55 protein-coding genes (2 of these 55 only partly in view) are annotated in these 56552 nt (G+C 60.1%); 11 read left to right on the top strand and 44 right to left on the bottom strand.

Annotation, left to right across the window (positions count from 1 at the left end; translation table 11 throughout):
• The 15 genes from hflK to AC1DY9_RS04615 all read right to left on the bottom strand — a co-directional run.
• On the bottom strand, positions 1-736 hold the 5' portion of the coding sequence (hflK, locus tag AC1DY9_RS04685; protein WP_477649226.1) for an FtsH protease activity modulator HflK. The gene continues 689 nt to the left of window position 1, outside the view; the window shows 736 of its 1425 coding nt (coding positions 1-736); it begins with the start codon at positions 734-736; the stop codon falls past the left edge of the window.
• A gap of 57 nt (positions 737-793) precedes the next feature.
• On the bottom strand, positions 794-1954 hold the full coding sequence (hflX, locus tag AC1DY9_RS04680) for a GTPase HflX (RefSeq protein ID WP_457306705.1): 1161 nt from the start codon (positions 1952-1954) through the stop codon (positions 794-796).
• Positions 1955-1971: 17 nt separating this feature from the next.
• Positions 1972-2241, bottom strand: a complete 270-nt coding sequence (hfq, locus tag AC1DY9_RS04675; RefSeq protein WP_411883131.1) for an RNA chaperone Hfq — start codon at positions 2239-2241, stop codon at positions 1972-1974.
• A 51-nt stretch (positions 2242-2292) separates the two neighbouring features.
• On the bottom strand, positions 2293-3636 hold the full coding sequence (der, locus tag AC1DY9_RS04670) for a ribosome biogenesis GTPase Der (RefSeq protein ID WP_457280675.1): 1344 nt from the start codon (positions 3634-3636) through the stop codon (positions 2293-2295).
• A gap of 29 nt (positions 3637-3665) precedes the next feature.
• Complete coding sequence (bamB, locus tag AC1DY9_RS04665) at positions 3666-4820, bottom strand: outer membrane protein assembly factor BamB (protein ID WP_457280674.1); 1155 nt, start codon at positions 4818-4820, stop codon at positions 3666-3668.
• Positions 4817-5509: a YfgM family protein gene (locus tag AC1DY9_RS04660; RefSeq protein WP_457280984.1), complete on the bottom strand. Its 693-nt coding sequence runs from the start codon at positions 5507-5509 to the stop codon at positions 4817-4819. The genes bamB and AC1DY9_RS04660 overlap by 4 nt, the downstream gene beginning before the upstream one ends.
• 92 nt (positions 5510-5601) lie before the next feature.
• Positions 5602-6951 carry a histidine--tRNA ligase gene (hisS, locus tag AC1DY9_RS04655; RefSeq protein ID WP_457280673.1) on the bottom strand — a complete coding sequence of 450 codons (1350 nt, stop codon included), beginning with the start codon at positions 6949-6951 and terminating at the stop codon, positions 5602-5604.
• 5 nt (positions 6952-6956) lie between these two features.
• A complete protein-coding gene (gene ispG / locus AC1DY9_RS04650) occupies positions 6957-8234 on the bottom strand; it encodes a flavodoxin-dependent (E)-4-hydroxy-3-methylbut-2-enyl-diphosphate synthase (protein ID WP_457280672.1) in 1278 nt (425 codons plus the stop codon).
• Positions 8234-9244, bottom strand: coding sequence for a RodZ domain-containing protein (locus AC1DY9_RS04645; protein WP_477665911.1), 1011 nt, complete (start codon positions 9242-9244; stop codon positions 8234-8236). The genes ispG and AC1DY9_RS04645 overlap by 1 nt, the downstream gene beginning before the upstream one ends.
• Positions 9237-10046, bottom strand: a complete 810-nt coding sequence (gene pilW / locus AC1DY9_RS04640) for a type IV pilus biogenesis/stability protein PilW (RefSeq protein WP_457280670.1) — start codon at positions 10044-10046, stop codon at positions 9237-9239. Before pilW ends, AC1DY9_RS04645 begins: the two co-directional genes overlap by 8 nt.
• Complete coding sequence (rlmN, locus tag AC1DY9_RS04635; RefSeq protein ID WP_457280669.1) at positions 10043-11191, bottom strand: dual-specificity RNA methyltransferase RlmN; 1149 nt, start codon at positions 11189-11191, stop codon at positions 10043-10045. The genes pilW and rlmN overlap by 4 nt, the downstream gene beginning before the upstream one ends.
• Before the next feature lie 79 nt (positions 11192-11270).
• On the bottom strand, positions 11271-11696 hold the full coding sequence (gene ndk, locus AC1DY9_RS04630) for a nucleoside-diphosphate kinase (protein ID WP_457280668.1): 426 nt from the start codon (positions 11694-11696) through the stop codon (positions 11271-11273).
• Between the two features lie 125 nt (positions 11697-11821).
• Complete coding sequence (locus tag AC1DY9_RS04625) at positions 11822-13432, bottom strand: pseudouridine synthase (RefSeq protein WP_457280667.1); 1611 nt, start codon at positions 13430-13432, stop codon at positions 11822-11824.
• Positions 13433-13435: 3 nt separating this feature from the next.
• Positions 13436-14209 carry an SMC-Scp complex subunit ScpB gene (gene scpB / locus AC1DY9_RS04620; RefSeq protein WP_477665910.1) on the bottom strand — a complete coding sequence of 258 codons (774 nt, stop codon included), beginning with the start codon at positions 14207-14209 and terminating at the stop codon, positions 13436-13438.
• Between the two features lie 124 nt (positions 14210-14333).
• On the bottom strand, positions 14334-15368 hold the full coding sequence (locus AC1DY9_RS04615; protein WP_457280665.1) for an RluA family pseudouridine synthase: 1035 nt from the start codon (positions 15366-15368) through the stop codon (positions 14334-14336).
• A 17-nt stretch (positions 15369-15385) separates the two neighbouring features.
• Between AC1DY9_RS04615 and AC1DY9_RS04610 the strand changes: the two genes are divergently transcribed.
• A complete protein-coding gene (locus tag AC1DY9_RS04610; protein WP_457280664.1) occupies positions 15386-16210 on the top strand; it encodes an outer membrane protein assembly factor BamD in 825 nt (274 codons plus the stop codon).
• Here AC1DY9_RS04610 and AC1DY9_RS04605 read toward each other — a convergent pair.
• On the bottom strand, positions 16173-18179 hold the full coding sequence (locus tag AC1DY9_RS04605; RefSeq protein ID WP_477665909.1) for an ATP-dependent DNA helicase: 2007 nt from the start codon (positions 18177-18179) through the stop codon (positions 16173-16175). The two genes, AC1DY9_RS04610 and AC1DY9_RS04605, sit on opposite strands and share 38 nt — an antisense overlap.
• Positions 18179-18382, bottom strand: a complete 204-nt coding sequence (locus AC1DY9_RS04600; RefSeq protein WP_457280662.1) for a DUF465 domain-containing protein — start codon at positions 18380-18382, stop codon at positions 18179-18181. The genes AC1DY9_RS04605 and AC1DY9_RS04600 overlap by 1 nt, the downstream gene beginning before the upstream one ends.
• 82 nt (positions 18383-18464) lie before the next feature.
• On the opposite strand from AC1DY9_RS04600, the gene AC1DY9_RS04595 reads away from it, so the two are divergent.
• Entirely contained in the window at positions 18465-19250 is a 786-nt protein-coding gene (locus AC1DY9_RS04595) for a PP2C family protein-serine/threonine phosphatase (protein ID WP_457280983.1), read from the top strand.
• Here the strand turns inward: AC1DY9_RS04595 and AC1DY9_RS04590 are convergent.
• The 14 genes from AC1DY9_RS04590 to AC1DY9_RS04525 form a co-directional block, all read right to left on the bottom strand.
• The gene (locus AC1DY9_RS04590; RefSeq protein ID WP_457280661.1) at positions 19239-19898 is read right to left on the bottom strand and encodes a hypothetical protein; all 660 of its coding nucleotides are present in this window, start codon (positions 19896-19898) and stop codon (positions 19239-19241) included. The two genes, AC1DY9_RS04595 and AC1DY9_RS04590, sit on opposite strands and share 12 nt — an antisense overlap.
• Positions 19895-20998, bottom strand: coding sequence for a cell division protein ZapE (gene zapE, locus AC1DY9_RS04585; RefSeq protein WP_477665908.1), 1104 nt, complete (start codon positions 20996-20998; stop codon positions 19895-19897). The genes AC1DY9_RS04590 and zapE overlap by 4 nt, the downstream gene beginning before the upstream one ends.
• A gap of 19 nt (positions 20999-21017) precedes the next feature.
• Complete coding sequence (gene lpdA / locus AC1DY9_RS04580) at positions 21018-22445, bottom strand: dihydrolipoyl dehydrogenase (RefSeq protein ID WP_477665907.1); 1428 nt, start codon at positions 22443-22445, stop codon at positions 21018-21020.
• A 6-nt stretch (positions 22446-22451) separates the two neighbouring features.
• A complete protein-coding gene (locus AC1DY9_RS04575; protein WP_477665906.1) occupies positions 22452-22925 on the bottom strand; it encodes a hypothetical protein in 474 nt (157 codons plus the stop codon).
• Positions 22926-22933: 8 nt separating this feature from the next.
• Positions 22934-24190, bottom strand: coding sequence for a 2-oxoglutarate dehydrogenase complex dihydrolipoyllysine-residue succinyltransferase (odhB, locus tag AC1DY9_RS04570; protein WP_477665905.1), 1257 nt, complete (start codon positions 24188-24190; stop codon positions 22934-22936).
• Positions 24191-24247: 57 nt separating this feature from the next.
• Positions 24248-27136 carry a 2-oxoglutarate dehydrogenase E1 component gene (locus AC1DY9_RS04565; RefSeq protein WP_457280656.1) on the bottom strand — a complete coding sequence of 963 codons (2889 nt, stop codon included), beginning with the start codon at positions 27134-27136 and terminating at the stop codon, positions 24248-24250.
• Between the two features lie 276 nt (positions 27137-27412).
• Entirely contained in the window at positions 27413-29128 is a 1716-nt protein-coding gene (soxB, locus tag AC1DY9_RS04560) for a thiosulfohydrolase SoxB (protein WP_477665904.1), read from the bottom strand.
• A gap of 106 nt (positions 29129-29234) precedes the next feature.
• On the bottom strand, positions 29235-29894 hold the full coding sequence (gene soxX / locus AC1DY9_RS04555; RefSeq protein WP_477665903.1) for a sulfur oxidation c-type cytochrome SoxX: 660 nt from the start codon (positions 29892-29894) through the stop codon (positions 29235-29237).
• A gap of 18 nt (positions 29895-29912) precedes the next feature.
• Positions 29913-30719: a sulfur oxidation c-type cytochrome SoxA gene (gene soxA / locus AC1DY9_RS04550; protein ID WP_477665902.1), complete on the bottom strand. Its 807-nt coding sequence runs from the start codon at positions 30717-30719 to the stop codon at positions 29913-29915.
• A 63-nt stretch (positions 30720-30782) separates the two neighbouring features.
• On the bottom strand, positions 30783-31094 hold the full coding sequence (gene soxZ / locus AC1DY9_RS04545; RefSeq protein ID WP_457280652.1) for a thiosulfate oxidation carrier complex protein SoxZ: 312 nt from the start codon (positions 31092-31094) through the stop codon (positions 30783-30785).
• 159 nt (positions 31095-31253) lie between these two features.
• Positions 31254-31721 (bottom strand): thiosulfate oxidation carrier protein SoxY, encoded by a 468-nt coding sequence (gene soxY / locus AC1DY9_RS04540; RefSeq protein WP_457280651.1) that lies wholly within the window; start codon positions 31719-31721, stop codon positions 31254-31256.
• A gap of 149 nt (positions 31722-31870) precedes the next feature.
• Positions 31871-33058 (bottom strand): c-type cytochrome, encoded by a 1188-nt coding sequence (locus AC1DY9_RS04535; protein WP_477665901.1) that lies wholly within the window; start codon positions 33056-33058, stop codon positions 31871-31873.
• Positions 33045-34379, bottom strand: coding sequence for a sulfite dehydrogenase (soxC, locus tag AC1DY9_RS04530; RefSeq protein ID WP_477665900.1), 1335 nt, complete (start codon positions 34377-34379; stop codon positions 33045-33047). The genes AC1DY9_RS04535 and soxC overlap by 14 nt, the downstream gene beginning before the upstream one ends.
• 18 nt (positions 34380-34397) lie before the next feature.
• Entirely contained in the window at positions 34398-34781 is a 384-nt protein-coding gene (locus AC1DY9_RS04525) for an ArsR/SmtB family transcription factor (protein WP_457280648.1), read from the bottom strand.
• 254 nt (positions 34782-35035) lie between these two features.
• Here AC1DY9_RS04525 and AC1DY9_RS04520 point away from each other — a divergent pair, with 254 nt between their 5' ends.
• The 3 genes from AC1DY9_RS04520 (at position 35036) to AC1DY9_RS04510 (ending at position 39209) form a co-directional block, all read left to right on the top strand.
• A complete protein-coding gene (locus tag AC1DY9_RS04520) occupies positions 35036-36367 on the top strand; it encodes a surface lipoprotein assembly modifier (protein WP_457280647.1) in 1332 nt (443 codons plus the stop codon).
• Positions 36368-36406: 39 nt separating this feature from the next.
• Positions 36407-37822 (top strand): FecR family protein, encoded by a 1416-nt coding sequence (locus tag AC1DY9_RS04515; protein WP_477665899.1) that lies wholly within the window; start codon positions 36407-36409, stop codon positions 37820-37822.
• 67 nt (positions 37823-37889) lie between these two features.
• Positions 37890-39209: a FecR family protein gene (locus AC1DY9_RS04510; RefSeq protein ID WP_457280645.1), complete on the top strand. Its 1320-nt coding sequence runs from the start codon at positions 37890-37892 to the stop codon at positions 39207-39209.
• A gap of 19 nt (positions 39210-39228) precedes the next feature.
• Here AC1DY9_RS04510 and AC1DY9_RS04505 read toward each other — a convergent pair whose 3' ends face one another.
• Positions 39229-40245 (bottom strand): glycosyltransferase, encoded by a 1017-nt coding sequence (locus AC1DY9_RS04505; protein ID WP_477665898.1) that lies wholly within the window; start codon positions 40243-40245, stop codon positions 39229-39231.
• A 44-nt stretch (positions 40246-40289) separates the two neighbouring features.
• Here AC1DY9_RS04505 and AC1DY9_RS04500 point away from each other — a divergent pair, with 44 nt between their 5' ends.
• Positions 40290-42494 carry an O-linked N-acetylglucosamine transferase family protein gene (locus AC1DY9_RS04500; RefSeq protein WP_477665897.1) on the top strand — a complete coding sequence of 735 codons (2205 nt, stop codon included), beginning with the start codon at positions 40290-40292 and terminating at the stop codon, positions 42492-42494.
• 117 nt (positions 42495-42611) lie between these two features.
• Here the strand turns inward: AC1DY9_RS04500 and AC1DY9_RS04495 are convergent, their stop codons facing one another.
• The 3 genes from AC1DY9_RS04495 to AC1DY9_RS04485 form a co-directional block, all read right to left on the bottom strand.
• Positions 42612-43640 carry an XdhC family protein gene (locus AC1DY9_RS04495; protein ID WP_457280642.1) on the bottom strand — a complete coding sequence of 343 codons (1029 nt, stop codon included), beginning with the start codon at positions 43638-43640 and terminating at the stop codon, positions 42612-42614.
• A 62-nt stretch (positions 43641-43702) separates the two neighbouring features.
• Positions 43703-45853 (bottom strand): xanthine dehydrogenase family protein molybdopterin-binding subunit, encoded by a 2151-nt coding sequence (locus AC1DY9_RS04490; protein WP_477665896.1) that lies wholly within the window; start codon positions 45851-45853, stop codon positions 43703-43705.
• 11 nt (positions 45854-45864) lie between these two features.
• Complete coding sequence (locus AC1DY9_RS04485) at positions 45865-46329, bottom strand: (2Fe-2S)-binding protein (RefSeq protein WP_457280640.1); 465 nt, start codon at positions 46327-46329, stop codon at positions 45865-45867.
• A gap of 220 nt (positions 46330-46549) precedes the next feature.
• On the opposite strand from AC1DY9_RS04485, the gene AC1DY9_RS04480 reads away from it, so the two are divergent.
• From AC1DY9_RS04480 to AC1DY9_RS04465, 4 genes are all read left to right on the top strand, one after another.
• Positions 46550-47425, top strand: coding sequence for a lysostaphin resistance A-like protein (locus AC1DY9_RS04480; protein WP_477665895.1), 876 nt, complete (start codon positions 46550-46552; stop codon positions 47423-47425).
• 34 nt (positions 47426-47459) lie between these two features.
• On the top strand, positions 47460-48146 hold the full coding sequence (locus AC1DY9_RS04475) for a hypothetical protein (protein WP_457280638.1): 687 nt from the start codon (positions 47460-47462) through the stop codon (positions 48144-48146).
• A gap of 289 nt (positions 48147-48435) precedes the next feature.
• Positions 48436-48849, top strand: coding sequence for a hypothetical protein (locus AC1DY9_RS04470; RefSeq protein WP_457306619.1), 414 nt, complete (start codon positions 48436-48438; stop codon positions 48847-48849).
• Positions 48833-49309 (top strand): hypothetical protein, encoded by a 477-nt coding sequence (locus AC1DY9_RS04465; RefSeq protein ID WP_477665894.1) that lies wholly within the window; start codon positions 48833-48835, stop codon positions 49307-49309. Before AC1DY9_RS04470 ends, AC1DY9_RS04465 begins: the two co-directional genes overlap by 17 nt.
• Before the next feature lie 58 nt (positions 49310-49367).
• On the opposite strand, the gene AC1DY9_RS04460 is transcribed toward AC1DY9_RS04465, so the two are convergent.
• From AC1DY9_RS04460 to AC1DY9_RS04430, 7 genes are all read right to left on the bottom strand, one after another.
• Entirely contained in the window at positions 49368-51278 is a 1911-nt protein-coding gene (locus AC1DY9_RS04460; protein ID WP_457280636.1) for a propionate--CoA ligase, read from the bottom strand.
• 34 nt (positions 51279-51312) lie between these two features.
• Positions 51313-52290, bottom strand: coding sequence for an acrylyl-CoA reductase (NADPH) (gene acuI, locus AC1DY9_RS04455; RefSeq protein ID WP_457280635.1), 978 nt, complete (start codon positions 52288-52290; stop codon positions 51313-51315).
• 444 nt (positions 52291-52734) lie between these two features.
• Entirely contained in the window at positions 52735-53082 is a 348-nt protein-coding gene (locus AC1DY9_RS04450) for a hypothetical protein (protein WP_477665893.1), read from the bottom strand.
• 202 nt (positions 53083-53284) lie between these two features.
• On the bottom strand, positions 53285-53803 hold the full coding sequence (locus tag AC1DY9_RS04445; protein ID WP_477665892.1) for a DUF2199 domain-containing protein: 519 nt from the start codon (positions 53801-53803) through the stop codon (positions 53285-53287).
• 368 nt (positions 53804-54171) lie between these two features.
• Positions 54172-54405, bottom strand: a complete 234-nt coding sequence (locus AC1DY9_RS04440) for a Cif family virulence factor (protein WP_457280632.1) — start codon at positions 54403-54405, stop codon at positions 54172-54174.
• A gap of 148 nt (positions 54406-54553) precedes the next feature.
• On the bottom strand, positions 54554-54949 hold the full coding sequence (arr, locus tag AC1DY9_RS04435; protein ID WP_477665891.1) for an NAD(+)--rifampin ADP-ribosyltransferase: 396 nt from the start codon (positions 54947-54949) through the stop codon (positions 54554-54556).
• A 92-nt stretch (positions 54950-55041) separates the two neighbouring features.
• Positions 55042-55554 (bottom strand): DinB family protein, encoded by a 513-nt coding sequence (locus AC1DY9_RS04430; protein ID WP_477665890.1) that lies wholly within the window; start codon positions 55552-55554, stop codon positions 55042-55044.
• Positions 55555-55646: 92 nt separating this feature from the next.
• On the opposite strand from AC1DY9_RS04430, the gene AC1DY9_RS04425 reads away from it, so the two are divergent.
• On the top strand, positions 55647-56009 hold the full coding sequence (locus AC1DY9_RS04425) for a hypothetical protein (RefSeq protein WP_457280629.1): 363 nt from the start codon (positions 55647-55649) through the stop codon (positions 56007-56009).
• Positions 56010-56079: 70 nt separating this feature from the next.
• On the opposite strand, the gene AC1DY9_RS04420 is transcribed toward AC1DY9_RS04425, so the two are convergent.
• Both AC1DY9_RS04420 and AC1DY9_RS04415 read right to left on the bottom strand, forming a co-directional pair.
• Positions 56080-56454 (bottom strand): lysozyme inhibitor LprI family protein, encoded by a 375-nt coding sequence (locus tag AC1DY9_RS04420; protein WP_477665889.1) that lies wholly within the window; start codon positions 56452-56454, stop codon positions 56080-56082.
• A 48-nt stretch (positions 56455-56502) separates the two neighbouring features.
• Positions 56503-56552, bottom strand: partial view of an energy transducer TonB gene (locus AC1DY9_RS04415; protein WP_477665888.1) — the end only. The gene runs 313 nt beyond the window's last position; 50 of the gene's 363 nt are visible here — the last part of the coding sequence; its start codon lies off the right edge, out of view; it ends in the stop codon at positions 56503-56505.

The following is a 56552-nucleotide window of genomic DNA, read 5'->3' as shown; positions in this document are numbered from 1 at the left end:
GAACCACCGCCGCTGCAGGGTCCTTGCTTTCAAAAAGATAGGCGCGCGCATCATTCAGGCGGTACTGCACGGCAAACTTGATTTCAACGATGTTTTCATCTTCAGTCAGCATGGCCGAGTCGCGCAGGCCCGTTGCCTTGATGATGACATCACGGCCGACGTCCACTGAACGGATCTGCGTGACCACAACGATTTCGTGGCGCTGCACAGGATACGGGAGCCGCCAGTTGAAGCCCGCGCCCACGGTGGAGTGGTATTTTCCGAACTGGGTAATGACGGCCTGCTGGCCTTCCTGAACGATGAAAAACCCGGTACCCAGCCAGATCAGCACTGCGACACTGGCAATCAGTCCGACACCAATGCCGGCACTTTTCATATCGGGCTGAAAGCCGCCGCCACTACCGCCGTTGTTTCCACCGCCATTGCCGCGGCCAAATCCACCACGGTTGGGGTTGTTCTTGCCGCCGCCGAAAAGGCCGCCCAGCTTGCGATTGAAGTCGCGCCAGAGTTCGTCCAGGTCGGGCGGGCCCTGGTTGGGCCCCTGCCCCTGTGGGCGGTTAGCGGGCCGGGTCGGTTGTTTGTCCTCCCGCGGAGCTTCGGGCTTGGCGTCGTCGGAAGACGGTTTGTCGTCATCCCGGCCCCAGCGCGGATCATTGAGGTTGAACATGCCTTGGGCGCGTTGCTTGAGCCGGCCTGGCAAGCTCGTCAAGGTCTGCAGCACGGGGTTCAGATTCATGGGATCAAACTCACTTTTTTTCGTTACACCGACATTGTGCCTAATGAAATCGCCCTATCAGGCAAGGTCCTCGGCAGTTTGGGGGATTTCGTCGGCCGGCGGGTTGACCGCGTAGCCAGCCAGCAGCGCCCGCAAAAGCGGCAGGCCTTCACCTGTCTGCGCACTCACGAACACCCGTTCAACGCTGCGGCTTGAGCCCTCAAACGCGTCCCTGAGTTCGAACATGTCTTGCAGATGCAGGGGCAAGCTGTCCTTTTCAATAGCGTCCAGCTTGTTGAACACCAGTATTTGCGGCACATCGGCCGCGCCAATCTCCGAAAGCACGCGCTGGACCTGCTCGATCTGCTCGAGGTAGTCAGGATTGGCGCCGTCCACCACGTGCAGCAGCAAGTCGGCATCCGCTGCTTCCTGCAGCGTTGCGGCAAAGGCATCAATCAAGCCGTGCGGCAGGTCGCGGATGAACCCCACCGTGTCCGACAGCGACACGGAACGCGCGGCGTCACCCAAATAAAGCTGCCTTGTGGTGGTGTCGAGCGTGGCGAACAGCTGGTCGGCCGCGTAGGCACGCGCCTTGACCAGCGCATTGAAGAGCGTGGATTTTCCCGCGTTGGTGTAACCCACCAGGGAAATCGTGAAGGAATTGCGGCGCTCGCGCTGCTTTCGCTGCGTTTGCCGCTGCTTCTTGACCTTGAGCAAGCGTTCTTTGGTGCGCTTGATCGCGTCACCGATCATGCGTTTGTCGAGCTCGATCTGCTTCTCACCCGGGCCGCCGCGCACGCCGGCGCCGCCGGTTTGCCGCTCCAGGTGGGACCAGCGCCGCACCAGTCGCGTAGACATGTATTGCAGCCGGGCCAGCTCAACCTGCAGCTTGCCTTCGTGGCTACGCGCGCGCTGGGCAAAGATTTCAAGAATCAGCAGGGTCCGGTCGTTGACCGGCATGTCCAGGTGCCGCTCCAGGTTGCGCTGCTGCGCCGGGCTGAGAGACTGGTCGAACAGAATTTCCGTGGCGCCGGTATCCAGCGCCATCAGCTTGATTTCGTCGGCTTTTCCGCTGCCGATGAAGAGCGCGGCGTCGGGCGCCTTGCGCCTGCAGGTGACGCGCGCAACCGGCTGCAGGCCTGCTGTTTGCGCGAGCAAACCCAGTTCCTGCAGATCAGCATCAAAGTTTGGCAACCCCAGATCGACCCCTACAAGAAGGACCAGGGGTTTCGGGCTCACCGGAGCATCGTACGAACTCAGCTGGCGGGGCTTTCTTCAGACTCGTTGGTCGCGAAATTTACGGCGCGACCTGGAACGATGGTGGAAATCGCATGTTTGTAGACCATTTGGGTCACAGTGTTGCGAAGCAGAACCACATATTGATCGAAGGATTCGATCTGGCCCTGCAATTTGATCCCGTTGACGAGATAAATGGAAACAGGAACATGCTCGCGACGCAAGGTGTTGAGAAATGGGTCCTGCAAGAGCTGGCCTTTGTTATTGCTCACGATATTTTCCGTGTTCAAAAGTTAATAGAACTTGACCTTACCACAGGGCGTGGCCCGGGTCATGTAGTCCTAGGCCGATTCCTTGTCTTTAAAGGGGTTGTGGGAGCTCTTCATCTGGATACGCAGCGGCGTGCCGACCAGGTCAAATTCCTTGCGGAAACGTCCTTCCAGATAGCGTTTGTACGACTCGGTGACATGCTCGAGCGAATTGCCGTGGATGATGATGATGGGTGGGTTCATGCCGCCCTGATGGGCATAACGCAGCTTGGGGCGGAAAACACCCGAGCGCTGGGGTTGCTGGAACTGCACGGCTTCCAGCAGTAGCCGGGTGAGCACCGGTGTGGACATCTTGCGGTTGGCCGATGCATGGGCCTGAACAATCGACTTCCAGACCGGACCCAGGCCCTGCCGTTTGATGGCTGAGATTGGATGGATGGCGGCAAATTTGAGGAAACCCAACCGGGTCTCGATGGAGCGCTCGAGCAGCTCACGCTGGTAGGAGTCCACAGCGTCCGACTTGTTGATGGCCAGCACTACCGAACGGCCGCTTTCGAGGATGTAGCCGGCAATATGGGCGTCCTGATCGGTCACACCTTGGGTGGCGTCGAGCAGCAGCAGCACTACATTGGCGTTTTCGATGGCCTGCAGGGTCTTGACCACGGAAAACTTCTCGATGGCCTCAAAAACCTTGCCTTTGCGGCGCAGTCCTGCCGTGTCAATCAGCTCAAACTTCTGCCCGGCACGCTCAAAAGGCACAGAAATGGCGTCGCGGGTTGTCCCGGGCAAATCAAAGGCCACCAGGCGTTCTTCGCCCAGCCAGGTGTTGATCAATGTGGACTTCCCCACGTTGGGGCGTCCTGCCACGGCCAGACGAATCACAGAAGGATCTTGAGGCTCAGCCTCTTCGTCCGGATCCGGCAAATTGAGCGGCGCCAAGGCCATGTCAACCAGCGTGCGCATGCCTTGGCCGTGTGAGGCGGAAACCGCCAGCATCTCGCCCAGGCCCAATTCAAAGAACTCGGACAGCTGCACGCCTTCAGTCATGCCCTCGGCCTTGTTGGCAGTCAGGATGGTGGGTTTGCCCAGCTTTCGCAGGTATTTGGCAATATCGTGGTCCTGCGCACTGATGCCGGCGCGGGCGTCGACCACAAAGATGACCACATCGGCCTCCGCGACCGCCTGCCGGGTCTGCTTGGCCATTTCCTTGTAAATACCGGACGCCGCATCGGGTTCAAATCCGCCGGTGTCGATCACGATGTATTCGTGGGGTCCCAGCTTCCCGTTACCGTAATGACGATCCCGCGTCAGGCCGGCAAAGTCGGCCACGATCGCATCCCGCGTCTTGGTCAGCCGGTTGAAAAGCGTCGACTTGCCCACATTCGGACGGCCGACTAGCGCTATGACAGGTTTCATCAATCAGTTTCTGGCAGGACCGTAGGCCCTTATTGAGGCTGGAAGCCGTAAACACCACCGTTTTGCGTCACGGCGATCAGCGTATTGCCAGCAAGCACGGGCGTTGCCGCAATGGCTGAGCCATCGGTAGGCAGGCGATTGAGCAGTGAGCCGTCTTCGCGGGAAAGCAGGTGGATGTAGCCGGAAAAATCGCCCATGGCGATAGAGCGCCCGACGACCACCGGCGCCGTGAGGCTGCGGTAGCGCAGGCGGTCGGTGGACCACGCACGCTCACCATCGGTGCGGCGCCAGGCGTTCACAGTGCCATCAGCTTCCGTGCCGAACAGCAGGCGATCGTCTCCATCAATGCCCTGTACACCATTGGCCGGCTTGGCCCACAACAGGTTGCCGCGCACAGCGTTGACGCATCCAACGCTCGCCTGGAACGCCCGCGCGCAAACGATATCGCCCTGCCGGCTGACACGTCCCACCAGGTCGACGAGCCGCTCCACGTCATTGACGCCGCGAGGCGTGGCAATCGGCGCCTCCCAACGGATGCTACCGTTGGACGGGTTAAGACCCACGAGGCGTCCGGCCAAACCGACGACCAGCGTATCGCCCACCGCCAGCATGACGCCGGACTGACGAAGCACCAGGGGCTCGTTGGGCCGCTGCTGCGCCCAAAGCTTGCGACCCGTCAGCCCGTCAAAGGCCGTGACCGAACGGTCTGCGGCCAGGACAAATACCCTCAAGCCAGCCACGAAGGGAGCGGAAAATGCCTGGGCGCCCAGCTTTTGGCGCCAGAGTTCCTTGCCATCCTGCAACGCGATGACTTCATTGGCCTTGGTTACCACGGCAACGACCTTGCTGTCGTTTCCAGCACCGGCGGCCAAGGGTGTATTCAGCGCAAGGCGCCAGAAATCGCGGCCAGTTTGGGCATCCAGCAAAGCCACTGTGCCGTCACCACTGGCCACTGCCACGGTGTTGCCCGAAACCCCCATCTCAAGCGGGAAGTTCACCTGCCCCACGCGGGTGGTCCATATCTGGCGCGCAGACACCAATCCAGTGACCGGCTGAAGTTCCGCGGGTTGCGGTTTTGCAGGACCGCCACCGAAAAAGGAACAGCCACTCAGAATCGCTATCAAAACAATAGCTGCCGGCGCACGCACCGCTTGGACCAGAGGCCTAAAAGATTGATAAATCATTTCTTCACCTCTTTATTTGATGGCGCATCGGCCTTGGTTGTCCCTGCGCTGGGATCAACCCCCAGCGCGTTGAGCTTGACCTCAACCAGACGCCGGTACTCGGAGCGCTCGTCAAGCCCCTTGTAAGCCTTTTCGTATTCACTTTTCGCCTCTGACTTCTTTCCCTGCGCTGCCAGAATATCGCCACGCCGGTCGGCGACCAATGCCGTGAAGTCCTTCGGAAATGGGCCCGAAACCTGCTGCAGGGCCTCGTCGTAAGACTTCTTCTCAATCAGCAGCCCCGCCAGGCGCAACCGGGCAATGGCCTGATAGCCCTCATCAGAGGCTTTTTCAGCGACCCAATTCAGGGCAGCACGCGATGCGTCGACATTGCCTTTGTCGTAATAAGCCTTGGCGGCAAGCAGTCCCGCCTGTTGCGCGTACGTTGTCCGGCCAAAACGATCCTTCATGTCGGCCAATGAGCGGTCAATTTTTGCCACGTCACCGGACTGCACAGCGCGCTCGACTTCGTCATACATGACCGAAGCCTGGGCTGCCTGGTTACGCTGCCAGTACTGGTATCCGTTCCATGCGGCAAAGGCGCCAAGCACCACAATCAGGGCCCAGGTGATCATGTCACCGTACTGCTTCCAGAAGTGCTTGAGCTCGTCAAGCTGTTCCTGTTCTTCCAAATCGAGATGTTTTGCCATAAAAGTCTTTGTTCTGCCCCGGAAATGGTGCGGATTGAGTTGGGGTGATTGTAGAGGCCCGGCCAGCACTCCAAATGGCCGGCCGTGGCGGCTCAGCCGCGCAGGCTGTGAGCCCAGGCCATGACATCCCCCAAGGGCTGGAGTGCCTGGGCCTGCAAGGCTTGGTCTTTTTCGCCCCGCAGGTGTTTGACGGCAACACAGCCTTGAGCGAACTCGGTTTCGCCAAAAATCAGGGCGTAGCGCGCACCGCTACCGTCAGCTTTCTTGAACTGGGACTTCATGCTGCCCATGCCATCGCCTGTGCCGGCGTGCATCTGCACGTTGATGCCAGCAGCGCGCAAGGCTTCGCAGGTTGCCATCACGGTTGGCATCATCTCGGCAGACGGAACGATCACGTAGACGTCGGGGCCGCTCACCGGCGGCAACACGCCCACCGCCTCAAGCAGAAGCAGCATTCGTTCCACACCCAGGCCCCACCCTACCGCAGGCGTTGGCTTGCCGCCAAGCTGCTCGAACAGGCCGTCGTAACGGCCACCGCCGCAAACCGTACCCTGTGAGCCAAGCTTGTCGGTGACCCATTCGAACACCGTGAGGTTGTAGTAATCCATGCCACGCACCAGGCGCGGATTAATGCGATAGGCCAGCCCTGCCGCGTCGAGCACCGCGCGCACCGCGTTCAGGTGCGCCAGCGAGGCCTCGCCAAGGAAGTCCATGAGCTGCGGAGCGGCTTCCACGACGGATTGCATGGCAGGATTTTTGGTATCGAGGATGCGCAACGGGTTGCTGTGCAGCCGGCGTTTTGCATCTTCGTCAAGCACGCCGGCATGCGCCTCAAAGTGCGTGATCAGCGCGGCACGGTGCGCCATTCGCTCGCTGGGCTGGCCCAGGCTGTTCAGTTCGAGCCGCACGTGCTCCATCGGAATGCCCAGGTCGTGCAGCAGCGCTCGGCACATGAGAATTTGCTCGGCATCCACATCGGGTCCGGCAAAGCCCAGCGCTTCAACGTCGATTTGGTGAAATTGGCGATAACGCCCCTTCTGTGGCCGCTCATGACGAAACAGCGGCACCGCCGACCAGACCCGTATCGGCCCGTTGTACAGCGCGTTGTGTTCGATCATCGCGCGCACAATACCGGCAGTAGCCTCAGGGCGCAACGTGAGCCGGTCGCCATTCATCGAATCGACAAAGGAATACATCTCCTTTTCGACGATGTCGGTCACCTCGCCAAGACCACGCACAAACAGCGCGGTCGGCTCGACGATCGGCGTGCGTACATTGGCGTAGGCATAGCGGGCCATCAACGCGCGCACCTTGGCTTCGAACCACTCCCAACGAGCCGACTCCTGCGGCAGGATGTCGTTCATCCCCTTGACGCCTGTCAGTTTTTTCACTTTGGCCACGGCGGATTTTTCTACCGGGCCGGTAGCTGCTTTTTCAACCATGGGTGTTACGCAGCTTCAGCGACGGTGTGCGTGCCAAAGCGTTTTTCAATGTAGTTTTCAACAATGACCTGGAATTCCTGCGCAATGTTGTCGCCACGCAAGGTCAGTCTTTTTTCACCATCAATAAACACCGGTGCGGCCGGCGCCTCGCCGGAGCCGGGCAGGCTGATGCCGATATCGGCATGTTTGCTTTCACCCGGTCCATTGACGATACAGCCCATGACGGCGACCTTGAGCCCTTCGACGCCGGGATATTGTTCGCGCCAGACAGGCATCTGAGCACGCAGAAAATCGTCAATTTGCTTGGCCAGCTCCTGGAAGGTCGTACTGGTGGTACGTCCGCAACCTGGGCATGCCGTCACACTGGGCACAAAGGTCCGCAAACCAAGCGCCTGGAGAATCTCTGACGCAATAACCACCTCCTGGGTGCGGGCCTCACCCGGCTGGGGTGTTAGGGAAACGCGAATGGTATCGCCAATGCCTTCTTGCAGCAGGATCGATAACGCCGTGGCAGAAGCCACCGTGCCCTTGGTGGCCATACCGGCTTCCGTCAGCCCCAGGTGAAGCACGTGATCTGTGCGCCGGGCCAATTCTCGATAGACCGAAATCAGGTCCTGAACACCGCTTACCTTGCAGGAAAGGATGATCTGGTGACGAGGCATTCCCATTTCTTCAGCGCGCCGGGCGGAATCGATCGCGGACGTAATCAATGCTTCATACATGACTTGCCTGGCATCCCAAGGGACTGCACGCGCACTGTTCTCATCCATCAAGCTGGCCAGCAGTTCCTGATCAAGGCTGCCCCAGTTCACACCGATACGCACTGGTTTTTTCCAGCGCATGGCAACCTCTATCATTTGGCCAAACTGCCGGTCACGTTTGTCGCCCTTGCCAACATTTCCAGGATTGATGCGGTATTTGGACAACGCCTCCGCGCAAGCGGGGTAATCCGTCAACAACCTATGGCCGTTGTAATGAAAGTCCCCTATCAGTGGAACGTCGATCCCCATCCGATCGAGTTGCTCACGCACATGCGGAACAGCCTGCGCCGCTTCCGGCGTGTTGACGGTGATGCGAACCATCTCGGAACCCGCCAACGCCAGTTCCTTGACTTGAATCGCGGTACCAATGGCATCCACCGTGTCGGTATTGGTCATGGACTGGACGCGCACCGGCGCATCACCGCCGACAGTCAAAATACGGCCGCCCCATGACACCTGTGACTGGAGAGAGCGCCGCGCTTTGGGAAAAGCGGACTCGATCGGGAGGCAACCCTTCGTCATTATTTCACCTCAAATCGGGCAACATTGTCCCTGGCCACGCTGCTCAGATCAAAAGCCTGACCGCGCACCTGCACTTGCGTCACATCTGCCTTACCCACCACGGCGGCCAGTGGCAACGCCCCGGACGCCCCAGCGACCTCTCCGGCGGTCAGAGTACGGCGCAGCACAACCGTTCCCTTGGCATCCGTCACCTCCACCCAGGACTCGCCTCTGGCGCGAAAAGTCACGATACCCGCCGGTGCCGCTGGCGATACAGGTGCAGCAACACCACTTGCCACTGGCACCGGAGCAGGCTGAACGGCCGGACCAGGTAGAGAGGTAGTTGTCGTCACAACAGGGCCGGCAGAAGAGCCGGCAACCGTGGCAGCACCGGTGCCTGAAAAAGTCTCATGACTCTGCTCTGTGGGAAAAACAGGCTTGGCGTCGTTTACCAATCCTCCGCCCGTCATCGCCACAGCTGCGGGCAGCGGTTTGGCGGCCTCGGCACCGCCAGCTTGCATCTCGCTATCACTCTGACCCTTCGTGGCATCCGGCTTGATGACTGGCAGGAAAATCAATACCAGAGCACCAAGCAACAACGCCAGGCCAGCCAGCACTGCAGGCTTCGAAACCTGGGTCCACACAGCAGGCCGGGGGCCTTCCCCTGGCGAGCGAAACGGTGCATTGATGCCAGCACCTTGGTATATCAGCTTGGGGGCGCTGGTTTGAGGCAAGCGTTCAAGCACAGGGGCCGCATCCAGTTTCAGGCTACGGCACACGCTGGAAGCCAGGGCCCGAACAAAAACAGCATCCGGCAGCAAGTCAAAGCGATCCAGCTCCAGCGCTTCGAGTTTTTTTACCGGAACCTTCAAAGATACTGCGAGGGCCGCGATATGGATGCCTGCAGCCTCTCTTGCCTCACGAAGCAGTGTGCCTGCCGTGGGCTCGAAGTCAGTACCCCGGTCAACGCCAGACGCAGCCATTCCAGATATGGCCTCCCCAGCCGATGCAACAACGTCAGCGTCACTCATTGAACGCCCCTTTGTCATAAGCAGCAGCCTCCCGGGACTGCGCAAAACGCTTTTTTAGCTGATCACCGAGCTGCCGTACCGTATCCCGGTTGTTTAATTTACGCTCGATTTTGATGCCTAGCCACAGGGTTTCAGCATTTGCAAGATCACTGTTGTTCAGTCGTCGTATGTAAAACTGCGCCCGAGTTAGATCGCCACGATCGTTCAAAAGACTAGCCAGGTTGTAACCAGTAACAGGATTTCCTGCATCCAATTCATAAGACTGCAGGAGGCTTTGCTCGGCTTCTGCATGCTGTCCAGCACGAACCTGACAAACCCCCTGCGCCATCAGCGTTTTGGCCTTGCCTGCGTATGTTGGGTTCGCCACGGCCTGGGCAAAGAACCGAGAAGACTCGTTATAGCGTCCTTGCTGGCACATCAACCATCCATAGTTATGCGCAACATCCGCATCGCGGGGATTCAATGCAAGAGCCCTGCGAAAACTATCCTCAGCCAGAGGAATATCGTTAAGACGCATGTACACCAGTCCGCGCAGGTTGTAGGCCTCCGCAAAAGTTGGATCCGTGGTCAGCGACTGCTTGATTTCGTCGAGAGCCACATTGGTTTGCCCCTGTTCGAAGTAGCCCGAAGCCAATTCAAGCCGAAGACGCGCACGCCTGCGCTGATCAGGCTCGTCTGATTCCGTAATAATGTCAGTGCGGTTGCCCGGAGACCCTGGAGCGCCTGCGTGATTGGCGCATCCTGCGAGCAATACTGCCAGCCAGCAGGCTGGAACCCAGATCATATTGGCGCGAAATCTCATGTACCCATCCCTTTGGCCACTACGACCTTGATTCCCCCGAGCATACCTTGCCGCTGCGCCGCCATGCGCTGATCCACACCTGTGCGGTCCTGTACATCGCCAGCCAGTTGCCCGCAAGCTGCATCGATATCGTCCCCCCGGGTTTTTCTGACGGTTGTCACAATACCCGCATCCATCAGGATTTTCGCAAATGCCATCACCTGCGGCATGTCAGAACGCTTCAACCCCGAAGCCGGAAATGGATTAAAGGGAATCAGGTTGAATTTGCAGGAGAGCCCTTGCGCTGCCTGGGCCCGAACCAGCGATACGAGCTGACGCGCATGCTCTGGCTGGTCGTTCACACCATCGAGCATGCAATACTCAAACGTGATGAAGTCCCGGGGTGCCGATGACTGATAGCGGGTACAAGCCGCAAGCAGTTCGGCTATGGGGTATTTTTTATTCAAAGGCACAAGGTTGTCGCGCAGCCCATCTTCCGGTGCATGCAGCGATACAGCCAAGGCTACCGGGCAGTCCCCGGCCAACCGATCAATCATGGGCACAACGCCCGATGTCGATACCGTCACCCGTCGGCGTGATAGGCCATAACCATGGTCGTCAAGCATGACCTTCAGGGCTGGCAGGAGCTGCGAGTAGTTCTGCAGGGGCTCACCCATGCCCATCATGACGACGTTGGAAATCACCCGTTCATCCCTGCCTAGATGTTGCCGCAGGAAATGCTCGGCAAACCATAGCTGGGAAACGATCTCTCCCGTGGTCAGGTTACGGCTGAAACCCTGATGACCCGTGGAGCAGAACCGGCAACCAACAGCACAACCGGCCTGCGAGGAAATGCACAATGTTCCTCGGTCGGTTTCGGGAATAAAAACAGTTTCAATGATATCGCCTGCACCGACATCAAATAACCATTTGATAGTGCCATCGGCGGAATCGTGCCGGGAAACCACCGTGGGGCTTACGACCTGAGCTGATCCTGCCAGCTTGTCGCGCAGGGATTTTGCCAAATCCGTCATTTGCCCGAAATCCGCAACCCCTTTTTGGTGGATCCAGCGGAAAAGCTGTGTGGCGCGAAAACGCTTTTCACCAAGCTGCCCACAAAAGGCCGCCAAACCATCCAGATCGTAGTCAAGAAGGTTGGCAGTCATCGCAGTAGAGAACCGACTGAACTGCCCCAAGCAAGCGACGGCCCTGGCTGGGTGTAGCAAAGCATGGGGCGAGACATAGTTAACGCGAGTAAACGTTCATGCCGGGAAAGAAGAAAGCAATTTCCACCTTGGCCGTTTCAGCGGCATCCGAACCATGGACGGCATTGGCATCAATGCTGTCTGCGAAATCCGCACGAATGGTGCCGGCGGCAGCCTTCTTCGGATCGGTAGCTCCCATCAGATCACGGTTTTTCAGGATGGCGCCCTCACCTTCCAGCGCCTGGATCATGACAGGACCGGAAATCATGAAGGAAACCAGGTCCTTGAAGAATGGGCGCTCTTTGTGCACCGCATAAAAAGCCTCAGCCTCGCCTTGCGACAAGTGAGCCATCCTGGCGGCCACAATCTTCAAGCCAGCAGCTTCAAAACGCGCATAGATTTGCCCAATGACGTTTTTCGCCACGGCGTCGGGTTTGATGATGGAGAGAGTGCGCTCGATTGCCATGAGATTTCCTTAACTTAAATTTTTTGGAGTCGTAAATTATTCAAAAATTTGAATAAAGCCCATGATTTTAACCTGTAGGCGTATTGGCTCAAATCAACCTTGCGGTTTGAGGTGCCTCTGCGGGGTCATCGATTTCCGCCACGGCTCCCACCGCCGCGATTGCCGCCCCCCCGGTTTCCACCACCGGCACCGCCGCGGCGCGGTCCACCGGTACCGTTTCCGCCCGTACCACCGCCCCCGCGACGCTGCTGACCCTGGCCTTGCCCCTGTCGCTGCCGGGTAAAAGTGTCCGCACCGATATAACCAAATGAGGTTTTCATAGGATCGGGCTGCGCTCCTCCGGCAGCTTTGTCACCACGGTCATCCCGCCGTTTTTGTCCCTGTACTCCATTGCCGTTGCCTTGCGGCTGGCCGGTCCTAAAACCACCACCCGGATTGCCGCCCTGGTTGCGCCCCTTGCCACCGCGGCGCCGGTTTCCACGGGATGCAGAATCGTTAAGATTCAGCGGCGGTTGCAACTCATGTGGATCATGAATCTCCTGATCGTCCCCCGATCCGCCTTGTACCGGCGCTTGAGATGCTTCGCTGTTTGGCGCTGACGGCCGTCCGCGGTCCCCGCGCTGTCGTTCGTTTCGGCGCGGTCCCCGTCTCGGTGGCTCACCCCCCTCCCCATGAATGCCGGCTCCCTGCGCCCCCTCAAGCACTGCGCGAGATTCAGAACGGGTCAAAGCGTTTGTCAGGGCCCAAATATCGCGCTCATCAAGCTCGACAAACGCGCCACGCTTAAGGCCGCGCGGGAGAACCATGGCCCCATAGCGGATGCGAATAAGGCGGCTGACAGCGTGCCCCACTGCCTCAAACATCCGTCTGACCTCGCGGTTACGCCCCTCGGAAATGGTGACCTTGTACCAGCAGTTAGCGCCTTCCCCCCCTCCGGCTTCAATGGAGCTGAACTGGGCCATGCCGTCATCCAGGTTCACACCTTCGAGCAGACGTTTTTTCTCTTCGTTACTGAGCGCACCGAGCACACGGACAGCGTACTCACGCTCCAGGCCGAAACGCGGATGCATCAGCTTGTTGGCCAATTCACCCGAACTGGTCAGCAGCAGAAGGCCCTCCGTATTCAAGTCGAGGCGACCGACCGATTGCCACTTTCCCTGGAACAGCTTGGGTAAACGGCGAAAAACGGTCGGACGGTTTTGCGGGTCATCATGCGTGACCACCTCTCCGGTGGGCTTGTGATAGGCAATCACCCTCGGCGGCGGTGGGTCGATACGCACCCGGATTGGCTTGCCATTGACTTTGACCGTATCGCCAAACTGGATGCGTTGTCCTATATGGGCAGGCTCAGCGTTGACCGAGATTCGCCCCTCCAGAATCAGTTGCTCCATCTCCAGCCGTGAACCCAGCCCCGCCTGGGCAAGCACTTTGTGCAACTTGGGGGTTTCGGGCTGGGGCGCGAGCACTCGCTTGGGCAATGCCAAGGCAACGTCTTCCTCATCAGCATCGAATTGCCCCGTCACGACATCCTCAAACCGGATGGCACCCGGGGCTGGGGCGTTGCGGCCGGCTGAAGGCCGCGGCGCTGGAGCACGGATGGCTTGCGCGGGGCCGGACTCGGAGCGTGCTATTGCTTCCGGCAAATCTTGCAAGGCTTGCTCCTCTATGAGCACCTTGTCCTGCGGCTCACGAGGTGTGTCCGCAGATTCGGAAGCAGGAGGGTCTTGTTGGGTCATGATTTACATTCGGGTGGGCTCATCGCCACCGGTCTCATTGCTCTCAAGAGGCTCGGTATCACTGTCGCCAGCGACCTCTGATTGCGTGTACAGAGTTGGCGCCTCGGCGATCTCACCAATCTCAAACTCTTCAACCGTGCCTGACACGGGCTCCAGCACAGCAGGCTCAAGCCGCTCAACATCTGTACCATCCGCGTCCGCCTCCGGCTTGCCCGCAAGTTCAGAGATGCCAAACTCAATCTGCTCGAGCATCGGAAGCTGATTCGGGCTGTCGTCCATCACGGGAAGCTGGTCCAGCGACTCGACCCCAAGGTCGTCAAGAAACTGCCGGGTGGTGGCATAAAGTGCCGGCCGGCCGACAGTTTCCCGATGGCCGATCACCTCCACCCACCCGCGGTCTTCGAGCTGCTTGAGGATCATGCTGTTGATCGTGACTCCCCGGATGTCCTCCATGTCACCGCGCGTCACCGGCTGACGATACGCAATGATGGCCAAGGTTTCCAGTGTGGCACGGCTATAACGCGGGGGTTTTTCGGGGTGCAGCCGGTCCAGATATTCACGCATCTGCGGCCTGCTTTGAAAGCGCCATCCCGTCGCCACGTGAACAAGTTCCACGCCACGACCAGACCAATCGCTTTGCAACTCCTCAAGCACCAGCTTGAGGCTGTCCGCAGTCAATACCCCGTTAAACAGAACTCCCATTTCGCGCAGGGGCAATGGTTGCTGCGCGCAAATAAGTGCTGTTTCGAGGACGCGTTTTGCATCCGTCGTATTCATGATTGTGGTCGTTCCGAAAAAAAGCGGAAAAAAAGGCCGGGAAAACGTGGGTTCGGCGCTTGGCGCGCAGGGCACCCAATACGCAATCTCCTGATCAGGATGCCATGGTGCAGGTAGCTGAAAACTACTGGATTTGATTGTATATCAGGCCCAAACCGGAAATAGCGGCCTGAAGGTCGGCCGGAGGGTCCGACCGGAATTCCATCACTTTGCCAGTCACCGGATGCTCGAATGCCAGCCGGCACGCATGCAGCGCCTGACGGCCAAGCCCAGGAGCAGGAGCCCCCCCGTACAACTCGTCGGATACCAGGGGATGGCCAATGAAGGCCATATGGACCCGGATTTGGTGCGTGCGACCGGTGTGCAGCTTGCATTTGACCAGGCAGTGCTCACCGGCACTTTGAAGCAGCGACACCATAGTGGATGCCGACTTCCCGGCATTCTTTTCCAAGTCCACCACGGCCATCCGCAAACGGTTGCGTGGATCCCGCCCAATGGCAGCTTCTACCTGCCGGGTTTTCCCGCCCAGCCAGGCACCGTGGGCCAGTGCGACATATTCCCGGCTCACGTCGCGGGCGGCGATCAGGCCGACCAACTGGTCCATCACCGTCCGCTGCCGGGCGACCACCATCAAACCGCTGGTGTCTTTATCAAGGCGGTGAACAATGCCGGCGCGTGGCAGGAAGACGGCCTGCGGATCATGCGCGAGCAAGCCGTTCAACAAGGTCCCGCTCCAGTTGCCGGGCGCCGGATGCACAACCAGCCCGGCAGGTTTGTTGATCACCATCAGGTAAGCGTCCTCGAACACGATGTCCAGTGCCATCGCTTCAGGCCTGAATGCCTGGCTTTGCGGCGTTGGACGCAACTCAATGGCGAGTTCATCACCAGCCTTGACCTTCGTGGATGTCTTGGTGACTGTAGAGCCCCCGAGTTTCACCATGCCTGAGTCGATCAACTGCTGAAGATACGTGCGCGAGAACTCGGGCACAATGGCGGCCAACGCGCGGTCGAGACGGCTGCCATGGCTTTCGACCGGGACAGCTACCTGCCGCAACTCCACCTCGACAGCCGTATCGCCCTCCTCCAGCGCCTCATCGGGAACCTCCTCAGGCGCAGTAGCGCCCGATATAATCAATTTGCTTTGTTCTGAATCAGTCATCAAGAAGGTCGATTGCAATGTTTTCCACCAAATTATCGGTTGTTCCCAATGCAATGCCGCTTTTTGCAGCCGTTTGCGCTTTATCTTTTGTGATTGCCGGATGCTCGAGCACCCCTGCGCCCGACAAGACGGCCACATGGAGCCCCAACAAGATTTACGCCGAAGCAAAGGATGAGGCCAGCGGCGGGGCCTATGACAAGGCGATCCCGTTGTACGAAAAACTGGAAGGCCGTGCTGCAGGTACCCCCCTCGCCCAGCAAGCGCAGCTTGAGAAAGCTTATGCCCAGTACAAGGGAGGAGAACAAGCCCAGGCCATCGCGACATTGGACCGGTTTATGAGACTGCATCCGGCCAGCCCGGCCCTGGACTATGCGCTGTACCTCAAAGGCCTGGTGAACTTCAATGACAATCTCGGCATTTTCGGGTTTATCTCCCGTCAGGACTTGTCCGAAAGGGACCAAAAAGCAGCCAAGGAATCCTTTGAGTCATTCAGGGACCTTGTGACTCGCTTTCCAGAGTCAAAATACTCGCCGGATGCCCGTCTGCGGATGAGCTATATCGTGAACTCGCTGGCCCAATCCGAAGTGCATGTCGCGCGGTACTATTACTCAAGGGGTGCCTACGTGGCGGCAATCAACCGTGCGCAGAGTGCAATCGCCGACTACCGCGATGTACCCGCATTGGAAGAGGCTACCTTCATTCTTTATAAGTCCTACGAAGCGCTGGGTATGGTTGAATTGCGTGACGATACCCGCCGTATCCTCGAAAAGAGCTACCCGCAAAGCGAATACTTAAGCAAGGGATTCAAGTCGGGAGACAATCCTTGGTACAAGTTCTGGTAAGAGCTTCCAGCCGGTCGAACAGCTCCTCCTCGGATGCCAACCGCCGCATCGGCGGAAGAGCTCTCAGCAAACGCCGCCCATAACCCATGGTTGCCAGGCGGCTGTCGCACACCACCAACACCCCCTGGTCACTTTCTCGGCGTATCAGACGCCCGGCACCCTGCTTGAGAGCCACCGCCGCCTCGGGCAGAAAATAGTCGTTAAAAGCACTGCGTCCTTGTGATTCGAGGAGCTTTGAGCGCGCCTCTGCCAGCGGGTCGTTCGGAGGAGGAAAAGGCAGCTTGTCAATGACAACCAGTTGAAGCGCGTCGCCAGGCACGTCAATGCCCTCCCAAAATGACGCCGAAGCCACCAGCACGCAGCCTTTGCCGCCTTTGGCATTGCCTTCTCGGAAGCGTTCAATCAGCACACGCTTGGGCATGGCCCCCTGAACCAGCACCTCCATGTCCGGCGAATTCAGAAAAACCTCTCTGAGTGCATCACCAATGGTGCGCAAAGCCCGCAGTGTGGTCGTCAAAACCATAGTGCGCCCCCCGAGACGTCTCGACCATCTGGCTGCAGCTTCGGCGACTTTCATGGTGTGCGCGGGGTCTCCCGGTTTGGGGAACACCCCAGGCACATATAACGCGGCCTGCCTCTCGTAATCAAAAGGACTTCCTACCCGCAAGACCTCGGCATCCTCCAGCCCGCAAGGCTTGGTAAACCAGCTGAGCTTGTCGTCATCTCCCAGTGTGGCAGAAGTGAATATCCATGACTTTGCCGAGCCGGCGGAAGCGCCCAGCACTTTGCTTTTCACCGCCTTCGAAATATCCAGCGGCGATTCGACCAGCCGGAGCTGGGTTCCCACGTCAGCCCAGCGCACGCAGCCCGCCTCGCATGCCTGAACGAAGCGCTGGGCGCGTTCCGCAAGCTCCTCGGCACGCTCATGGAGGCGAACGAAATCAGGCGCGATTTCACTGACCGTATCCAGGGCGGCAGAAGCCTGCTCGCAAGACGTGTAAATGACTTGCAACGCACTGGTCCACTCAGCCGCATTCAACCCCTCCGGAGACTCACCCACCCATCGCAGTTTGGTGCCTGGGTACTGTTTCCCGGCACACAGACGCAGCTCGCGCGCAGCGTGCTCGACGGTCGACACCACCTCCTGCCAGTCCACCAGCCCGCGGGCCAGCTGCAGGCCAGTTGCCAGCATGTCCCTTGCAAAATCAAGAAGCTGGCCCGTGGTCAGGTTTGTTCCCAGAAATTGCACACCGGTCTCGTTGAGCTGGTGCGCTTCATCGAAGATGGCGATGCGCACGGAAGGCAGCAACTCAGCGACGCCGGATTCGCGCACCGCCAGATCGGCAAAGAACAGGTGGTGGTTGATCACCACCACGTCGGCAGCCATGGCCTCCCTGCGGGCCAGGTTCACATGACAGGCCCGAAAACGCGGACAGGTGGCGCCCAGGCAGTTTTCACGCGTGGAGGTCACCAGAGGAATCATCGGCGAACGTTCGTCCAGCCCCGGGAGTTCGGCCAGGTCGCCGGTGCGCGTGAGCTTGGACCATTCTTCAATTTTGGCCAGGGCGCGCACGGAAACGCCGTCGGGCAAATAAGCCTCCTGACGCGCCATTTCCATGCGGTGCAGACACAGGTAGCTGGCCCGCCCCTTGAGAAGCGCCGTGCTGACCGGAAGACCCAGCGCCTCCACCAGGCGCGGCAAATCACGACCGAAAAGCTGGTCTTGCAAGGCCTTGGTCGCCGTCGACAACAACACACGCTCGCCGCTCAGCAAAGCGGGGACCAGGTAGGAAAAAGTTTTACCGACGCCGGTGCTGGCCTCGACCACCAAGGGGTATGCACCCTCGATGGCACGCGCCACGGCCAGGGCCATTTCGGTCTGGCCGCTGCGAGGCACAAAATGCTCAGCGGCACGCGACAGGACGCCTCCCGGCGCGAAGGCCTCTTCGACTTCAATCGCAAGGGTCATCAAGCAGGCTCTGGGGGATCCAGCGACAGCTCAAGCTGTGCAATCTGGTCACGAAGCTGCAAACGCCGCTTTTTGAGGCGCCTGAGCAACAACTCGTCAATGGGAAAGGCGTGCGCGGTCAGGTCCACCAGCGCATTGAGATCGGCGTGCTCCATTTTGAGTTCGATCAGCTGGCGTTCCGGGGAATGTAGATTTAAGTCCAAGGTTTTTATCCGTACACGCTGCTTCGCTTGATAATACGTCGATTGCGACCATAAATCGAGCTCGCGCTTGAACGACCACACAATGTCCAAAGGTTATCGAATCACAGCGTCCACCGGTATCCATAAAGGCGATCGGGACTACCAGCAGGATCAGGTCAACCTGTTCAGTCACTCACGCATTCCCGGCTGCATGCTGGGTATCGTGGCGGACGGTATGGGAGGCCGTAGCGGGGGGCGCAAAGCCTCCGATCAGGTCATGTTGACGGCCAAGCAGCTTTTTGAACGTTATGCCCCGGAAACGGACGATGCGCCTGCGATGCTCAAGCAGGTCATTGAAGAGGCCCATATCGTCATCAAATTGACTGCGATCTCGGCTGAGCAGGAACCGCACAGCACGCTGGCGGCATTTCTGATCAACCCGGGTGGGGACTGTCACTGGGTACATACCGGAGACTCCAGGATCTACCATTACCAGGGCAGCAAGCTGGTACACAGGACGGTGGACCATTCGTATGTGCAGACTCTGGTGGACAAAGGCGAGATTACTGAGGAAGAAGCCAATGTTCATCCGCAGTCAAACATCCTGATGGGTTGCCTGGGTACGGAAGATGCGCCACCTATTACCCACCATTTCATCCCGCAACTCCGGCCTGAAGACGTCCTGCTGGCTTGCAGCGATGGGGTCTGGCACTATTTCAGCACCAGTGAAATGGGCTCAGCCCTGTCCATGCTGTCACCCCGTGAAGCCACTGAATTCCTGATTCAGAAAGCACGTTCCCGCGCGCGAGGCGGCGGTGACAATCTCTCGCTGGTGATTGTCAAACTCGAGCCTTTGGCCGCTGAGCCACCGGCCCGCTTAGTCGGGTAAGGGTAAGGACTTCGCTGGCGGCTTGGTCTGCTTCAGACGATCTCTTTCATGCTGGGCTTTGCGCTCCAGCGCCTCCTTTTGGCGGTCGTTGAATTTTTTAGCCTCTTCCGCTGCAACAGCCTGCTTTTCGCTTCTGGACTGGGATTTTTCCTGACCGCTTTTTAATCTGGCAGCGTTCGCGTCACTACTACCTTGCTCACCTGCCTTGGCCGCCGCACGGTCTTCGGTTTTCTTTTTTTCCCGCTCAAGACGAGACTGGGAGTCTTCCAGAGCCTTCGCCCGACGATCCGCGGCTTCCTGCTGTTTCTCCGGTGACGATTTTTCTTCCGTTTTACGGATCTGCTCCGCACCCTTGATGCGGCGTTCCTCGTCATTGAGCGACAGCTCTTGCCGGCGAAGGTCTGCCATGGCTTCGCGCCGCCGGTCATTGACTTTTCCCAGGCAGCTGTTGACGGCAAACCGGTCGTAGCAGGCTGCATCCTCAGCCAAAAATCCCGCTTCCAGCCTGTTGCGTTCGGCGCTGATTCTCGTCCGCTCGGCATCAATGCTTCGCATCTGGTCAGCGGGTGCAGCCGTCTCGACCGTGGACTGCGCATTCGCGAGCACGCTTAAAGCGATGAGAAAACAGGCGGTAACCAGATGCTTCATGTGAGTGTTGTATCCACGTTTCTGCGTTCAAGCGCCAGGAATTCCTTTGACTGCATTTCGTTGAGCCGGGAAACCGTACGGGGGAATTCGTGTACCAGCGGCCCCTCGGTGTACAACGCCTCAGGAGCGACTTCTGCCGACATGATCAACTTGACCCGGCGGTCATACAGCACATCCACCAGCCAGGTAAACCGCCGTGCCTCCGACGCCATACGCACCGGCATATGCGGTACATCGCTTAGCAGCACGGTATGAAACTGCGTGGCTATTTCCAGGTAATCGTTTTGCGAACGCGGACCACCGCACAGCGTCTTGAAGTCAAACCAGACGACTCCCCCCGCCTTGCGCCTGGCCTGGATTTGCCTGGACTCAATCTGCAATACCGGGTTCTCATCCTGAGACTCTGCCAGCGCATTAAAAGTTTCAGTCATTTCAGCATCGGCCTGAAGGCCTAGCGGGGTGTGATAGAGCTTCGCCTGGGCTAACGTGCGCCCGCGGTAGTCCGTCCCGTTGTCAACACTGATGACCTCCAGCTTGGCCTTCAGGAGTTCAATGGCCGGGAGAACACGGTCGCGATGCATGCCATTCGGATACAGCTCGTCCGGCTGAAAGTTGGAAGTTGTGACAAAGCCGACTCCATTGTCAAACAGCGCCGACAACAGACGATGAAGAATCATTGCGTCGGTGATGTCCGCCACATGAAACTCGTCAAAGCAGATGAGCCGGTATCGCTTCGCAATGCGCCGGCCCAGCTCATCCAGCGGATTCGCCGTACCCTGAAGGTCCTGCAACTCCCGGTGCACCTCGCGCATGAACTCGTGAAAGTGCAGCCGTACCTTGCGCCTGAGCGGGACAGCCCCGAAAAAGCAGTCCATCAAGAAACTTTTTCCCCTGCCAACGCCTCCGTGCATGTACACGCCACGAGGGATATCAGGCCGGTTTATCAGCTTCTTGATGGCATTGGAGCGCTGCTCCTTGAACGCCGCCCACTCAGAGGCGCAACGCTCAAGCGCTTCGACTGCCCGCAACTGGGCAGGATCGCTTTGATAGCCCCGCGCCGCAAGTTCGGCGTCGTACGCCGAGCGCACCGGTTGATTCACCGACTTCTTGCCTGCATGCTCAGAAGTTCAAGGTGCGCTTGTCGACTGCCAGCGCGGCTTCCTTGGTCGCTTCGCTCAGGGACGGATGGGCATGGCAGATGCGGGCAATGTCTTCACTGCTGGCCCGGAATTCCATGGCCACCACACATTCGGCGATCAGTTCGCTGGCCATCGGACCGACGATGTGCACGCCGAGAATTTCATCCGTCGCGGCATCGGCCAGCATCTTCACCATGCCAGTCGTGTCACCCAGCGCGCGTGCGCGGCCATTGGCCATGAACGGGAAAGTCCCTGCCTTGTATGCCCGGCCGGCAGCCTTGAGCTGCTCTTCGGTCTGGCCCACCCAGGCGATTTCAGGGTTGGTGTAGATCACCCAGGGAATCGTGTTGAAGTTGACGTGACCATGCTGCCCAGCAATGCGCTCGGCAACCGCAACGCCCTCTTCCTCGGCCTTGTGCGCCAGCATGGGGCCGCGTACCACGTCGCCGATAGCCCAGACATTGGGCAGGCTGGTTTTGCATTCCTCATCCACCACCACGGCGCCGCGCTCGTCGAGCTTCAGGCCAACGGCTTCAGGGTTCAGGCCCTGGGTGTTGGCTACCCGGCCAATGGAGATGATGAGCTTGTCCACTTCCAGGGTCTGGGCTTCGCCCTTGGCATCGGTATAGGCAACACTCACACCTTTCTTGCCGCTCTTGATCTCGCCGACCTTCACGCCGAGCGCGATTTTCAGACCCTGCTTGTCGAATGCTTTCTTTGCTTCCTTGGCGATCTGCTGATCGACTGCGCCCAGGAACGTCGGCAGGCCTTCCAGTACCGTCACGTCTGCACCCAGGCGGCGCCAGACCGAGCCCATTTCCAGGCCGATCACGCCGGAGCCGATCAGGCCCAGCTTTTTGGGCACGGCGCCGATGCGCAGTGCGCCGTCATTCGACAGGATGTTTTCCTCGTCAAATGGTGCCCCCGGGAGAGCGCGGGCGTTGGAACCCGTGGCCACGATGATGTGCTTGCCGGAGATGGTTTCCTCAGCGGCACCGGCGACCTTGACGTCATAGAGGCCGTCTTTTGCAGCGACAAAGGAGCCGCGGCCGTGAAAAAAGGTGACCTTGTTCTTCTTGAACAGGTAGACGATGCCGTCGTTGTTCTGCTTGACGACCGTGTCCTTGCGGGCAAGCATCTTCGTGATATCCAGGCCGAGGCCTTTGACCTCGATGCCATGATCGGCAAAGTGGTGGCTGGCGTGGTCGAAATGTTCGGACGATTGCAGCAGCGCCTTGGACGGAATGCAGCCCACGTTGGTGCAGGTGCCACCCAGGGCCGGGCCACCTTTGGCGTTCTTCCATTCGTCGATACAGGCGACGTTGAAACCCAGTTGGGCGGCGCGAATCGCGGCAATGTAACCGCCGGGGCCGCCACCGATGACGATGACGTCGAATTGTTTAGACATATTTCTTTATTCCTTCTTGAGTTCAAACGCCCCCGCATGGAGGACGATTCCAAATACACCGGTGCGCGCCTGCAGGCTTTCCTGCTGGGGACCATCGCGGCCAATTTTCACGGTCGTTCCGGGCGTGGTCTTGCAGACAAACAAATGTCTGGCATCGAGGCATTCAATCCCGCCGGCGGCATGCAGCGCGGCCCAGCCAAAGCCCTCGTACTCCTCCGCGAGAAAGCGGCGCAGGAATACGGTTTCCGCAGGGGTCCGCACATCGGCAATGGTCCATCGCGCCAGGTCCGACTGGTATGTTTCAACCAGCTTCCCCGGGTCAGCATCCGGCGCCTTCGCCAATACCAGCCGGGACTCCGCCTGCGAAACACTGACCCATTGCAGCCCGTAATAACCGCTCCAGTTGTCGCCAGCCGGCGCAGCAGCCGCAGCCAGGCCCACGCTCAACGTGCAGGCCAGGCAGGCGACGAGGCGGCGCATCGACAGCCTTAGATGTCGAACAACAGGCGTGCAGGATCTTCCAGCGCTTCTTTCATCGCCACCAGGCCCAGCACAGCTTCACGACCGTCGACGATGCGGTGGTCATAGCTCATTGCCAGGTAGTTCATCGGACGGACCACGATCTGGCCGTTTTCGACCACGGCACGGTCCTTGGTCGCATGCACGCCCAGGATCGCCGACTGCGGCGGGTTGATGATGGGCGTGGACAACATGGAGCCGAAAACACCGCCATTGGAGATCGAGAAAGTACCGCCGGACATTTCTTCAATGCCCAGCTTGCCGTCGCGTGCCTTGGCACCGTATTCGGCAATCTTCTTCTCGATGTCGGCAAAGCTCATCTGGTCTGCATTGCGCAGAATGGGCACCACCAGGCCGCGCGGGGAACCGACGGCGATGCCGATGTCGAAGTAGCCGTGGTAAACGATGTCATTGCCGTCAACCGATGCGTTGAGCACGGGGTACTTCTTCAACGCATGCACAGCGGCCTTGACGAAGAAGCTCATGAAGCCGATCTTCACACCGTGTTCTTTTTCAAACTTCTCCTGGAAGCGCTTGCGCATTTCCATCACCGGCGCCATGTTCACTTCATTGAACGTGGTCAGGATGGCGTTGGTGGCCTGCGATTGCAGCAGGCGCTCGGCGATACGCGCGCGCAGGCGGCTCATGGGCACGCGCTGCTCGGGACGGTCACCCAGATCGGAAGGTTTGGCGGAAGCAGCAACCTGCGGCAAGGCCGCAGTAGGCACGCCTGTGGGAATGGCAACAGCAGCGGCCGGCTTGGCACCGCCAGCAGCCGCACCGAGGACGTCGCCCTTGGTAACGCGGCCATCCTTGCCGGTTCCAGGCACCGAACCAGCGGCAAGGTTGTTGTCGGCCATCAGCTTGGCTGCAGCCGGCATGGGAACGCCAGCCATGGAGCCACCGGCTGCGGGTGCAGGCGCGGAGACAACAGCAGCGGCAGGTGCTGCAGCGGCCGCCGCCGGAGCAGCGGCACCCGCTTTGCCTTCGGTGTCGATCCGGGCAATCACCTGATCTGACACCACCGTGCCGCCGTCCGCGACGACCAGCTCGGTCAGCACGCCGGCGGAAGGCGCTGGCACTTCCAGCACCACCTTGTCGGTTTCGATCTCAATCAGGATTTCATCCACCGCGATTGCATCACCGACTTTTTTCTTCCACTGCAGCATGGTGGCCTCGGCCACGGACTCGGACAACTGGGGGACTTTGACTTCTACGATAGCCATGTTGATTCTTTCGGGTTCGTTCTTGTATTCGTGTTCTTGGTTCGGGAAGGGGCGACCTTACTTGGTCAGCACAAAGCCCTTGAGCTTGGCAAACGCGCCGTCCACCAGCGCCTTTTGCTGCTCCTGGTGCAGGTGCGAATAACCCACAGCCGGTGATGCCGAAGCAGCACGGCCGGAATAGCCCAGTTTTTGACCTTCGAACATGTTCTCGTGGATGTAGTGCTGCACAAAGAACCAGGCACCCTGATTTTGTGGCTCGTCCTGGCACCACACGATGTCGGTGGCGTTCGGGTACTTTTTCAGCTCGGCCGCAAAAGCCTTGTGCGGGAACGGATAAAGCTGCTCAACACGAATAATGGCCGTATCGTCAATGCCCTTTTCTTCACGCTTCTTGGCCAGGTCGTAATACACCTTGCCCGAGCACGCGATGATGCGCTTGACCTTGTCTGCCTTCTTGTTGATGTCATCCTTGGTCTCGGGGATGATGGTCTGGAACCCACCCTTGGTGAATTCGGACAGCGGCGAGGTGGCGTCCTTGTTACGCAGCAGCGACTTGGGCGTCATGATGACCAGCGGCTTGCGCAGGTTGCGCACCATCTGGCGGCGCAGCACGTGGAAGATCTGGCTGGCGGTCGTCGGTTGCACCACCTGCATGTTGGTATCCGCCGACAGCTGCATGAAACGCTCCAGGCGTGCCGAGCTGTGCTCCGGGCCCTGGCCTTCATAGCCGTGCGGCAGCATCAGGGTGATGCCATTGACGCGGCCCCACTTGACTTCGCCCGAGGCGATGAACTGGTCGATCACGACCTGCGCGCCGTTGGCGAAGTCGCCGAACTGGGCTTCCCAGATCACCAGCGTGTTCGGGTCGTTCGATGCATAGCCGTATTCAAACGCCAGCACCGCCTCTTCAGACAGGATGGAGTCGATGACAACGAACGGAGCCTGGTTGTCGGCCACGTTCTGCAGCGGCACATAGGTACCGGTGTCGAACTTTTCGCGATTCTGGTCGTGAATGACGGCATGGCGGTGCGTGAACGTGCCGCGTCCGCAATCTTCGCCCGACAGGCGCACCGGGTAGCCACTTGCCACCAGTGAGGCAAACGCCATGTGCTCGCCCATGCCCCAGTCCACAGGGACGTCGCCGCGGCCCATGGCTGCGCGGTCGTCATACACCTTCTTGACCAGCTGATGCGGCGTCACGGTCGCGGGGATGGCCGTGATCTTGTCGGCAAGGCGCTTCCACTCGGCCATCGGGATGGCGGTGTCGCCGGCATCGGTCCACTTCTTGCCCAGGTAAGGCACCCAGTCAACCGCATACTTGCTCTTGAAGTTGGTGAGAACCGGATCAAACGTGCTCTTGCCGGCATCCAGCGCGGCGCGCGTGGCCTTGACCATGTCGTCGCCCAGGGTGTCGCCCATGCCCTGCGCCGTCAGTTTGTCGGCGTACAGGCGGCGGGTGCCGGGGTGCTGTGCAATTTTCTTGTACATCAGCGGCTGGGTCAGCGCTGGCGTGTCCTGCTCGTTGTGGCCCAGCTTGCGGAAGCAGATGATGTCGACCACGACATCCTTCTGGAACTCCATGCGGAACTCGAGGGCCAGCTGGGTAGCCAGCACCACGGCTTCCGGGTCGTCGCCATTGACGTGCAGCACCGGCGCTTCAATCATCTTGACGACGTCGGAGCAGTACAGCGTCGAGCGACTGTCGCGCGGGTCGCTGGTGGTGAAACCGATCTGGTTGTTGATCACGATGTGCACCGTGCCGCCGGTGAAATAGCCACGGGTTTCGGCCAGCGCCAGCGTTTCCATCACAACGCCCTGCCCTGCAAAAGCGGCATCACCGTGCACCAGCACCGGCAGCACCTGCAGGCCTTTGGGGTCGGCACGGCGATCCATGCGGGCGCGCACCGAGCCTTCAACCACGGGGTTGACGATTTCCAGGTGAGAGGGATTGAAAGCCAAAGTCAGGTGGACCGGGCCGCCAGGGGTGGTCACGTCGGAGCTGAAGCCCTGGTGGTACTTGACGTCGCCGCTGGGCAGGTCTTCAGGTGCGGTGTGGTCGAATTCGGCGAACAGGTCGGCGGGGACTTTGCCCAGGGAATTGACCAGCACATTCAGGCGGCCGCGGTGGGCCATGCCGATCACTATTTCCTGCACGCCCTTGATACCGCCCTGCTGGATCAGCTCGTCCATGCAGGCGATGAAGCTCTCGCCGCCTTCGAGCGAGAAGCGCTTCTGGCCGACGTACTTGGTGTGCAGGAAACGCTCCAGGCCTTCGGCTGCAGTCAGCCGGTCCAGGATGTGGAGCTTCTTTTCCTTGGTGAAATTGGGTTTGCTGCGAATCGATTCGAGCTTTTGCTGCCACCAGCGCTTGTGGTTCTGGTCGGTCGCGTACATGTACTCGGCGCCAATCGTGCCGCAGTAGGTTTCGCGCAGCGCGTTCATGAGCTCGCGCAGGCTCATGGTGTCTTTGCCGAAGAACGTGTTGCTGGTGTTGAACACGGTTTCCTGGTCGGCGTCGCTGAAACCGTAGAAAGACGGCTCGAGTTCGGGAATTTTGTCGCGTTCGGCACGCTTGAGCGGGTCCAGGTCGGCCCAGCGTGCGCCGACGTTGCGGTAGGCGGCGATCAACTGCTGGACGGCCGTGCGCTTGCGGCCCATTTCGGAGTCGGCGCCGCTGGCGACCACAACTTTGGTCTGGCCCTGCTTGGCGCGCTCGGCAAAGGCGTTGACGACCGGCAGGTGTGGAACGTCCTTGGCATTGCTGCCGTCTACGGCGGGAACGTGCTGGAGTGCGTCGAAATACTCGCGCCAGTTGTCGGGCACGCTGCCGGGGTTGGCAAGGTAGTTTTCGTACATCTCTTCGACATAGGGCGCGTTGCCGCCGAAGAGATAAGTGTTGCCTTGATAGGCAGAATAGACAGACGATGCTGCCGGGTTGGAACTCATATCCGCTGACCTCCGTTTCCCTTTGGGAAACATTAGCTGGTTAAAGCTTGTTAATTAACCTTCCGCAACACGGCTGGACCGATTAGCGGATGCGACTGTGGCAGGAAGGGCCTTCAGAAACAACCCAGATTGTGCCACCGAACTGTGACAGCGGAAAGACGGTGCTCATGACCATACCTGAAAAGGCCATGGTTTCTGCGCACCCCAAACGCTCTCACATACCTCTTACATGCTCTCACATGCGTTGAAGTTACTGCTGTATTTGGGGGCTGAAAGTCAGGCGGCAAGGCCCGGATTTCCGGTCACACCCACAAGCCGCGGAGTGTTGGGTTTGACAGGTTGAATGACCTTTTTGGCCTTCAGGTAGCTTTCCACCACCTCCCAGACCGGAGGGCCGGCATTTTTGCTAGCCTCCGCCACCGGCGCCCAGCCAGCCACCTTGTAGGTCTTGCCGGCTTCGATGGGCTTGCCGCCCAGACGCATGTCCTGGATGCGTTCACCCATTTTGGCGCCGGGCTCGCAGGTGTAGGTCAAACCGCCCACACGCACCATGTCGCCGCCCTGCTGGTAATACGGGTCGGGGTTGAACAGGTTATCGCCCACGTCCTCCAGGATGGTCTTGATCATGTCGCCGCGCATGTCCGTCAGCGTGGTCCAGGGATAAGTGATCGCGGTCTGGTCCATCACGTGCTCGCGCGTGATGGCCTGGCCGGGCAGCAGCGAAGTTCCCCAGCGGAATCCGGGCGAAAAGGCGATCTCGGCGCCACGCACATTCATCAGGGCGTCCAGGATCAGCTGGTCAAAGCTGCCGTTGAAGTTGCCGCGGCGGTACAGCGTGCCTTCCGTCACCGCCAGTTTTTCACCCAGTTTGGCGGTGTAAGGCGCCCTCACCTTGTCGATCAGCGCATTCATGGCCGCATCGGCCGGCAACAGATTGGCGAACACCGGCAGTAGCCGGTAGTTGAAACCGGCCACCTTGCCGTCCTTGACGTCGAGGTCCAGCACACCCAAAAACTTGCCGTTGCTGCCGGCGTTGGTCACGATGGTCTGCCCGCCCGGGTTTTTGACGATGACAGGCACCGGCACGCCGTCGTGGGTGTGGCCGCCCAGAATGGCGTCGATTCCCGTGACGCGCGAGGCCATCTTCAGGTCCACATCCATGCCATTGTGGCTGAGCAGCACCACGGCCTGCGCACCCTTGGCGCGTGCCTCGTTCACGGTTTCCTGCATTTCGCTTTCGCGGATGCCGAAAGTCCAGTTCGGCGTGAGCCAGCCAGGGTTGGCAATCGGCGTGTAGGGAAAAGCCTGGCCGACGATGGCGACGGGCACGCCATTCATTTCCTTGATGACGTAGGGCTTGAACACCGGGTCGCCAAAGTCGCTGGTTTTGACGTTTTGCGCAATAAAGTCGACCTTGCCGGCAAAGTCCTGCTCGACGATTTTTTTGATGCGCTCTTCGCCATAGGTGAAGTCCCAATGGCCCGTCATCACATCCACGCCCAACAGCCTGGCTGCATCCACCATGTCCTGGCCCTGCGTCCAGAGCGCCGTAGCGCTACCCTGCCAGGTATCGCCGCCATCCAGCAGCAAGGCGCCGGGGCGGCCAGCCTTCAGCTGCTTCACCAGCGTCGCAAGGTGTGCGAAACCGCCCACCTTGCCGTACTGGCGCGCGGCCCGCTCGAAGTTCAGGAAGGTCAACGCATGCGCCTCGGGCGTACCCGACTTCAGGCTGGCAGCCTTCAGCAAATGTTCGCCCACCAGGTGCGGCGCCTGCCCGCGCATCGCACCCACGCCCAGGTTGACGGAAGGTTCTCGAAAGTAGATCGGCAGCAGCTGGGCATGGCAATCGGTCATGTGCAGCAAGTGCACATTGCCAGTACGGGGCAGTTCGTACAAGCTGGCGGCCTGGACGGCGCCGGCCTCACGCAAAGGAAAACCGGCAGCCAGCGCAGCAGCCATGACACTTGCAAACTCTCGGCGGGACAGGTTCATGGCGTTGGTCATCCTGCCCGGCTACCCAGGCAAAGTATCAAGTTGCTATCAATTCAGGAGCTGCTTGCGCCCGCCACTATTGGCCTGGCGGCATAAAGAACTCAGATTATTTGTTGATGGGCGAGTTCGGATCCAGCAGCAGCGCCATCACGTCACGGATCTGCTGCTCGTTCAGGATGGCACCATGGCCAAACCTCGGCATGTCGGAACACGCGTTGTAGGCCTTGGCGTTCCACAGCTTGCCCCAGGTGTACTCCACGATGGGTTTGCTCTCGGGCGACGCCGGATTGCTTACGCCGCGCAGCTTGCCATAGTTGTAAAGGCTGGGGCCGATGGAGCCAAAAGACAGTTCAGCCTTGCTGATCTGGTGGCAGTTGTAGCAGCTGCCGCCATTGGCTTCGCCGGGCTTGTCGCTCCAGGTCAGGCCGCGGCCGTTCTGCGCAATTTTTTCGCCCTCGCTCCAGCTGCCGAGGTACTTGCCATCGGAAGGCAGCTTCACGGTCTTGAGGTTGGCTTCTTCAATGGCTTTGGCTGCTTTTTCCTCCAGCGGCTTGCCGGCGGCTTCCGAGCAGGCCTGGTTGGAAGCGTCCAGCGTCAGGCGGTCCATCTTCGCGATGCCCTGCTCACGGAAGGAACTTTTCAGCACCTGCTGGGTGGCTTCGTCTACCTCCTGCGCCGTGGGCGCAATGGCGCAGCTGGACAGGAAAAAGGCCGTCGATGCCAGGCAGGCGGTGGACAGTGCGGCTTTGGTGTAAATCGTGTTCATCAGTTCTCTCCTGCCTGATTAGCGTTTGAGGGCCGGCGCAATGGAAGCACCGCCCTTGCTGTTGACGCCCATGTACACCCCCAGGGCGATGGTGGCATCAGAGGCGTAGCCCGGGAAAGGGAAACGCTGCTGGCGATAGCAGTCATTCAGGCGGCGCTGCATGCTCCACAGGTCACCGCTGGAGACACGGTAGGCCGGCCAGGCGCCGAAACCGTTGCCGGCGCCGGGCTGTTTGGTGAGGTTGGGCAAATCCTGCAGGCGGACACGCTTGTTGTCCTCGCCATGACACGATGCGCAGGAAAAGTCGTAGGGCCCACCGCGCAGGTAAAACACTTTTTTACCGACTTCGTACATCAGCTTTTCCTTGGCGTGCGACTGCGGCACCTTGAAGGTCATGTCGCGCGATTCACCCGAGATATAGGCCACCAGCGACTCGATGGATTTCTGCTCACCCACGCCGAAAGGGGTTTTGGCGATCTCGGCGGCATTAAAACCCTGCAGCTGCTCCATGCAGGTCAGCAGGCGCGACTCCATGTCCTGCACCCGCTGGGTATCGGCAAAGAAACGCGGCAGCTCGACGAAAGCACCTTTCACCACGCCCGGGCCCTTGCCCAGGTCGCATTTTTCAAGCGAGGCATTTTTGGGGCCGCGCGCCTGTTTCCAGAGTGCCTCGCCACGGGCTTCGTACAGCTCGGCCGGGTTGCCGTCAGCCAGCATGGCGCGGTATTCGGCAATACCTTCAGCGGTGCTCTTTTGCGCCGCCGCAGGCAATGACAAGGTGGCCATGGCGGCCAGGGCCGCCAGCCCAAACAGGCTCAACTTCATCGTGGACTCCTCAAATATCATTGTGGGGCAGCCAATGTGCCGCTGCGGGAAAACGGCCGGGATTCAGGCAATGACGGCTTCGTCGGTGCGCTTGTCGCCGTGGTTGTCGACCCAGCTGACCGCGATCTTGTCGCCGGCCTTGCCGCCCTTGAAGCTGAACTGCACAAAAGGGTTCTTGGACACGGCCGTGCCCCACTGCGCGCTCATCACGGTTTTGCCGTTCCAGGTGGCGCTGATGTTCTGGATAAACCAGGCCGGGACGGTCTTGCCGGCCGCGTCCTTGCGCTGGCCGCTTTCCATTTCGTGGCTCACCAGCACGCGCACGGTGGTTTTATCGCCTTGGGCCTGCGCCCGGATTCGCATCGGTTCTGACATTTTTTCTCCTTCAATCCTTAAATTCTCTTAGCAACGTTGCCGGCGTAGCGAGCGGCTGTCAGCCTAGGCGCGGGTGGCTGGAAACCGGAGCGACCTTGAGGGTCGTGAGGATTTCCGGACGGGCCCCGCAACGACGGATCACAGCCGCGCAGTAGCCGGTTAACCGCCGCAACCGCCCAAAGTGACCTTCACTTCCTTCACTGCATAAAAGTACTTGTCACCGGCCTTCGCCAGCGCGTAAACATTGGAGGACTGGCCCATCTTGATGTTGGTCGAGACGTTGGCGTCGGTGCCGGCGGGAATCTCAAACATGGCAGCCAGCGCGCTGGGGTTCTTTTCGACAACGAGCGCAATTTGGGTGGTGTTGGCAATGTTGCTTTGCGCGCCGACACGCACCACATTGCCGTTCTCGGCAATTTCAGGCGCCTGCAGCAGCAGGTCCTTGCTTTCAACCGGAGCGCTGGTCGCGCCCATGGCCTTGGCGGCATCGGCCAGGGACTTGCTGTCAAAAGCGGCCTTGTTCCAGCCTGGCGCGTTTTGCGCGTGGGCCGGGTTCAGCCCGGTGGCCGCTACCAGCACCAGCGCAGTGGCGCCAGAACTGCTGGCCAGAAAATCACGACGTTCCATGGTGAACTCCTTTTTTATATAACTTGAATGTCTGAAAAACTAACAACGATTGGACACAAAAACGTCAAGCCGCGGAACGGTACTTATCCCGAGCATGCTGTCAAAAAAATTGAAGCCGGCTGTCTCGACATCGTCAATTTCCATGCGCCTCATTTTGACGCGCCCTGAGCCAGCCATTGGGAAATCTGCGTCGACTCCGCCGCACTCAGCGCCTGCGGCGGCATGGGGATTGCGCCCCAGACCCCCTGCCCTCCGGCCTTGATTTTGCCCGAGAGGTAAGCCGCCGCATCGGCGCGGTCTTTATATTTGTTGGCTATATCCTTGAAGGATGGCCCCACCAGCTTGCTGTCCATGCCATGGCAGGCGGTGCAGGTATTTTTTTGCAGCAACGGCATGACGGACGCAACGCCGGGCGCGGCGATTTTAACGACAGCTGGCGGCTGCACGGCAACAACCGGCGTGGAGTTTGCTATCTTTTCAGGAGCTGCTTGCGCACGTCCTGTCTGGTTTAGGGCCGTATTTGATTCAACTATTGCGGCCATTGGCGGCCGGGTGGTGTCCACACCCCGGCTGGCACCCACCAGCCGCGACTGCTCGGCCAGGTTGCCATGGGCGTTGCGCGCGTAGTCCGGCAAAAAGCTTTTGACCACCACTTCACCAGCGCAATTTTTCATGCAGGCCGAGCCCTGGACATCGGGGCGCGCCGTGCCGCCCAGCTCCTTGCCCGGCCACATCGCGTGCGACGTCGTCATGCCGTTGCGGTTGGGCAGACGGGCCTGTACGTCGCGGATATTCGCGTCCGACAAGGTGAAGTTGTCGGGCAGGATATTGCCCAAGTTGAGAATGTAGGCAGTGACGGCATAAACCTCGTCGGCCGTCAATGTTTTCGGGGCGTTCCAGGGCATGGCGCGGTTAATGTAGTCCCAAAGCGTCGACAGCGTGGAGACTTTCATCAACGTGGTGCGGTTCGGCTGGTTGGAGCCAGGCATCAAGCCGTCCACACGGCCATTCTTGATGTCGTCGGCCGTGATGCCGCCGGCAATCGGCGTGAACACTTCGGACGACTCGGCAAAACTGCCGTGGCAGGACGCGCATTGCGCCTCCCAGATCACTTCACCCTGCCGCACGGAGCCCTGCCCTTTGGGCAGGCCCTTGAAGTCGGGCCGCACATCGATGTCCCAGGCCTTGACTTCCGCTGGTGTCGCCGTGCGCCCGATGCCGGAGAGAACCGCCGGTTTGTCGGCAGCCGCAGCCCATTGGGTGACACCCGCCAGCAGCAGTGAGCCCATCGCAACGCGAACGCCATGAGAAACGGACAAAGCCTTAGATCTGGACATTTTTCACCTCGCCGTTTTCTTCCAGCGACCACGACTGGATGGCGTTGTTGTGATAAATGCTGCGGGACGCTCGCACTTTGCGCAGTTCGTTGTACGTCGGCTGGATCTGGCCGGTCTCGTCAACAGCGCGGCTCTGGAAAATGGCGGGTTTGCCGTCCCATACAAAATCGGCATTAAAACGCGTGAGGCATTTGGCCAGCACCGGCCCCTCCAGGCGCGCCGGCGCCCAGTTGCGCCCACCGTCCACGGAAACGTCCACACGTTTGATCTTGCCCCGGCCGCTCCAGGCCAGGCCCGTGACGTTGTGAAAGCCCTTTTGCAGCAGCACCTGCCCGCCGCTGGGCGAGGTCACCACGCTTTTGACTTCCTGGATGCTGGTGTATTGCCGGTGCAGGCCGCTGGGCTGCAAGTCAACGTAATGGATCGTCTCATCCTTGGCGCCATAAGGCATGTCGCCCACCTCGATGCGCCGCAGGTATTTGATCCAGCTCACGCCCTGCACGCCCGGCACGATGAGCCGCAACGGATAGCCGTTCTCAGGACGCAGCATTTCACCGTTCTGCCCATAGGCCACCAGCACTTCGCCGCTCATCACCAGACTCATGGGGATGGTGCGGGTCATGCCCGAGCCGTCGGCCCCCTCGGCCAGGATGAATTTGGCGCGCTTGAGGTCGGCGCCGCACAGCTCCAGCAGGGTGCGCAAGGGCACGCCGGTGAATTCGCTGCAGCTCAGCATGCCGTGGGTGTACTGCACTGTTGGGACCGCCGAGTTGCCCCACTCCATGCCGGTGTTGGCGCCGCATTCGATGAAGTGCATGCGGCTGACGTTCGGCAGGCGCATCAGCTCATCCATGCTGAAGACCATGGGGCGTTTGAGCATGGCGTCATCGGAGCCGTTCACCATCAGCCGGTGTTTCGAAGGGTCGATGTCCCACCAGCCCTGGTGGTGGCGCTCAAAGTGCAGGCCGCTGGGCGTGATGATGCCGAAGAGACCCTGCAAAGGGCAAAAGCTCACACTGGCCTGGCCGATGCGGGTAAGGCCCGGGCTTTCGCGGCGCTGCAGGTTTTTTTCCCATTCGCTGGGCAGGCCGTAACCACGGGCCGCCACGGGCTGGCCCAGTCCCTTGCTGTGGGCGGGAAGGTTCAGGATATTGGTATCGCCTTCCGGAGTCGCTGCCCGTGCCTGGCCCACCGCCGCCACCCCGGCTGACGCAGCCGCAAACGCCCCGGCCAGAAAACCGCGGCGCCCGGCGCGCACGTCCGCTATTTGCGCTCCTGAGAGGAAATTCTCCGGTGCGCGCTGTATGAAACGGCTCAGCATAAAAGGCGTTCTTTCGGTTCAGGCGTCGTGGGAGGCGGATCGCGGCGACAGGCTTTCGGCCGGCGACAATCCGCCCGGCTCATCCAGCTCAATGGCGATCTGGGTGCAGACACTGCGGCACAGCGCCACGGCTTTTTCGCTCTGAACGCGGTAAATCACCTGGGTGCCTTCCTTGCGCTTGGCCAGCACACCGGTGCGGTACAGCACGGCCAGATGCTGGGAAAGATTGGGCTGGGTGGTGTCGATCTCCGCCAGCAACTCGTTCACGGACTTTTCACGCTCGCACAGGGCGCTCAAGACGCGAAGGCGCATCGGCGTCGCGAGCACGGCGAACAACTCGGCCGCCAGTTCAAACACACGGCCCCTCTCGACTTGCGCACTGGTTTGGATCATCTCGTTCATAGCGATTTATTCTTAATATAAGTAATTGCTGATATTAAGCCTGAAGCCGCCTCAAAAAACCCGTAAATACCCTAGGCACGCAAGGCGAACACGTAAATATCACCAACCAACCCGCCAAACGCTCAAAAGGTGTTGCCTCCATGCACTTGAGCGGGGTGGCTGGGGTGTAAAAAAGCGTTGAAAGACCCCTCGTCGTGATATAAAACTTTTGTTACTTACGAGTTGTTACCCGGGACCGGTAAAACCCAATACTTATGTCTTCAAAAAAAACCTTCATCTTCAAAAGTACCGGCATCCTTCTCGCCGTCATGATGGCCGCTGCAGCGCATGCGGAAGTCGATGCACTGGTCAGTCAGGCGCGTACGCTGCTCGACCAGAGCCAGGCACAAAAAGCCTTCGATCTGCTTGAGCCCCAGGAAACCGCACGCGCAGGCGACCCCGACTTCGACACGGTGCTGGGTATCGCCGCCAACGACACAGGGCAATTCACCCGCGCCATATTCGCGCTCGAACGCGTGCTGGCGGTGCAGCCGGCCAACTCCCGTGCGCGCGCGGAGCTTGGACGGGCACTTTTTGCCGTCGGGGACAACGCCGGCTCACGCAAGGTGTTAATGGAAGCCAAACAAGACAACATCCCGGCGGAGGCCGCCGCCACCATCGACCAATTCCTGCAGGCCATCGACCGTACGGAAGAAGCTGCCCGTTCGTCTGTCAAACCGTACCTGGAAGCCAGCGTTGGCTACGACACCAACGTCAACAGCGGCCCCGGCAATCCCAATGTCGCGGTTCCGCTTTTTGGCGGCGCAATTTTCACCCTCAATGCTTCGGGTGTTGAGACCAAAGATGCCTTCATGACCCTGGGCGGCGGGCTGTCAGCCCGTTACGTCGTCGACCCGCGCTGGTCGTTGATCGCGAACGCCAGCGGGAATTCGCGCATCAATGCCAAGTACAACGACTTCAACACCGGTCAGGTTGATGTCAACGCCGGTGCCAGCTACCGCTACGAAAAGCACGAATTCACCGGTGTCGTGCAGGCCGGCAGCTATACCGTCGCCGGATCCCGCGCGCGCGACCAGCAAGGCCTGGTCGGCGAATGGACCTACCGCATCGACGGCTTCCGCCAGTGGAGCACTTACCTGCAATGGGGCGAGTTGAGCTATCCGGGTCAATCGCTTCGTGATGCGGACCGAACCGTGCTGGGTACGTCCTACGCCCATGCATTCCGCGACGGTTTGCTGGTTTTCGGGGGCATTTATGTGGGTGCCGAGAAGGAAAAAGCCAGCGGCGTTCCGCACATGGGCCACCACCTGTTCGGCATCCGGTTGGGTACACAGAAATCCATCAGGGACGACCTCGCCTTTTTTGGCAATATCAGTTATGAAGACCGCAAATACGGCGGCACCGATCCGCTGTTCCTGGTCACCCGCAGCGACAGGCAGCTCAACCTGAACCTTGGCCTCAACTGGGTGCCCGCCAAACTCTGGCGCGTGACGCCGCAGTTGTCACTGACCTCCGTCAAGTCGAACATTGCCATTTCCGACTACAACCGCAGCCTTTTCTCCGTGACCGTGCGCCGCGACTTCTAAACCTGCCGTGCCGACTGAACACGCCCCGCCAGACACCCCATGAAAACCATCCGGGAACGCTCTCTCAAACACGCCGTGCTGTCGGTCGTGATTGCGGCGGCCTTCCCCGTGCAATCGTTCGCCGCCGAATCAGCCGGCGTGGCCCAGTTCATCGCCGGCGACGTCAACGTGCTGCGCGCGAACGGCAAAACCGAGGCACTGGCCAAGGGTAAACCGCTTGAAAGCGGCGAATCCATACTGACGAGTGCCGCGGGCCGCGCCCAGGTCCGGTTTTCGGATGGCGGCCTGGTGTCACTGCAGCCCAATACCGAGTTCAAAATCGCCAACTATGTCAACGAGGCTGACCCAAAGCAGGACCGTTTCCTGGTCGACCTGTTGCGCGGCAGCATGCGGGCCATCACCGGCCTGATCGGTAAGCGCAACCGCGAGAACTACAAGGTCACTACCACCACGGCCACCATAGGCATACGCGGTTCCGGCTTCAGCGTGGGCTACAACCCGGACGGATCACTGGGCATCACGACGGAACTGGACGCCATCGAGGTCTGCAACGCCGGTGGCTGCGTCGGCCTGACGGCCGGCGAGTCGGTGCGGGTCATTACCAGCTCCGAGGCGCCAGTTCGCACCAATACGCGGGCCAACGTGCCGACGCCGCCGCCCGTCCAGGAGGTGGTCGTTGCGGGCAACCAGACCACGTCCGATGGCAAGCCCGCCATTGTCCCCACCACACCCGTCAAACAGGTGTTCACCGACCTGGCCGCCGCGATTGCGTTCACCGACAGCGCGGCCAACCCGGTGGTCGAAAGCTACTACCCCGAGGCCGGCACCGCTGTGCTGACCAGCTTCCTCAGCGGCAAACCCATCGATGTCGACAGCCTCGACAGCCGCAACGTCCTGACCCAGTTCCGCAGCACGCCCGGCCTCACCACGATGGAAAAAGGCGCGCTGGGTGCTCCGTCCGATCCCGACTTCGTCGGCTGGGGCAGCTGGGTGACGGGGCAAAAGTTCGTGGGGGGCTCGCCCAGCGCGATTGAATCCGTTCACTTTGTGATGGGCCGGCCGACGCCGACGGCCCAGATGCCGGCCGACAACATGCAGGGCACCTACCAGTTCGCCGGCGGCACTGCGTTCTCCAGCCTGCTGGGTGCGGGTCAGCTTGTCAGCGGTTCGCTGGTCGCCAATTTCGGCGTCGGACAAGGCTATGGCAGCGTGGACCTCACCACGCGCTTTGGCGGAAATGACTATGGCGTCAGCAGCAGCATCGACATCAACAACGCCAAGATCACGAACTCCTCAGGAGCGAATGTCACTGGCTTCTTCACCGGCAACGAGGCCAGCCGCGCCGCATTGGTTTATAGCGCCTCGTCGGTTACCGGCGCGGGCCCCAACGCGGGCCAGGTTTCCGGTGCGGCCGTTTTCCAGCAGACCACCCTGGTCCTGAGACCACCCCAGTGACCAAGGCCACCCCTTTTAACGCCGCGCGCCGCCCAGTCCGCATTAATTGAATACTCGGAGAACCACCATGACCCCGCACATCAAGCTCCAACACACCGCCCTGGTTATTGCGCTGGCCGCCATTTACCCACTGCAGGCCCTGGCAGCGCCTTCCGCGGGCGTGGCCCAGTTCACCACCGGCGAAGTCAGTTTGCGGCGCACGGACGGCAAGACCGACGCGCTGGTCAAAGGCAAGGACATCGAAAGTGGCCAGGCCATCATCACCGGCCTCGATGGCCGCGCCCAGGTGAAGTTCTCCGATGGCGGTGTCGTTTCGCTGCAGCCGGGAACAGAGTTCAAGGTCGCCAACTATGTGGACAAGGCCGACCCGAAGGAAGACCGCTTCCTGGTAGACCTGCTGCGCGGCAGCATGCGGGCCATCACCGGATTGATCGGCAAACGCAACCGTGAAAACTATCGTGTCACCACCACGACGGCCACCATCGGTATCCGCGGCTCTGGCTTCAATGCAGGGTACAACCCGGACGGCTCGCTGAGCGTGACAACCGAGCTGGATGCGATTGAGGTCTGCAATTCGGGGGGATGTGTCGGGCTGACGGCAGGTGAGTCTGTCCGGGTGGTCAACAACACAGACACGCCGAAACGAACGAATGTACGCCCGCCCATACCCACGCCCGAACCTCCAATAGAGCCCATCATCATCAATAAAGCGGTTGTGACCGATGTCAAGCCAGTCAACACAGGCACGTTCACAAATTTCAAGTCAACCGCAACCTACCACTCGCAGGGCAATTTCGGACCTTCCACCATTTCGCCTGTTGCCACGGGCACTTCCGCAACCATTGACACCGGCAAACTGACCGCGCTCAGCGCCAATGGCAAGGATTTCACCCCCACCATCAACGCCTTTGCAGGCTCGGCGGGCTCTACCGACGCGGGCGACTTTATCGGTTGGGGTTCGTGGACCACGGGCACACGCAACCCGAGCACCACCAACATCAATGATCTCCACTACATCATCGGCCAGCCTACCCTGGTGATGCCCACAACGGGCACCCTCAGCTACAACCTGATCGGCCAGACGCCAGTCACGGGTTACGACACGTCCGTACAGGCGGCAGTGGCCTCCGGAACCCTGACATCCGCAACGTTCAGCGTCAACTTCGGCACGGCCAAGCTGAGCATGGGCGTGGTCACGACACTTGGCGGTTTTGCGGCATCCAATATCAGTGTTGCAGGCGGGCAGTTCAGCTACTCCAACGGTGGACCGGTTTTCACCGTGGACGGTTTCTTCACCGGGGTGAATGCAAGCCGCGCCGGCATGGTTTACACCGGCACCAACGGAAACATTCGCTATTCAGGCGCAGCAGCATTTGCCGCGCCCTGATGGGGCGGCCGGTCACCGTTCACTTGAGATAGAACGCCAGGTCGCGCTCCGTTGCGTCGGGGCCGTGCACCTGGCTGGCCCGCTCTTGCGCTGCCATGCCCAGCTGAAGCCTTAAATCCACCGAATCATTGAGCGACATCAGGGCGTCGAGAGCCTGCTCCTGCGAGCGGATCAAAAACCCCGAGACGCCCTGCTCGATCACTTCGGCGTAGCCACCGTTCACGTGGGCCACTACCGGCAAACCGGCACCCATGGCCTCCAGCACCACCCGTCCATACGCCTCGAAAAAGTTTCCGGTGCGGTAGAACATCGCATCCAGTGAACGGTAAAAATCCGGCACGGACTCCGCACCCGCAGGCAGCAACTCAATGCCCTCGGTTCCGGCCAAACCCGGCGCCAGGCAGGTTCCGCCCATGACGCGAACCCGTATGCCGCGGCTGGCCAGCATGCGGTAAAGCGAAAGGTCCTGCGGGTTGTGCTTTTCCAGCAGATCACGGCTGGCACGCCCGACCGTGAAAGGCCGCGGTTGGGCTCCACCATGCGGCCATCGGGCAAAACGTTCAACGGCAACCGCTGAAAAGGGCGTGAGGTCGAGCAGGCTGGGAATGACGCGCCCGGTCAATGCCGCAGTGCGGCGCAGCCAGTCGGACACAAAAACAATCTCAGGGTCGAGGCCGGTGTATTCCCGCACGCCTTCGACAATGGCAAACAGCTGCCCCTGGTGTGAAATGTTGTGGAAAAGAATGATTCGTTGAAACCGCGTGTATTTCAGCCATATTCCCGGCTGCAGATGCACGCCGCCTATCAGCAGCGTGCCGTCCCTGGGAAACTGGTGCGCAAAGGGCTGCACGGCGGTAATGCCCTCGGGCGCGTACGCCGGGTGCACCGGCACATCGGACCACAGCTTGACCGCGCGCCTGCCGGCCAGAAGCCGCGCGAGGTCCAGCAGTTCCCGCTCCGCGCCCGTGTACAACTCGCCGAACCGGCCTAGCAGGTGCAGCGCGCCGGGGTCGGTGGAAGTGAGGCCTTGGGTCATTAGCCGCGATTATCTCCGCGCCCGCCTGAATCCCCGAACCCACCGTGCCACATAATTCCTGCATGCACGACGGCGACACAGTTGCGATGGATAAAACCCGCCCCGGTATCGGTGAGGCGGATCACGAGGCCTGGATGTCGCAAGGCAGCCAGCTGGACAGCGCCGGCCAGCCCGAGCTGGCGCTTGCGGCTTTTGAAAAGGCGCATGCCCTCTCGCCGACGAATGTCAATTCGGCATCCGCCTGTGCCACCCTGCTCAGCGTGCTGGATCGCCCGCAGGCCGCCTACCGCACCCTGCTGGGCGTTGAAGCATCGCTGCTGCAGGACGCCGACGGCGCAGCCAACCTGGCGATTGCAGCAGAGGGTTGCGGCGATCTTGAAAAGGCCCAGGCGGCCTACGCACGGGCCCTGGAACTCAACCCCGACCACCTGCGCTCCCTGAACAACGTCGCCATCCTGGCGGCGAGTTCATCGCAGTGGGACCTGGCCATTCACCTGGCCCGCAAGTGCCTTGATCTTCAGCCCGGCCACCCGCCTTACCACGCCAACCTCGCCGAATACCTCTCAGGCGCGCGGCGCTATGCCGAGGCCGTGGAGGCTACCCGGCTTGCCCTGGCGCAATTTCCGGAACACGTCGAACTGAAACTTCGGCACCTCGCGCTTCTGGCTTTCACCGGTGAGCTCGAAAAAGCCGACGCGGCCCTGAAAGACCTCGATGGCAACACCCGCAACCTGCTGGGTGAGTTCCTGCTGAAACTGGAAACCGCCGAAGGTGCTGCGCTGGAGGGCACCATCCAGGGCAAGGCCGCCGACCACGTGGCCGACGACGCGCTGCAAATCCACATCCGGCAAGCCTTCCGCAATATCGCCATCGGCGATTGGCGGCATCACCACAAGCTCACGGATATCCTGCAGAAAGCCCTGGCTGAATCCCTTGCCGCCCAAAAACCCCGCGACTGGGGCGATGCGCCTTTCCACGGTCTGGTATTCGCCATGGATGAGGACGCACTCCAGCAGATGCGCCGGCAAACTCTCGACGCAGTGAAAAGCCGGCTCAAACCCTGCCCGCCGTTCAAGCCCGATTCGCGCACACGCCGCCTGCAGAGCGACAGCCGCATCCACGTCGGCCTCGCTGTGCAAAGCCTGGCCGACGCCCGGCAAATGCGGGCGCTCGAGCAGCAACTCGCACTGCACGACAGCAGCCGCTTTGCCATGCATGTCTACGCCTTCACAGGACGTCCGCAGCCGGAGCACCTGGAGGTTTTGCGCCGCCATGCGGCCAGTGTGAATGAACTGGGGCACATGACCGACCTCGAAGCGGTGGGGCGCATCCGGCTGGACAGGCTTGATATTTACGTTGAACAGGCCCTGAACCCGGCCTGGACGCGGCAGGAAATCGCCTTGATGCGAGTCGCGCCCGTGCAGCTGCGCGAGCCCGGCCTTTACAGCCATCATGTACCGGGCGCATGGGACTACACCCTTTCCGATCACTTCATCCACCCGCAGGTGGAGGACCAGGCCGGCCCCATCGTCCGCCTGCCGCAAACTTGCTGGCCGGGAAGCTTTGGCATGGATGCCGAGCCCACGACCCCTTCCCGCGAAAAAGCCGGGTTGCCCGCGGACACCCTGGTGCTGTGTTCATGCCTGTTGCCGCCCCTGCTGGATGCGGCCACCTTCGCCGGCTGGATGAAAATCCTGCGGCCGCTGCCCGACGCGGTGCTGTGGCTGCCTTTTTGCAGCCGGGCCGCAGCCAACCTCGTGCGCGAAGCACAGGCTGCGGGCGTGGGCGCACAGCGGCTCATCTTTTCAGCCCTTGCCGCCTGGCCCGAGATACCCGCCCACCTGGGCTGTGCCGACCTGTTCCTGGACACGTTGCGCCTCAATGCCGCGCCCGGACTGGAAGAAGCCCTGCGCCAGGGCGTTCCTGCGATCACCTGCCCCGGCAGCAGCATGGCCGCGCGCATGGGCGCAAGCATTCTGCAGGCTGCCGGCCTGCCTGAATGCATTCTGGAAAGCCCGCAGGCTTATGTTGCGGAGGCTGTGCGGCTAGGCCGCAACCCAGAAGCGTTGCAGCAGCTAAAGGCCAGGCTGCACGCAGCGCGGAACAAAACACCGCCCCCGCCCCTGTTTGATGCGGCTGCGCGCGTCAAGGACCGGGAAGCAGCCTGGGCCCACATGGCGGAACGCTCACGCGCAGGCTTGCCACCGGTGGCATTCGACGTGAGCGCCGCACAGGCCGTCGACACCTGATCAGTTGCTATCAATACAATAGCTGCTTGCGCAAACCCCTATTGGCCTGCAGGCGTTTTTTCTTCTGAATTTGCGGCTTGACCCGCCAAACTGCGGCCGTACTTGCGGCGGCCGTGCCTACTGCGTGATGGCGCAGACTTCGCCGGTCGGCGGCAAACCAAGCTGGCTCTTGGCAGCGGCGACATTGGCCATCTGTCCCGACGTCACACCATTCTTGACTGCCGTCAGCTCCGCCAGGATGGAAATCGCAATCTCGGGCGGCGTCTTGCTGCCGATGTAAAGGCCGATCGGGCCGTGCAGCTTGCCTAGCTCTTCGGCCGTCATGTCAAAGTGTTCGGCCAGCCTTTCGCGGCGGCGCTGGTTGTTCAGCCGGGAGCCGATGGCGCCGACGTAGAACGCGTCGGAGCGCAGCGCCTCCATCAGCGCCAGGTCGTCCAGCTTGGGGTCGTGCGTCAGCGCAATCACCGCGCAGCGGGCGTCCAGCTTCATGGCCTGCACCACGTCGTCGGGCATGCCGGTGGCCAGTTCCACACCTTCTACCTGCCAACTGTCACGGTATTCCTCGCGTGGGTCGCACACCGTCACGGCGTAGTCCATGCCCTGCGCAATTTGCGCCACAAAGCGGGAGAGTTGTCCGGCACCGATGATCAGCAGTCGCCAGCGCGGGCCGTGCAAGGTCACCAGCGCCGCTTCAGACACCTGCATGCCCTGGCTGGGCTGCGCCGTGCTCAGCGTGACGGCGCCCGTCTGCAAATCAAGGCGGCGCGCCACCAGCTCACCGGCCTGCAAGCGCTGCAGCAGCTCGTCAATGCGGCTGGCTTTTGACAAAGGTTCTATGGCCAGCTCAATGGTGCCGCCGCAAGGCAGGCCAAAGCGGCGCGCCTCGTCGGCTGAAACGCCATAAGTGACGATGGCCGGTTGCGTCTGGCTGAGGCCCTCGCGGCGGGCCCGGTCGATCATGTCGTCTTCAATACAGCCGCCCGACACCGAACCCACCACCCGGCCGTCTTCACAGATGGCCAGCATGGAGCCTTCAGGCCGCGGGCTGGAGCCCCAGGTTTTAAGCACAGTCACCAGTTCGCAGCGCAGGCCTGCGGCCAGCCACTGCGATGAGGTCTTCAGAACTTCGAGGTCAATGTTATCCATGCGTCAAATGCTAGCAGCCCGCAGTTTTTTCTGCCTCGGCCCGGCCTCAAAGCCCTGCGGCCTCAAGCCTTCGCCAGGTTGTCATTGAGCGGCAGCGTGCGCACCCGCTTGCCGGTGGCGGCAAACACCGCGTTGGCCACCGCGGGCGCCACCAGCGCCGTGGCCGGCTCGCCAATGCCGCCGGGCTTTTCGGTGCTGGGCACCAGGGTGATGTCCATCACCGGCGATTCATGCATGCGCAGCACCGGGTAGTCGCCAAAATTGGTTTGCTGCACCCGGCCCTTGTCCAACGTGATCTGGTTGTTCAGCGCGGCTGACAGGCCAAACACGATGCTCGACTGGATCTGCGCCTGCACCGTGTCGGGGTTGACCATGCGGCCCAGGTCGGCCACCACCGTCACCTTGTGCACCGTGATCTGGTTGTCCTTCACCGACACCTCCGCCACCTGCGCCATGTAGGTGTCGTACCCCTCCATCAGCGCGATGCCGCGGCTACGCCCTGCCGGCGGCGGTGTGCCCCAGCCGGACTTGTCGGCAGCCATCTTCAACACATTGGCAAAGCGCGGCTGCTTTTCCAGCAGAGACATGCGGTAGGCATACGGGTCTTTGCCCGCCGCCAGCGCCATTTCGTCGACAAAACTCTCATTGGCAAAGGCATTGAGCGCGTGGCTCACCGAGCGCCAGTAGCCCACACGCAGCCCGCTGTCGTGGATCACCAGGTCGTATTGCGTGTTCGGAATGTCATACGGCATCACGCCGGCTTCGGCCATGAAAGGGTCCAGCGTGTCCTTGGGCAGGCCAAAGGCGCGCTGCGTAATGGACTGCGAGGTCACCTTGAAATTCAGCGCCACCGGCTTGCCGTCGGCCCCCAGCCCGGCCGAGAGCTGGTTCACCGCCATGGGCCGGTAGAAGTCGTGCGTGGTGTCGTCCTCGCGGCTCCACAGCAGCTTGACGGGCTTGCCGACCGCCTTGGAGATTTGCGCCGCCTGCACGATGAAGTCCAGCTCCAGCCGCCGGCCAAAGCCGCCGCCCAGAAAGGTCGTCTTCAGCGTGATGTCTTCGGGCTTGATGCCCAGCGCCGCCGCCACACTGCCCTCAGCACCCTGCTGGAATTGCGTGGGGCCGATCAGCAGGATCTTGCCGTTCTTGTAGTCGGCCGTGAAATTCATCGGCTCCAGCGTGGCGTGTGCCAGCAGCGGCGAAACGTACTCGGCCTTCAAGGTCTTGGCCGCGCCCTTCATGGCGCCCGCCGTATCACCCTTGGGCGCGATGATGGGTATCACCTTGCCGCTGTCGGCCGCCTTGCGTATGCCCTCCAGCATGCTGGCATTGCTGATGGCCGCGACCGGGCCTTCGTCCCACTGCACTGTCAGCGCCTGGCGCGCCTTGTAGGCATGCCAGTAGCTGTCGGCCACCACGGCCACGCCATCGGGAATCTGCACCACGTCGATCACGCCTGGCATGGCCTTGGCCTTGGCGGCGTCAAAGCTGGTGACCTTGCCACCGATCACCGGGCATTGCTGCAGGCTGGCGTAGACCATGCCGGGCAGCTTCACGTCAATGCCGAATTCGGCCGTGCCGTTGACCTTCATCGGCGTGTCCAGCCGCTTGGTGGGTTTGCCGATCACGGTGAAGTCTTTCGGGTCTTTCAGCGCGACCTTCTCCGGCACCGGCAGCTTCGATGCGGCCTCGGCCAGCGAACCATAGGTCGCCTTCTTGCCATTGGGGCCAATCACCATGCCGTTCTCGGCCTTGAGCGTCGAGGCATCGACATTCCATTTGGCAGCCGCCGCCGACACCAGCATCATGCGCACCTGCGCGCCCGCAATGCGCAGCTTTTCCCAGCCGTCACGCACCGAGGTCGAGCCGCCGGTAATCTGCGCGCCCAGCAAGGCGTTGGTGTAGACCTTGCCCGGAGGCGCAATCGCCACCTTGATCTTGCGCAAATCCACGTTCAGCTCTTCAGCAATCAACATCGGCATGGAGGTGTACACGCCCTGCCCCATCTCGGAGCGGGCCGACAACAGCGTGATGGTGTTGTCATCGGCAATGTGCACCCAGGCGTTGGGCGTGTAGAGCGTGCCCGCGGCCTGGGTTGCCAGCGGCAAGCCCAGCGTGACGCCCATCATCAGCCCGCCCGTGACGGCAGATGAGGCTTTGAGGAAGGTACGACGATCAGGGCGATCGAGGGAGACCAGTGTGTTGTCAGTCATGATCATTCTCCTCAGGCTTTGCGCAGGGTGGAAGCAGCATCCTTGATCGCCGCCTTGATGCGCGGGTAGGTGCCGCAGCGGCAAATGTTGCCGCTCATCGCCGCGTCAATGTCCGCGTCGCTCGGGTTCTTGTTGCTCGTGAGCAGGGCCGCCGCGCTCATCAACTGCCCCGACTGGCAGTAGCCGCACTGCGGCACATCATGCTTGATCCACGCTACCTGCAGCGGATGTGTGTTGTTGCGTGAAAGGCTTTCAATCGTGGCCACTTTCTGGCCGGCAGCTGCAGACAGCGGTGTCTGACACGACCGCACCGGCTTGCCGTTGAGGTGCACGGTGCATGCGCCGCATAGCGCCGCGCCGCAGCCGAACTTGGTGCCGGTCATGCCCAGCTCATCGCGTATCACCCACAAGAGGGGCGTGTCAGGTTCAGCGTTGACGGAAACGGCCTTGCCGTTCACGTTGAGTTTTGTTGTCATGTGGGGTCCCCTTTTGTTGAATCGCTGTCATCACAGGATCGGGCAGGCCCCCAAAAGTCAGCTACTACCCGAAGGCCTTGCGGGACTCATGCTACGACCGGGCATCGGGAGGTATCCGGGTAGAAACCCTTGGCTGAAACAAAGTCTCAACACTTTTTCTCAAGATGAGACAACTGATATAACTCATGCCTTACAAGAGTTTGGGAGGACCACAAAATGGATGGCGCACCACATCGCCCCGCAGTTTCGCGACCGGAAGCCAGCCGAGGTTGGCGGCATGAATAGGGCCACAGAAAAGTACGCAAGCTTCCCAACCCTGGGCCAGGCTGCGCTGATCGTTCTTGCGTTATTCCTGTTTGAATACGTCGCATGGGTGGCGCTAGCCGATATGCTCGGGTTGCGCGGAGATGCACTCAACGGCGTCTGGGGCATCGCAACAGTTCTTGGCTATGCCGGCGTGTTCAGCCTTGTGCTGCATCACAAGCAGCTGAGCTACCGGGCCTTGTTTCATGCGTCCCGAAATTCGGCAAGCGTCACCATCATGCTGTTGATGCTTCCTATCGCCATGCTGATTCCTGCACTGGTGTTAGCCATGTTGTCAGTGGATGCAGTGATGGTCTCGGCATTCCCTTTGTCAAGATCACAGGAAATGATGTTCCAGAGAATGATGACGAACGATCCCATGTCTGTCATCACGGTTTGCATCCTGGCTCCCGTTCTGGAGGAAATGCTTTTTCGCGGCATTATCGTGCGCAGTTTTCTGGCGCAATATCCCAGGAAGTTCGCTATTTTTGCCTCAGCGGCGTTATTTGGTGCCGCTCATCTGAATATTTACCAGTTCATGGTGGGATTGATTGCCGGATCTGTCCTTGCCTGGCTTTATGAACGAAGCAGGTCCTTATGGCCATGCATTGCGCTTCACTGCATGTACAACTCGACGATTTCATTCTTCTGTCAAAACTTCAGTGACAAATCCGGCAACATAGCCTTTTTCAGTGACTTGCCGCTCTCGATCTGGATTGGCGCTTTTTTTCTGGCTTTTGTAGGCGCATCCGTGCTCCAGTTCATGCTTCGTGACAGAACCTTGTTGTCTTAGTGTCAGCATCGAACTTCACCATAGAGGCCCATTCATGTTTAAAAAATTCCTCGCCTCCGTCGGCGTGAGCAGTGCGCCCGCCAGTGCGGCGACAGCCAATCCTCCGTACACACCATATGCCGGCGATGCCGCCAATGCCATCTACAACCTGCTGTTTTGCGACGACGCCGCCGCTTTCAATGCATCCCCGGGGCAGAAGCAAACACCTTGGCAGGCCACACTCTTCTCGGTGCCCGCCGACGCGCCTCAACTGCAGACATTGGCTTGCGACACCTCGCAGGAAGGACGGGTACGATACCTGGCCTTCTCAAAGCTCAGGCAGGCCGGCAAAGCGGTCCCGCCCAAAGTCCTTCTCGGCGTCATCATCGAAGTTCCCCTCGCCGGCGGCCTTGACGTGCTGGCCGCCTTTTCGGAAGGTGGAGTTCGCTACGTCAATCAATCCGGAAAGCTCGTCATCATTGAAGGGATTGATAGCTTCCTTCCCATGGTCCAGCGCCTGTTCGTTGCATCTGAGCGCATCGTTTCACGCATCGGCCCCTGGGACAAGCCACGCCTTGGTCCGCCCAAGCCGGGCAATGTGCGCTTGAGCTTTCTGGTGTCAGACGGCTTGTACTTCGGCGAAGGCCCCATGTCCGTGATGCAACGCGAACCCTTGGCAGGCCCGGTTATCCAGCAGGCAACAGAACTATTGCTGGCCACCGTGGCGGCAGGTACAAAGTGAGCATGCGTAGCCCTGAAAAAACCCTTATCTCACCACCCGACCCCGAATCTGCTGCAACGCCGCCGGGTCATCCATCGTGGTCAAAATCTCCCGGGTCCCTCAAAGGCATTTTTGTTCGCCCGGCCCTCTAGAATCAGCAACGCCAAGCAGCCGCTACGGCTCGATTCACCCGAACTTGAAGGCCAAGATGATCCGGCACGCACTATCAGGAATACTTTTGCTTGCGAGCGTCTGCGCCTGGGCCAATCCCCCCGCAGCTACGGCCACACCGCAGCCAAAAGAAATACAGTTGCAAGACCCCATGCCGGGGCAAGCGCTGCTGTATCTGGTGAGAATTTCCGGAGATATGGAGACAGTGACCGTGCTGGTGGATGGCGTCAAAGTAGCCACCATGCCACCGAATAGCTATACAGCCATCGGCGTCGCGCCCGGCGCCCGGCGGCTCACAGCCGCCACCCCTGCGGGCCAGGAACGCGTTACCGAGATCAGCGTGCAATCAGACGAACGGCGTTTTTTCTATCTACTCGCGACGTTTTCACAGCCAAGTGGTGGCTTTGGTCAGTTTTTTGGTTTAGTCGGTGCTCTTATCCAGGAGGCCGCTAACCGCCCCACCGCTACCAACGGGAACCGCGTCTGGACAGAGTCCCCGGAACCAGAAGCGAAAGGCATGATGGAAGGCATGGCGCTTGCCTTACCGGACTAGCAACGCCCTTCACGTCTCCGCCAAAGTTAAAACTGCGAATTACCAACCTCTTATGCGATCTCTGCTTTGGCGTATTTCTTTCATCAGTCTGCTGCTTCTTTGCGCAAAATTCGCGCCTGCGGCTGGCCTGGGAGTCAACGACATACACCAGCTGGACGGCATTCAGGTAGATGACAAATCAGGCACCATTACGCTGCTTCTGGTCATTGACCGGCCACTGGAAGACGGCCTGACCAAACCACGCGCCATCCGCAAACTCAATGCCTATTCGGAATGGGTGCATAGCGCAGAGCTAGGCAAAGCTTTTCCTCACGCAAGGACTGATCTGGGGATTCGCATACTGATCACGCATCCCAGGGCGCGCTCGGCCCTGGGTAAAGCCGTGTTGTCGCAACTGGCCGGGCGCTGCAAAGACCTTCACTTCGAAGCGATATTCACCCTGCGGGATACGAAATTGTGAAGCGCCTGCATAAGCGTATCCGATGATTTTGTGACGCACGGTCCTTCGTGGGGGCGACCTACCCAGCCACCCGATCCCGAATCTGCTGCAGCGCCGCCGGGTCATCCATCGTAGTCAAATCTCCTGGGTCCCTGCCCTCGCACACGGCCTGAATCGCGCGGCGCAGCATCTTGCCGCTGCGGGTCTTGGGCAGGGCCGACACAAAGTGCACACGCGATGGTCGGGCGACTGCACCCAAGTCACCATCCACGCGTTTCATGACCTCGCCTTCAAGCTTCATCGCCGCTGCCTTGTCGGCCAGCACGCTCGAATCTTTGGGCACAGCAAAAGCCATCGCCACCTGGCCCTTGAGCTGATCGGCCACGCCGATCACCGCCACCTCGGCGACACCGGCATGGCCTGAAATGCTTTCTTCGATCTCGCGCGTGCCCAGGCGATGGCCGGCGACGTTGATCACGTCGTCGGTGCGGCCCAGGATGAAGTAGTAACCGTCTTCGTCGCGTATGCCCCAGTCGAAGGTTGAATAAACCATCTTGCCGGGCACGCTCTTCCAGTAGGTGTTGACGAAGCGCGCGTCGTCCTTCCAGATGGTTTGCATGAAGCCGGGCGGCGTCGGGCCTTCAATGACGACCACGCCTTTTTCATTGGGCTCCGTCAGCTCTTCGCCGGTGGACTCGTGCAGGATTTTCACCTTGTAGCCGTACATGGGCACGCCGGGGCTGCCGAACTTGCTGGCCTTCTTTTCGACGCCGTTGGCAATCGTGATGATGGGCCAGCCCGATTCGGTCTGCCAGTAGTTGTCGATGATGGGCACGTTCAGGCCTTCGCTGATCCAGCGGGCTGTGGGTTCATCCAGCGGCTCACCCGCCAGGAAGAACGCGCGCAGGCTGGAGAGGTCGTGTTTTTTGAGCAGGGCCGGGTCCTGCTTTTTCAGCACGCGCACCGCGGTGGGCGCGCTGAACATGCCGGTGACCTTGTATTTTTCGACCAGGCTCCACCAGATCGCGCCATTGGGCTGCTTGTCCATGCCCTGCGTGGGCAGGCCTTCATACATGATGGTGGCCATGCCGGCGATCAGCGGGCCGTAGACGATGTAGCTGTGGCCCACCACCCAGCCGATGTCGCTGGTCGAAAAATAGGTTTCCCCTGCGCGGCCGTCAAAGATGTGCTTCATGCTGGCGGCCAGCGCCACGGCATAACCGCCTGTGTCGCGCTGCACGCCCTTGGGCTTGCCGGTGGTGCCGCTGGTGTAGATGGTGTAGCTGATGGCGGCGGAGTCCAGCCACACGCAGTGCACCAGCGCGTGCATGTACTTGGCGCGCAGGGTCTCCCAGTGCAGGTCGCGCCCGGCCACGATAGGCATGGGCGCGAGGCCCCGGTCAACCAGCAGCACGGCTTCCGGCTGGTGTTTTGACAAGCGGATGGCTTCGTCAAGCAAGGGCTTGTACGCCACCACCTTGCCGCCGCGCGAGCCGGCGTCGGCGCTGATGATGACGCGCGGCGTGGCGTCGTCAATGCGCGAGGCGAGCGAGCCACTGGCAAAGCCGCCAAACACCACGCAGTGGATGGCGCCTATGCGCGCACAGGCCAGCATGGCAAAGGCAGCCTCGGCAATCATGGGCATGTAGATCAGCACGCGGTCACCCTTGACGACGCCCATGGCCAGCAGGCTGGCGGCCATGCGCTGCACTTCGGCGTGCAGCTCGGCGAATGTGTAGGTTTTTTCAACGCCGGTTTCGCTGGAGACGTAGATCAGCGCGGGCTGGTCTGGCCGGTCTTTCAGGTGCCGGTCTACCGCGTTGTGGCAGAGGTTGGTTTGTCCGCCTTCGAACCACTGGGCAAACGGCGGATTGTCGTCATTGCAGACGCGGGTGAAGGGCTTGTGCCAGTCGATCAGTTGGGCCTGCTCGGTCCAGAAGGTGTCGGGCTGGTCGATGGACTGGCGGTAAAAGTCTGCGTAGCTCGTCATGTCTCGTCTCCGTTTTTGCTTTTTGAATTCATGCTCAGATTTTGACGACGATACGGCCACGCACCTTGCCCGACATCAAGTCGGCCGCTTTTTCTGCCGCTTTCACCATCGGAATCTCCTCCACCATGGCCTCGAGCCTGGCAGTGTCCAGGTCTTTTACCAACCGGTCCCAGGCCTGCTGGCGTTTGGCCAGCGGCGCCATCACGCTGTCGATGCCCGCCAGGGTCACGCCGCGCAAGATAAACGGCATCACCGTCGCCGGGAAATCCGCGCCCTGCGCGAGCCCGCAGGCCGTGACCACGCCGCCATAGCGCGTCTGCGCGCAGGCATTGGCCAGCGTGTGCGAGCCAACGGCGTCCACCACGCCCGCCCAGCGTTCTTTTTGCAGCGGCTTGCCGGGTGCAGACAGTTCGGCCCGGTCGATCACGCTGGTGGCACCCAGCTGTTTCAAATAGGCTTCCTCGCTGGCCTTGCCGGTGGCCGCCACCACGGTGTAACCCAGCTTGCCCAGCAAGGCGACGGCCACGCTGCCCACGCCGCCGGTTGCGCCGGTCACCAACACCTCGCCGTCGCCGGGCTTCACGCCATGCCGCTCCAGCGCCAGCACGCTCAGCATGGCGGTGTAGCCCGCCGTTCCAATCGCCATGGCCTGGCGGGTGGTGAAGGCTGCCGGCAGCTTCACCAACCAATCGCCCTGCAAGCGCGCGCGTTCGGCCATCAGCCCCCAGCGCGTTTCACCCAAGCCCCAGCCGTTGTGCACAAAGCGGTCGCCGGTCTTCCAGCCGGCGTGAGTCGACTCGAGCACCGTGCCCGCGCCGTCAATGCCCGCCACCATGGGCCAGCTGCGCACCACCGGCCCCTTGTTGGTAATGGCCAGGCCGTCCTTGTAATTGAGGGTGGAATATTCGACCTGCGCCAGCACGTCACCGGCGGGGAGCTGGGCCTCGTCGGTGTCGGTGATGGCCGCTGAAAAGCCGGCGTCGGACTTGGTGAGCAGAAGTGACTTGAACACGGCGTTGTCTCCAGAGGGGTTGTTGTCTCAAGCGGCCAGAAACGTTGGAAAATCAGCAAAACTGAATTCTTAATTATGGATAACGGGCTTTCAGGAGGCTGACGGTACACTGGGGATGCCGAATTTTGCTACTATTTTGATAGCATAGCCGGTATGCTCTTATTGGGCTAGAGCCTATTTTCGCTGTTAAATTGGGAAATTTTGGCTCCCCCGGGCCCGTTTTGAGACTCCCGGAACAGGCTGAATCGCTGTTTTTGCGATTTTCAGGAATGAAATCGGCCGACAGCCCAATAGCTGCCTGCCCAAGCAGCTATTCTTTTTATAGCGAACAAACAATTGATCAGCTCCCCTCGCCTGCTGAGGTGGTGCAGCATGGGGACTCCTCGGCTCAATCCATGTACCCGCAAACCAGGCCTGCAAGAAGCCGTTCATGCGCCAGACGCATCAGAGGGTCAGAACCAGCCCCTGCCCTGTCTTGAATCCAAATGAGACAAAGGCAAACAGCACAGCAGCCTGCAAAGCGACGACCATGATGGAGAAGCCGATGAGGGAGCGGCCCGGCACGCGGAAAATCGCGGCGTAAATCGCAATGCCGGCCATAAAGGCAAACACGAAGCCCATGAACCCGCCGGACAGCTTGAAGACCACCAGGCTCACGGCGGGCGCGGTGATGGCCGCGATGGCTGCAGCGCCATAACTGGTGTTACCGGCATCGACAAACCCGGCAGCCCACTTCACGGGCATCAGGGTGATGAGGGCGAAGAGGACGAGTGGAAGCAGCAGGATGGCCATACGGTTTTCGGGCAATTATGGGATCGTCATCATACCGACGCGCTGTTGTTCCATGGGAGTAGTCTGACCACAGTTAAGCCTGTGCGGCCGCAGCGCGGATTTCTGCTGGATCTGCACCAACAGCAGCCCGCTGCTCCTATCAAAGAAGAGGTCCACTGGGAATGGATGTGGGCCAAACCGAACATGACCATAGGCCGCTTTCTCATTGGTGCATAGCCTTCTCAGCCAGGTACTGGGCACGTTCTACTGTAATGCCCGAAAGCTGGTCAACTACCAGTTGATCCGCCTCATTGGCTGCGGAATGCAAGACAACTTTGGGCCGAAGACCTCCCAGCTGTATGTACACATCTGCGGACCTGGATTGGTCGGTTGGATACAGGTCGATCTGGTTGCAGAGCCAGCCAAAGAAGCCATCACCTTCTACTGGGGAGTCAAAGGTTTGAACATAGCGCTCAAAGCTCTGTTGACTTGCAGAAACCCACACACCCCAAACAAAGGGCTCACTTACGCCATGTATTGGAATTTCCAGAACAGCCCTGACGAAATGGTCGGTTCTTTCAGCATGACGGATAACGCAAAGGTCATCGGACAGCTGCCCGATGTCTTGTTTCTGTTCATCTGTTAGCCAGGTGTATGGATCTGGCGCCTGAAATGCAAAACTCGGTGAGCCCTCATGCAGCTCACCGCAGCATGAACATTTGAATGCAAAGATTGCTCCCATGGAATTGGAGGCCTAAAGTAAAGACGACCGGACCATCAACACTTGCGGCACAGCCTCTCCCTGCTGTTGTGGGTCCGCGTCGATTGATATTTTATGGGGCATGGCCACCACCTCCGCCAAGGTCCCCGCTGGCGCCGCCAGGGTCATCGGTGGGCGGGATGAACGGCCCAGCCCTCGTGCGCGGCGTTGCATCCGCATGAAGAACAAGCGCGACAAATATTGCTCCGAGAACCGGCAACATCCATACAAGCGCAGATTGAAGGAGTACCTGCGCTCGAGTGTAGTTACCGCTCCGTGACACGGCAACGCAGACGCCAAAGTTTAGAACCGCCAAGCAGGCCGCGGTGAACCAGAGCCACCACGACATGTTATGCATCGAATCTATGGGGATGGGAAATTTCGGCATATGTTAGAACCGATTGGCAACTTTGAATCGGAACGTGGAGTGCCACGATCTCTGCAACGCCCCGGACATGGTGCCCGAAGCGATTCACGAACGTTGCGTCCTGGTCGAACAGCACACCGAGAGCAGCCATGTCGTGGCCATTCCAGGCGGCTTGAAATGCACCGGGCGCATCTTCAGGCTTTTTCATCTTGGTCATGGGTTTAGTCCTACGTCTCCCAGATTGCTATGGCGCCTGACGTTAGAGCGAAGCCGACGGTGCCGGCCAAAACGGGTCGGCGCTTGAGCGAGGGGTTAGGCGCCCTATCGCCGCGACTGAATACTCGTTTCATAGGGGGAGTCTCATATCAATTGATGATTTTGCCCATGCCATTCTCTATGCGGTCTCTCAGTTGTTGAATGAACTGTGAGTCATAGGGTTCCCAGCTTTCGAGTTCGCCAACAACTTTTACAGGCAGCCTGCTTCGATAGGACCGAGTCGGGTTGCCCGGGAACTTCTTGTCTGTGACGTTGGGATCGTTCTCAAATTCTCCCGTCGGTTCAACGATATAGACCCGCGGCCTGCCGCTGCCTTTGGCTATTTCTGCGGCAAGCCCGGCGCCTTTGGGAATGGCTGTGAAATAGATGTGATTCATCACAACGCTGTCGTCGTAATTTGATTTAAAGCCTGACGTCAGCAGATCGCCTGTCTGCAATTCGGCTTTCGTGCCGTGAAAAAAAGGGCCTGTGTCCAAAGCTGCCATGAGTTGTTAAATGCAAACGGGGTTGGTGCCAAGGGAGAGTTGGATGAGGGGTTAGACGCCGTCACTGCATGCGTTGCCGTGCGCCCGTCTCGCTAACCCTTCGCTCCGAGTCGACGCTCCGGTTCATGCCTGTGCAAAAACTTTGTCAGGGAGTCTGGCGGAGAGTCGGTTCCCAAGTCTTCAAGCATCTGGCCAATGCTCCCGCGGTGATAGCCGCTGTGCGTAATGACGTGGAGCAGCATCTCTTCACAAGACATCTCGCCGCTGTCACCGTCAGTGAATGTGAAACGCACCCGATGTTTCAAACGCTCGGCGCTGACACCGCGTACGAACTGCAGGTACCACTCGTCTGTGGATTTCACGATCTCCCGCAACTCCGGCAAGCTCGGAGTAGGTTCGGAGTGCGTTGCCTTGAAGAGCTGCGTGGCGACGCCGGTCAGATGGCCTTGAAAAATTCGATCCACAACGTTGGCGTGATCAAGCGTGTGAAGCATGGCGCGAAACTCACCGGGATGCTGCTGCGCATCAAACTTTTCGAGGACGGCATGGAGCTCGGTGTTCGCCCATGCCTTGTACTCGAACAGTGAAACGAGAATGGTGTTCATGGCAGGTGGCGTTCCTTTTAAGTTTGGTATTCGCACGCTGCGAAGCCGATTGGGCCCAGCGTTGGGCCTAAGCGACGCAGCAAGGCGTCCGCTTGCAGGAGGCGTTAGACGCTTGGCCGACAAGACAGACGAATTGCATTCCGATTCTCACCGAGTTCTACTTCAATCGGACCTCGCTCGTCCGCGCCAGCTTCAAAGTACAGCAACAAACCTTTCACCTGGACCGGTTGCCCGAGACGAACGATGAGCTCTCTTTCCGATACTCCGACAAGGAGCGTCTCGCATACAGCCGTATTCCTGTAGCTCGGCAGACAGGCACTTTTTTCAACGCACTCGACGGACTGTTGAACCTCGGCTTTTGGCCAGAGTGCCGCAGCAACACCAAACAACACCCCGAACGTGACGAGCGCGACCGCGGCGTGCTTCGGGCTGGGTTTCATTATCAAAGCGCCTAACGTTGACCGGCGCATAAGCCAAAAGCGCACGGACGCAACAGCGCGTCCCCGTCGAAGAACCACGTAGTCATCATTTGGCCATCCACGAGACGCGGTCCCGCGTGCGGTCCACCCTACAGGCGGCCGCAACTGGGCTTGCATAGTCCGGCGACATGCTCATTCCATCCTTGAGCGCCAGATACCAGCATTCCGAATCTCTCAATTTTCGCCAGGCCTGACTGCTTTCGCGCAACGCCTTCACCGCTTCAGTCACGTACTCCGGGCCATTTTCACGCAGGGCCGCTGAGAGTTTGAACTCTGCAGCTTTCTCTGCTGCAGCCAGTTGCCTCTCGAGCGGCTCGAGAAGCTTCTGACAGCCGTCAGTCGAGGGGGAACCACCTGGACAATCGCCGGCAGAGGCCGCAAACGAAATGAACATCGCCACTGATGCAAGAAAGTATTTCATTGTGGGACTAACGTTGGAAGTAAAGAGCAACAAGGACCGCCCGGCCAGCTACTCAAGAGCGTACTTGATCGGCAGATCCACCCAGGAGTCCACGGCAC

Source organism: Polaromonas sp. P1_F6, assembly GCF_056405695.1.
Note: the sequence above shows the minus strand (reverse complement) of the source record. Positions and strands in the feature narration are given on the sequence as shown.

What these genes read in the sequence shown, in the direction of transcription:
- ispG (WP_457280672.1), bottom strand. Translation starts at nt 8,234, where the DNA reads ATGACGAAGGGTTGCCTCCCGATCGAGTCCGCTTTTCCCAAAGCGCGG.
- pilW (WP_457280670.1), bottom strand. Translation starts at nt 10,046, where the DNA reads ATGAGATTTCGCGCCAATATGATCTGGGTTCCAGCCTGCTGGCTGGCA.
- AC1DY9_RS04595 (WP_457280983.1), top strand. Translation starts at nt 18,465, where the DNA reads ATGTCCAAAGGTTATCGAATCACAGCGTCCACCGGTATCCATAAAGGC.
- AC1DY9_RS04625 (WP_457280667.1), bottom strand. Translation starts at nt 13,432, where the DNA reads ATGACCCAACAAGACCCTCCTGCTTCCGAATCTGCGGACACACCTCGT.
- bamB (WP_457280674.1), bottom strand. Translation starts at nt 4,820, where the DNA reads ATGATTTATCAATCTTTTAGGCCTCTGGTCCAAGCGGTGCGTGCGCCG.
- AC1DY9_RS04605 (WP_477665909.1), bottom strand. Translation starts at nt 18,179, where the DNA reads ATGACCCTTGCGATTGAAGTCGAAGAGGCCTTCGCGCCGGGAGGCGTC.
- soxZ (WP_457280652.1), bottom strand. Translation starts at nt 31,094, where the DNA reads ATGTCAGAACCGATGCGAATCCGGGCGCAGGCCCAAGGCGATAAAACC.
- soxC (WP_477665900.1), bottom strand. Translation starts at nt 34,379, where the DNA reads ATGCTGAGCCGTTTCATACAGCGCGCACCGGAGAATTTCCTCTCAGGA.
- soxB (WP_477665904.1), bottom strand. Translation starts at nt 29,128, where the DNA reads ATGAACCTGTCCCGCCGAGAGTTTGCAAGTGTCATGGCTGCTGCGCTG.
- rlmN (WP_457280669.1), bottom strand. Translation starts at nt 11,191, where the DNA reads ATGACTGCCAACCTTCTTGACTACGATCTGGATGGTTTGGCGGCCTTT.
- AC1DY9_RS04615 (WP_457280665.1), bottom strand. Translation starts at nt 15,368, where the DNA reads ATGACTGATTCAGAACAAAGCAAATTGATTATATCGGGCGCTACTGCG.
- AC1DY9_RS04495 (WP_457280642.1), bottom strand. Translation starts at nt 43,640, where the DNA reads ATGGATAACATTGACCTCGAAGTTCTGAAGACCTCATCGCAGTGGCTG.
- AC1DY9_RS04475 (WP_457280638.1), top strand. Translation starts at nt 47,460, where the DNA reads ATGTTTAAAAAATTCCTCGCCTCCGTCGGCGTGAGCAGTGCGCCCGCC.
- AC1DY9_RS04510 (WP_457280645.1), top strand. Translation starts at nt 37,890, where the DNA reads ATGACCCCGCACATCAAGCTCCAACACACCGCCCTGGTTATTGCGCTG.
- der (WP_457280675.1), bottom strand. Translation starts at nt 3,636, where the DNA reads ATGAAACCTGTCATAGCGCTAGTCGGCCGTCCGAATGTGGGCAAGTCG.
- AC1DY9_RS04440 (WP_457280632.1), bottom strand. Translation starts at nt 54,405, where the DNA reads ATGACCAAGATGAAAAAGCCTGAAGATGCGCCCGGTGCATTTCAAGCC.
- AC1DY9_RS04610 (WP_457280664.1), top strand. Translation starts at nt 15,386, where the DNA reads ATGTTTTCCACCAAATTATCGGTTGTTCCCAATGCAATGCCGCTTTTT.
- AC1DY9_RS04660 (WP_457280984.1), bottom strand. Translation starts at nt 5,509, where the DNA reads ATGGCAAAACATCTCGATTTGGAAGAACAGGAACAGCTTGACGAGCTC.
- AC1DY9_RS04490 (WP_477665896.1), bottom strand. Translation starts at nt 45,853, where the DNA reads ATGACTGACAACACACTGGTCTCCCTCGATCGCCCTGATCGTCGTACC.
- arr (WP_477665891.1), bottom strand. Translation starts at nt 54,949, where the DNA reads ATGGCAGCTTTGGACACAGGCCCTTTTTTTCACGGCACGAAAGCCGAA.
- AC1DY9_RS04520 (WP_457280647.1), top strand. Translation starts at nt 35,036, where the DNA reads ATGTCTTCAAAAAAAACCTTCATCTTCAAAAGTACCGGCATCCTTCTC.
- AC1DY9_RS04430 (WP_477665890.1), bottom strand. Translation starts at nt 55,554, where the DNA reads ATGAACACCATTCTCGTTTCACTGTTCGAGTACAAGGCATGGGCGAAC.
- AC1DY9_RS04565 (WP_457280656.1), bottom strand. Translation starts at nt 27,136, where the DNA reads ATGAGTTCCAACCCGGCAGCATCGTCTGTCTATTCTGCCTATCAAGGC.
- AC1DY9_RS04460 (WP_457280636.1), bottom strand. Translation starts at nt 51,278, where the DNA reads ATGACGAGCTACGCAGACTTTTACCGCCAGTCCATCGACCAGCCCGAC.
- ndk (WP_457280668.1), bottom strand. Translation starts at nt 11,696, where the DNA reads ATGGCAATCGAGCGCACTCTCTCCATCATCAAACCCGACGCCGTGGCG.
- hisS (WP_457280673.1), bottom strand. Translation starts at nt 6,951, where the DNA reads ATGGTTGAAAAAGCAGCTACCGGCCCGGTAGAAAAATCCGCCGTGGCC.
- AC1DY9_RS04450 (WP_477665893.1), bottom strand. Translation starts at nt 53,082, where the DNA reads ATGGCCATCCTGCTGCTTCCACTCGTCCTCTTCGCCCTCATCACCCTG.
- soxX (WP_477665903.1), bottom strand. Translation starts at nt 29,894, where the DNA reads ATGAACACGATTTACACCAAAGCCGCACTGTCCACCGCCTGCCTGGCA.
- soxY (WP_457280651.1), bottom strand. Translation starts at nt 31,721, where the DNA reads ATGGAACGTCGTGATTTTCTGGCCAGCAGTTCTGGCGCCACTGCGCTG.
- AC1DY9_RS04645 (WP_477665911.1), bottom strand. Translation starts at nt 9,244, where the DNA reads ATGAGTGACGCTGACGTTGTTGCATCGGCTGGGGAGGCCATATCTGGA.
- AC1DY9_RS04505 (WP_477665898.1), bottom strand. Translation starts at nt 40,245, where the DNA reads ATGACCCAAGGCCTCACTTCCACCGACCCCGGCGCGCTGCACCTGCTA.
- AC1DY9_RS04420 (WP_477665889.1), bottom strand. Translation starts at nt 56,454, where the DNA reads ATGAAATACTTTCTTGCATCAGTGGCGATGTTCATTTCGTTTGCGGCC.
- AC1DY9_RS04515 (WP_477665899.1), top strand. Translation starts at nt 36,407, where the DNA reads ATGAAAACCATCCGGGAACGCTCTCTCAAACACGCCGTGCTGTCGGTC.
- soxA (WP_477665902.1), bottom strand. Translation starts at nt 30,719, where the DNA reads ATGAAGTTGAGCCTGTTTGGGCTGGCGGCCCTGGCCGCCATGGCCACC.
- AC1DY9_RS04575 (WP_477665906.1), bottom strand. Translation starts at nt 22,925, where the DNA reads ATGCGCCGCCTCGTCGCCTGCCTGGCCTGCACGTTGAGCGTGGGCCTG.
- scpB (WP_477665910.1), bottom strand. Translation starts at nt 14,209, where the DNA reads ATGAATACGACGGATGCAAAACGCGTCCTCGAAACAGCACTTATTTGC.
- AC1DY9_RS04590 (WP_457280661.1), bottom strand. Translation starts at nt 19,898, where the DNA reads ATGAAGCATCTGGTTACCGCCTGTTTTCTCATCGCTTTAAGCGTGCTC.
- lpdA (WP_477665907.1), bottom strand. Translation starts at nt 22,445, where the DNA reads ATGTCTAAACAATTCGACGTCATCGTCATCGGTGGCGGCCCCGGCGGT.
- AC1DY9_RS04535 (WP_477665901.1), bottom strand. Translation starts at nt 33,058, where the DNA reads ATGTCCAGATCTAAGGCTTTGTCCGTTTCTCATGGCGTTCGCGTTGCG.
- AC1DY9_RS04485 (WP_457280640.1), bottom strand. Translation starts at nt 46,329, where the DNA reads ATGACAACAAAACTCAACGTGAACGGCAAGGCCGTTTCCGTCAACGCT.
- odhB (WP_477665905.1), bottom strand. Translation starts at nt 24,190, where the DNA reads ATGGCTATCGTAGAAGTCAAAGTCCCCCAGTTGTCCGAGTCCGTGGCC.
- AC1DY9_RS04525 (WP_457280648.1), bottom strand. Translation starts at nt 34,781, where the DNA reads ATGAACGAGATGATCCAAACCAGTGCGCAAGTCGAGAGGGGCCGTGTG.
- AC1DY9_RS04480 (WP_477665895.1), top strand. Translation starts at nt 46,550, where the DNA reads ATGGCGCACCACATCGCCCCGCAGTTTCGCGACCGGAAGCCAGCCGAG.
- AC1DY9_RS04445 (WP_477665892.1), bottom strand. Translation starts at nt 53,803, where the DNA reads ATGGGAGCAATCTTTGCATTCAAATGTTCATGCTGCGGTGAGCTGCAT.